General features: G+C 60.3%; 79 protein-coding genes and 1 pseudogene (2 of these 80 only partly in view). 23 read left to right on the top strand and 57 right to left on the bottom strand.

Translation table 11 applies throughout. The features are described from left to right. The 14 genes from ACGYLO_RS16685 to ACGYLO_RS16620 all read right to left on the bottom strand — a co-directional run. Positions 1-948, bottom strand: partial view of a hypothetical protein gene (locus tag ACGYLO_RS16685; protein WP_394376938.1) — the 5' portion only. It extends 183 nt beyond the left edge of the window; the window shows 948 of its 1,131 coding nt (coding positions 1-948); its start codon is at positions 946-948; the stop codon falls past the left edge of the window. Continuing rightward, positions 949-1,203 carry a hypothetical protein gene (locus ACGYLO_RS16680; protein WP_394376937.1) on the bottom strand — a complete coding sequence of 85 codons (255 nt, stop codon included), beginning with the start codon at positions 1,201-1,203 and terminating at the stop codon, positions 949-951. It abuts the gene before it with no gap. Between the two features lie 62 nt (positions 1,204-1,265). After that, positions 1,266-1,550: a hypothetical protein gene (locus tag ACGYLO_RS16675; RefSeq protein ID WP_394376936.1), complete on the bottom strand. Its 285-nt coding sequence runs from the start codon at positions 1,548-1,550 to the stop codon at positions 1,266-1,268. Continuing rightward, positions 1,525-1,953: a hypothetical protein gene (locus tag ACGYLO_RS16670; protein WP_394376935.1), complete on the bottom strand. Its 429-nt coding sequence runs from the start codon at positions 1,951-1,953 to the stop codon at positions 1,525-1,527. The genes ACGYLO_RS16675 and ACGYLO_RS16670 overlap by 26 nt, the downstream gene beginning before the upstream one ends. An 8-nt stretch (positions 1,954-1,961) precedes the next feature. Further along, complete coding sequence (locus ACGYLO_RS16665) at positions 1,962-2,321, bottom strand: hypothetical protein (RefSeq protein ID WP_394376934.1); 360 nt, start codon at positions 2,319-2,321, stop codon at positions 1,962-1,964. Between the two features lie 169 nt (positions 2,322-2,490). After that, positions 2,491-2,691, bottom strand: coding sequence for a hypothetical protein (locus ACGYLO_RS16660; RefSeq protein WP_394376933.1), 201 nt, complete (start codon positions 2,689-2,691; stop codon positions 2,491-2,493). After that, entirely contained in the window at positions 2,688-3,329 is a 642-nt protein-coding gene (locus ACGYLO_RS16655) for a lysozyme (RefSeq protein WP_394376932.1), read from the bottom strand. The genes ACGYLO_RS16660 and ACGYLO_RS16655 overlap by 4 nt, the downstream gene beginning before the upstream one ends. After that, positions 3,316-3,762 carry a hypothetical protein gene (locus ACGYLO_RS16650; protein ID WP_394376931.1) on the bottom strand — a complete coding sequence of 149 codons (447 nt, stop codon included), beginning with the start codon at positions 3,760-3,762 and terminating at the stop codon, positions 3,316-3,318. The genes ACGYLO_RS16655 and ACGYLO_RS16650 overlap by 14 nt, the downstream gene beginning before the upstream one ends. Next, entirely contained in the window at positions 3,762-4,061 is a 300-nt protein-coding gene (locus ACGYLO_RS16645) for a hypothetical protein (RefSeq protein WP_394376930.1), read from the bottom strand. The genes ACGYLO_RS16650 and ACGYLO_RS16645 overlap by 1 nt, the downstream gene beginning before the upstream one ends. After that, positions 4,048-4,239 (bottom strand): hypothetical protein, encoded by a 192-nt coding sequence (locus tag ACGYLO_RS16640; RefSeq protein WP_394376929.1) that lies wholly within the window; start codon positions 4,237-4,239, stop codon positions 4,048-4,050. The genes ACGYLO_RS16645 and ACGYLO_RS16640 overlap by 14 nt, the downstream gene beginning before the upstream one ends. A gap of 68 nt (positions 4,240-4,307) precedes the next feature. Beyond that, positions 4,308-5,255, bottom strand: coding sequence for a DUF5309 family protein (locus tag ACGYLO_RS16635; protein ID WP_394376928.1), 948 nt, complete (start codon positions 5,253-5,255; stop codon positions 4,308-4,310). 27 nt (positions 5,256-5,282) lie between these two features. Further along, the gene (locus tag ACGYLO_RS16630) at positions 5,283-6,269 is read right to left on the bottom strand and encodes a hypothetical protein (protein WP_394376927.1); all 987 of its coding nucleotides are present in this window, start codon (positions 6,267-6,269) and stop codon (positions 5,283-5,285) included. 34 nt (positions 6,270-6,303) lie between these two features. Beyond that, entirely contained in the window at positions 6,304-6,546 is a 243-nt protein-coding gene (locus ACGYLO_RS16625; protein ID WP_394376926.1) for a hypothetical protein, read from the bottom strand. A gap of 9 nt (positions 6,547-6,555) precedes the next feature. Further along, positions 6,556-8,604 carry a hypothetical protein gene (locus ACGYLO_RS16620; RefSeq protein ID WP_394376925.1) on the bottom strand — a complete coding sequence of 683 codons (2,049 nt, stop codon included), beginning with the start codon at positions 8,602-8,604 and terminating at the stop codon, positions 6,556-6,558. 73 nt (positions 8,605-8,677) lie between these two features. Between ACGYLO_RS16620 and ACGYLO_RS16615 the strand changes: the two genes are divergently transcribed. After that, the gene (locus tag ACGYLO_RS16615; protein ID WP_394376924.1) at positions 8,678-8,935 is read left to right on the top strand and encodes a hypothetical protein; all 258 of its coding nucleotides are present in this window, start codon (positions 8,678-8,680) and stop codon (positions 8,933-8,935) included. 94 nt (positions 8,936-9,029) lie between these two features. Here the strand turns inward: ACGYLO_RS16615 and ACGYLO_RS16610 are convergent, their stop codons facing one another. The 30 genes from ACGYLO_RS16610 to ACGYLO_RS16465 form a co-directional block, all read right to left on the bottom strand. Next, the gene (locus ACGYLO_RS16610; protein WP_394376923.1) at positions 9,030-10,670 is read right to left on the bottom strand and encodes a hypothetical protein; all 1,641 of its coding nucleotides are present in this window, start codon (positions 10,668-10,670) and stop codon (positions 9,030-9,032) included. Further along, positions 10,670-12,292 carry a glycoside hydrolase family 73 protein gene (locus ACGYLO_RS16605; RefSeq protein WP_394376948.1) on the bottom strand — a complete coding sequence of 541 codons (1,623 nt, stop codon included), beginning with the start codon at positions 12,290-12,292 and terminating at the stop codon, positions 10,670-10,672. The genes ACGYLO_RS16610 and ACGYLO_RS16605 overlap by 1 nt, the downstream gene beginning before the upstream one ends. A gap of 26 nt (positions 12,293-12,318) precedes the next feature. Then, positions 12,319-13,146, bottom strand: coding sequence for a hypothetical protein (locus ACGYLO_RS16600; protein ID WP_394376922.1), 828 nt, complete (start codon positions 13,144-13,146; stop codon positions 12,319-12,321). Between the two features lies 1 nt (position 13,147). Next, positions 13,148-13,858, bottom strand: coding sequence for a hypothetical protein (locus ACGYLO_RS16595; protein ID WP_394376921.1), 711 nt, complete (start codon positions 13,856-13,858; stop codon positions 13,148-13,150). 1 nt (position 13,859) lies between these two features. Beyond that, complete coding sequence (locus tag ACGYLO_RS16590) at positions 13,860-14,231, bottom strand: hypothetical protein (RefSeq protein WP_394376920.1); 372 nt, start codon at positions 14,229-14,231, stop codon at positions 13,860-13,862. A 283-nt stretch (positions 14,232-14,514) separates the two neighbouring features. Beyond that, a complete protein-coding gene (locus ACGYLO_RS16585; RefSeq protein WP_394376919.1) occupies positions 14,515-15,888 on the bottom strand; it encodes a hypothetical protein in 1,374 nt (457 codons plus the stop codon). Between the two features lie 107 nt (positions 15,889-15,995). Then, the gene (locus ACGYLO_RS16580) at positions 15,996-16,403 is read right to left on the bottom strand and encodes a hypothetical protein (RefSeq protein WP_394376918.1); all 408 of its coding nucleotides are present in this window, start codon (positions 16,401-16,403) and stop codon (positions 15,996-15,998) included. Between the two features lie 2 nt (positions 16,404-16,405). Beyond that, on the bottom strand, positions 16,406-17,545 hold the full coding sequence (locus tag ACGYLO_RS16575; protein WP_394376917.1) for a hypothetical protein: 1,140 nt from the start codon (positions 17,543-17,545) through the stop codon (positions 16,406-16,408). 364 nt (positions 17,546-17,909) lie between these two features. Next, positions 17,910-18,290, bottom strand: a complete 381-nt coding sequence (locus tag ACGYLO_RS16570; RefSeq protein ID WP_394376916.1) for a hypothetical protein — start codon at positions 18,288-18,290, stop codon at positions 17,910-17,912. Next, positions 18,287-18,910: a hypothetical protein gene (locus ACGYLO_RS16565; RefSeq protein WP_394376915.1), complete on the bottom strand. Its 624-nt coding sequence runs from the start codon at positions 18,908-18,910 to the stop codon at positions 18,287-18,289. The genes ACGYLO_RS16570 and ACGYLO_RS16565 overlap by 4 nt, the downstream gene beginning before the upstream one ends. Beyond that, positions 18,910-20,211 carry a PBSX family phage terminase large subunit gene (locus ACGYLO_RS16560; protein ID WP_394376914.1) on the bottom strand — a complete coding sequence of 434 codons (1,302 nt, stop codon included), beginning with the start codon at positions 20,209-20,211 and terminating at the stop codon, positions 18,910-18,912. Before ACGYLO_RS16560 ends, ACGYLO_RS16565 begins: the two co-directional genes overlap by 1 nt. Continuing rightward, the gene (locus ACGYLO_RS16555) at positions 20,198-20,461 is read right to left on the bottom strand and encodes a hypothetical protein (protein WP_394376913.1); all 264 of its coding nucleotides are present in this window, start codon (positions 20,459-20,461) and stop codon (positions 20,198-20,200) included. The genes ACGYLO_RS16560 and ACGYLO_RS16555 overlap by 14 nt, the downstream gene beginning before the upstream one ends. Positions 20,462-21,290: 829 nt before the next feature. Further along, on the bottom strand, positions 21,291-21,845 hold the full coding sequence (locus ACGYLO_RS16550; protein WP_394376912.1) for a hypothetical protein: 555 nt from the start codon (positions 21,843-21,845) through the stop codon (positions 21,291-21,293). Beyond that, positions 21,832-22,080, bottom strand: a complete 249-nt coding sequence (locus ACGYLO_RS16545) for a hypothetical protein (protein ID WP_394376911.1) — start codon at positions 22,078-22,080, stop codon at positions 21,832-21,834. Before ACGYLO_RS16545 ends, ACGYLO_RS16550 begins: the two co-directional genes overlap by 14 nt. Next, positions 22,077-22,274: a hypothetical protein gene (locus tag ACGYLO_RS16540; RefSeq protein WP_394376910.1), complete on the bottom strand. Its 198-nt coding sequence runs from the start codon at positions 22,272-22,274 to the stop codon at positions 22,077-22,079. Before ACGYLO_RS16540 ends, ACGYLO_RS16545 begins: the two co-directional genes overlap by 4 nt. Next, positions 22,271-22,762, bottom strand: coding sequence for a hypothetical protein (locus ACGYLO_RS16535; RefSeq protein WP_394376909.1), 492 nt, complete (start codon positions 22,760-22,762; stop codon positions 22,271-22,273). The genes ACGYLO_RS16540 and ACGYLO_RS16535 overlap by 4 nt, the downstream gene beginning before the upstream one ends. After that, the gene (locus tag ACGYLO_RS16530) at positions 22,759-23,298 is read right to left on the bottom strand and encodes a hypothetical protein (protein WP_394376908.1); all 540 of its coding nucleotides are present in this window, start codon (positions 23,296-23,298) and stop codon (positions 22,759-22,761) included. Before ACGYLO_RS16530 ends, ACGYLO_RS16535 begins: the two co-directional genes overlap by 4 nt. Next, the gene (locus tag ACGYLO_RS16525; protein ID WP_394376907.1) at positions 23,295-23,474 is read right to left on the bottom strand and encodes a hypothetical protein; all 180 of its coding nucleotides are present in this window, start codon (positions 23,472-23,474) and stop codon (positions 23,295-23,297) included. The genes ACGYLO_RS16530 and ACGYLO_RS16525 overlap by 4 nt, the downstream gene beginning before the upstream one ends. Then, positions 23,471-23,614, bottom strand: a complete 144-nt coding sequence (locus ACGYLO_RS16520; RefSeq protein ID WP_394376906.1) for a hypothetical protein — start codon at positions 23,612-23,614, stop codon at positions 23,471-23,473. Before ACGYLO_RS16520 ends, ACGYLO_RS16525 begins: the two co-directional genes overlap by 4 nt. After that, entirely contained in the window at positions 23,611-23,889 is a 279-nt protein-coding gene (locus ACGYLO_RS16515; protein WP_394376905.1) for a hypothetical protein, read from the bottom strand. The genes ACGYLO_RS16520 and ACGYLO_RS16515 overlap by 4 nt, the downstream gene beginning before the upstream one ends. Beyond that, complete coding sequence (locus ACGYLO_RS16510; protein WP_394376904.1) at positions 23,886-24,119, bottom strand: DUF2312 domain-containing protein; 234 nt, start codon at positions 24,117-24,119, stop codon at positions 23,886-23,888. Before ACGYLO_RS16510 ends, ACGYLO_RS16515 begins: the two co-directional genes overlap by 4 nt. A 109-nt stretch (positions 24,120-24,228) precedes the next feature. Then, the gene (locus ACGYLO_RS16505) at positions 24,229-24,516 is read right to left on the bottom strand and encodes a hypothetical protein (protein WP_394376903.1); all 288 of its coding nucleotides are present in this window, start codon (positions 24,514-24,516) and stop codon (positions 24,229-24,231) included. 131 nt (positions 24,517-24,647) lie between these two features. Next, complete coding sequence (locus tag ACGYLO_RS16500; protein ID WP_394376902.1) at positions 24,648-24,938, bottom strand: hypothetical protein; 291 nt, start codon at positions 24,936-24,938, stop codon at positions 24,648-24,650. Then, entirely contained in the window at positions 24,935-25,465 is a 531-nt protein-coding gene (locus tag ACGYLO_RS16495; RefSeq protein WP_394376901.1) for a hypothetical protein, read from the bottom strand. Before ACGYLO_RS16495 ends, ACGYLO_RS16500 begins: the two co-directional genes overlap by 4 nt. A gap of 34 nt (positions 25,466-25,499) precedes the next feature. Then, positions 25,500-26,258, bottom strand: a complete 759-nt coding sequence (locus ACGYLO_RS16490; protein WP_394376900.1) for a helix-turn-helix domain-containing protein — start codon at positions 26,256-26,258, stop codon at positions 25,500-25,502. Continuing rightward, on the bottom strand, positions 26,255-26,536 hold the full coding sequence (locus tag ACGYLO_RS16485) for a hypothetical protein (RefSeq protein WP_394376899.1): 282 nt from the start codon (positions 26,534-26,536) through the stop codon (positions 26,255-26,257). Before ACGYLO_RS16485 ends, ACGYLO_RS16490 begins: the two co-directional genes overlap by 4 nt. Then, positions 26,536-26,802: a DUF6378 domain-containing protein gene (locus ACGYLO_RS16480; protein ID WP_394376898.1), complete on the bottom strand. Its 267-nt coding sequence runs from the start codon at positions 26,800-26,802 to the stop codon at positions 26,536-26,538. Before ACGYLO_RS16480 ends, ACGYLO_RS16485 begins: the two co-directional genes overlap by 1 nt. Further along, positions 26,799-27,623, bottom strand: coding sequence for a DNA cytosine methyltransferase (locus ACGYLO_RS16475; protein WP_394376897.1), 825 nt, complete (start codon positions 27,621-27,623; stop codon positions 26,799-26,801). Before ACGYLO_RS16475 ends, ACGYLO_RS16480 begins: the two co-directional genes overlap by 4 nt. Beyond that, positions 27,623-28,162 (bottom strand): HNH endonuclease, encoded by a 540-nt coding sequence (locus ACGYLO_RS16470; protein ID WP_394376896.1) that lies wholly within the window; start codon positions 28,160-28,162, stop codon positions 27,623-27,625. The genes ACGYLO_RS16475 and ACGYLO_RS16470 overlap by 1 nt, the downstream gene beginning before the upstream one ends. A 130-nt stretch (positions 28,163-28,292) precedes the next feature. Then, entirely contained in the window at positions 28,293-28,724 is a 432-nt protein-coding gene (locus tag ACGYLO_RS16465; RefSeq protein WP_394376895.1) for a hypothetical protein, read from the bottom strand. 370 nt (positions 28,725-29,094) lie between these two features. On the opposite strand from ACGYLO_RS16465, the gene ACGYLO_RS16460 reads away from it, so the two are divergent. The 21 genes from ACGYLO_RS16460 (at position 29,095) to ACGYLO_RS16360 (ending at position 36,764) form a co-directional block, all read left to right on the top strand. Further along, positions 29,095-29,724, top strand: a complete 630-nt coding sequence (locus ACGYLO_RS16460; protein WP_394376894.1) for a S24 family peptidase — start codon at positions 29,095-29,097, stop codon at positions 29,722-29,724. A gap of 619 nt (positions 29,725-30,343) precedes the next feature. Next, positions 30,344-30,520 carry a hypothetical protein gene (locus ACGYLO_RS16455; RefSeq protein ID WP_394376893.1) on the top strand — a complete coding sequence of 59 codons (177 nt, stop codon included), beginning with the start codon at positions 30,344-30,346 and terminating at the stop codon, positions 30,518-30,520. Further along, positions 30,517-30,699, top strand: a complete 183-nt coding sequence (locus tag ACGYLO_RS16450) for a hypothetical protein (protein ID WP_394376892.1) — start codon at positions 30,517-30,519, stop codon at positions 30,697-30,699. Before ACGYLO_RS16455 ends, ACGYLO_RS16450 begins: the two co-directional genes overlap by 4 nt. A gap of 178 nt (positions 30,700-30,877) precedes the next feature. Next, on the top strand, positions 30,878-31,201 hold the full coding sequence (locus ACGYLO_RS16445; RefSeq protein WP_394376891.1) for a hypothetical protein: 324 nt from the start codon (positions 30,878-30,880) through the stop codon (positions 31,199-31,201). Next, positions 31,198-31,464, top strand: a complete 267-nt coding sequence (locus ACGYLO_RS16440; RefSeq protein WP_394376890.1) for a hypothetical protein — start codon at positions 31,198-31,200, stop codon at positions 31,462-31,464. The genes ACGYLO_RS16445 and ACGYLO_RS16440 overlap by 4 nt, the downstream gene beginning before the upstream one ends. Beyond that, positions 31,461-31,664, top strand: a complete 204-nt coding sequence (locus ACGYLO_RS16435) for a hypothetical protein (RefSeq protein ID WP_394376889.1) — start codon at positions 31,461-31,463, stop codon at positions 31,662-31,664. Before ACGYLO_RS16440 ends, ACGYLO_RS16435 begins: the two co-directional genes overlap by 4 nt. After that, positions 31,661-31,852 (top strand): hypothetical protein, encoded by a 192-nt coding sequence (locus tag ACGYLO_RS16430; protein WP_394376888.1) that lies wholly within the window; start codon positions 31,661-31,663, stop codon positions 31,850-31,852. The genes ACGYLO_RS16435 and ACGYLO_RS16430 overlap by 4 nt, the downstream gene beginning before the upstream one ends. Position 31,853: 1 nt before the next feature. Beyond that, positions 31,854-32,045: a hypothetical protein gene (locus tag ACGYLO_RS16425; RefSeq protein ID WP_394376887.1), complete on the top strand. Its 192-nt coding sequence runs from the start codon at positions 31,854-31,856 to the stop codon at positions 32,043-32,045. Further along, entirely contained in the window at positions 32,042-32,311 is a 270-nt protein-coding gene (locus ACGYLO_RS16420) for a hypothetical protein (RefSeq protein ID WP_394376886.1), read from the top strand. The genes ACGYLO_RS16425 and ACGYLO_RS16420 overlap by 4 nt, the downstream gene beginning before the upstream one ends. After that, positions 32,308-32,517 (top strand): hypothetical protein, encoded by a 210-nt coding sequence (locus tag ACGYLO_RS16415; RefSeq protein WP_394376885.1) that lies wholly within the window; start codon positions 32,308-32,310, stop codon positions 32,515-32,517. Before ACGYLO_RS16420 ends, ACGYLO_RS16415 begins: the two co-directional genes overlap by 4 nt. Continuing rightward, positions 32,507-33,112 carry an ERF family protein gene (locus ACGYLO_RS16410; RefSeq protein WP_394376884.1) on the top strand — a complete coding sequence of 202 codons (606 nt, stop codon included), beginning with the start codon at positions 32,507-32,509 and terminating at the stop codon, positions 33,110-33,112. Before ACGYLO_RS16415 ends, ACGYLO_RS16410 begins: the two co-directional genes overlap by 11 nt. Then, entirely contained in the window at positions 33,109-33,522 is a 414-nt protein-coding gene (locus ACGYLO_RS16405; RefSeq protein ID WP_394376883.1) for a single-stranded DNA-binding protein, read from the top strand. Before ACGYLO_RS16410 ends, ACGYLO_RS16405 begins: the two co-directional genes overlap by 4 nt. 3 nt (positions 33,523-33,525) lie before the next feature. Next, on the top strand, positions 33,526-33,945 hold the full coding sequence (locus ACGYLO_RS16400) for a hypothetical protein (RefSeq protein ID WP_394376882.1): 420 nt from the start codon (positions 33,526-33,528) through the stop codon (positions 33,943-33,945). Next, on the top strand, positions 33,942-34,136 hold the full coding sequence (locus tag ACGYLO_RS16395; RefSeq protein WP_394376881.1) for a hypothetical protein: 195 nt from the start codon (positions 33,942-33,944) through the stop codon (positions 34,134-34,136). The genes ACGYLO_RS16400 and ACGYLO_RS16395 overlap by 4 nt, the downstream gene beginning before the upstream one ends. After that, positions 34,133-34,516, top strand: coding sequence for a hypothetical protein (locus ACGYLO_RS16390; protein ID WP_394376880.1), 384 nt, complete (start codon positions 34,133-34,135; stop codon positions 34,514-34,516). The genes ACGYLO_RS16395 and ACGYLO_RS16390 overlap by 4 nt, the downstream gene beginning before the upstream one ends. Then, on the top strand, positions 34,513-34,677 hold the full coding sequence (locus tag ACGYLO_RS16385) for a hypothetical protein (protein ID WP_394376879.1): 165 nt from the start codon (positions 34,513-34,515) through the stop codon (positions 34,675-34,677). Before ACGYLO_RS16390 ends, ACGYLO_RS16385 begins: the two co-directional genes overlap by 4 nt. Beyond that, positions 34,674-34,970 (top strand): hypothetical protein, encoded by a 297-nt coding sequence (locus ACGYLO_RS16380; RefSeq protein ID WP_394376878.1) that lies wholly within the window; start codon positions 34,674-34,676, stop codon positions 34,968-34,970. The genes ACGYLO_RS16385 and ACGYLO_RS16380 overlap by 4 nt, the downstream gene beginning before the upstream one ends. Further along, entirely contained in the window at positions 34,963-35,271 is a 309-nt protein-coding gene (locus ACGYLO_RS16375) for a hypothetical protein (RefSeq protein ID WP_394376877.1), read from the top strand. The genes ACGYLO_RS16380 and ACGYLO_RS16375 overlap by 8 nt, the downstream gene beginning before the upstream one ends. Next, positions 35,264-35,626 carry a hypothetical protein gene (locus ACGYLO_RS16370; protein WP_394376876.1) on the top strand — a complete coding sequence of 121 codons (363 nt, stop codon included), beginning with the start codon at positions 35,264-35,266 and terminating at the stop codon, positions 35,624-35,626. Before ACGYLO_RS16375 ends, ACGYLO_RS16370 begins: the two co-directional genes overlap by 8 nt. Next, positions 35,623-35,781, top strand: a complete 159-nt coding sequence (locus ACGYLO_RS16365) for a hypothetical protein (protein WP_394376875.1) — start codon at positions 35,623-35,625, stop codon at positions 35,779-35,781. Before ACGYLO_RS16370 ends, ACGYLO_RS16365 begins: the two co-directional genes overlap by 4 nt. After that, a complete protein-coding gene (locus ACGYLO_RS16360) occupies positions 35,775-36,764 on the top strand; it encodes a tyrosine-type recombinase/integrase (RefSeq protein WP_394376874.1) in 990 nt (329 codons plus the stop codon). The genes ACGYLO_RS16365 and ACGYLO_RS16360 overlap by 7 nt, the downstream gene beginning before the upstream one ends. Before the next feature lie 78 nt (positions 36,765-36,842). Here ACGYLO_RS16360 and ACGYLO_RS16355 read toward each other — a convergent pair. Together ACGYLO_RS16355 and ACGYLO_RS16350 are read right to left on the bottom strand one after the other, a co-directional pair. Beyond that, a pseudogene (locus tag ACGYLO_RS16355) lies at positions 36,843-37,403 on the bottom strand (response regulator); the annotation flags it as partial. 94 nt (positions 37,404-37,497) lie between these two features. Then, a complete protein-coding gene (locus tag ACGYLO_RS16350; RefSeq protein WP_394376873.1) occupies positions 37,498-37,719 on the bottom strand; it encodes a DUF1153 domain-containing protein in 222 nt (73 codons plus the stop codon). A 178-nt stretch (positions 37,720-37,897) separates the two neighbouring features. Between ACGYLO_RS16350 and mnmA the strand changes: the two genes are divergently transcribed. Further along, positions 37,898-39,040 carry a tRNA 2-thiouridine(34) synthase MnmA gene (mnmA, locus tag ACGYLO_RS16345; protein ID WP_067266051.1) on the top strand — a complete coding sequence of 381 codons (1,143 nt, stop codon included), beginning with the start codon at positions 37,898-37,900 and terminating at the stop codon, positions 39,038-39,040. A 6-nt stretch (positions 39,041-39,046) separates the two neighbouring features. Here the strand turns inward: mnmA and lpxB are convergent, their stop codons facing one another. The 11 genes from lpxB to uppS all read right to left on the bottom strand — a co-directional run. Next, positions 39,047-40,198, bottom strand: coding sequence for a lipid-A-disaccharide synthase (gene lpxB / locus ACGYLO_RS16340; protein WP_271687451.1), 1,152 nt, complete (start codon positions 40,196-40,198; stop codon positions 39,047-39,049). Next, positions 40,195-40,995: an LpxI family protein gene (locus ACGYLO_RS16335; protein WP_271687452.1), complete on the bottom strand. Its 801-nt coding sequence runs from the start codon at positions 40,993-40,995 to the stop codon at positions 40,195-40,197. Before ACGYLO_RS16335 ends, lpxB begins: the two co-directional genes overlap by 4 nt. Continuing rightward, entirely contained in the window at positions 40,992-41,774 is a 783-nt protein-coding gene (gene lpxA / locus ACGYLO_RS16330; protein ID WP_271687453.1) for an acyl-ACP--UDP-N-acetylglucosamine O-acyltransferase, read from the bottom strand. The genes ACGYLO_RS16335 and lpxA overlap by 4 nt, the downstream gene beginning before the upstream one ends. Then, positions 41,771-42,241: a 3-hydroxyacyl-ACP dehydratase FabZ gene (fabZ, locus tag ACGYLO_RS16325; RefSeq protein ID WP_271687454.1), complete on the bottom strand. Its 471-nt coding sequence runs from the start codon at positions 42,239-42,241 to the stop codon at positions 41,771-41,773. The genes lpxA and fabZ overlap by 4 nt, the downstream gene beginning before the upstream one ends. 81 nt (positions 42,242-42,322) lie before the next feature. Continuing rightward, positions 42,323-42,907, bottom strand: coding sequence for an OmpH family outer membrane protein (locus tag ACGYLO_RS16320; protein ID WP_271687456.1), 585 nt, complete (start codon positions 42,905-42,907; stop codon positions 42,323-42,325). Between the two features lie 4 nt (positions 42,908-42,911). Beyond that, the gene (gene bamA, locus ACGYLO_RS16315) at positions 42,912-45,245 is read right to left on the bottom strand and encodes an outer membrane protein assembly factor BamA (protein WP_271687457.1); all 2,334 of its coding nucleotides are present in this window, start codon (positions 45,243-45,245) and stop codon (positions 42,912-42,914) included. A 194-nt stretch (positions 45,246-45,439) separates the two neighbouring features. After that, positions 45,440-45,565 carry a hypothetical protein gene (locus tag ACGYLO_RS16310; RefSeq protein WP_271687458.1) on the bottom strand — a complete coding sequence of 42 codons (126 nt, stop codon included), beginning with the start codon at positions 45,563-45,565 and terminating at the stop codon, positions 45,440-45,442. A 134-nt stretch (positions 45,566-45,699) separates the two neighbouring features. After that, positions 45,700-47,043 carry an RIP metalloprotease RseP gene (gene rseP, locus ACGYLO_RS16305; protein WP_394374208.1) on the bottom strand — a complete coding sequence of 448 codons (1,344 nt, stop codon included), beginning with the start codon at positions 47,041-47,043 and terminating at the stop codon, positions 45,700-45,702. 13 nt (positions 47,044-47,056) lie between these two features. Next, positions 47,057-48,232 carry a 1-deoxy-D-xylulose-5-phosphate reductoisomerase gene (dxr, locus tag ACGYLO_RS16300; RefSeq protein WP_271687461.1) on the bottom strand — a complete coding sequence of 392 codons (1,176 nt, stop codon included), beginning with the start codon at positions 48,230-48,232 and terminating at the stop codon, positions 47,057-47,059. A gap of 6 nt (positions 48,233-48,238) precedes the next feature. Next, positions 48,239-49,030 (bottom strand): phosphatidate cytidylyltransferase, encoded by a 792-nt coding sequence (locus ACGYLO_RS16295; RefSeq protein ID WP_067261564.1) that lies wholly within the window; start codon positions 49,028-49,030, stop codon positions 48,239-48,241. A gap of 11 nt (positions 49,031-49,041) precedes the next feature. Then, on the bottom strand, positions 49,042-49,261 hold the 3' end of the coding sequence (gene uppS, locus ACGYLO_RS16290; RefSeq protein WP_067261562.1) for a polyprenyl diphosphate synthase. It continues 518 nt past the right edge of the window; the window shows 220 of its 738 coding nt (coding positions 519-738); its start codon lies off the right edge, out of view; its stop codon occupies positions 49,042-49,044.

The raw sequence follows: 49,261 nt of genomic DNA, 5'->3' as shown, positions 1-49,261 counted from the left end.
AAGGTGGCCGACCCACAATTCGCGGAACACGGCGCTGGCCCATAGCTGGGGGTAGGCCGTGGCAAAGGCTAGGACAAATTCGGTTGGGTTCTTTTTCAGGTCGCCGTGATGGCTGGCGATGAAATTGCCTGCCCAAGCATGGGCAAACACGTCGATGCCATCGGTATCAATCGTTACCCGCGCTTCATTGCGGTATCGCTGCTTTAGCGCCGCTCTGAGGATACGCGCGGTCTGCGGGTCATGGTTCCCCCGCAGCGATTTGTAGATCACATGGTCGGAGCGCTCTAGCGCCTGCTCAATACGCCACGCCTCAACCTCTGTCGCAACGTCTGTGGTGTCGTCATACTCAGCGTCTACCGCCAGCGGGTGCTTGCTCTGCGGGGTGAGGTTTGACGGGTCATTCTGTTCGGTGAAGTCACCGTTGTTTACGATGATTGTGCACTCAGCCGGGGGAAGCCGTTCCAGCAGGTCAAAGGTGCCGGATTTCAGCCTATCCACGCATTCTGCGGTGCCGTAGTCACCCACGCGCATTGATAGGTGCACGTCACTTGTCGGGATGAAGTTGCGCACGTCTGAGCGCGTCTGTGAGGGCCGCTTGATAGCGGGCGCGGGGCGTATGTTGTCTAGCCTATCCGCGATGCGCTCTAGCACGTCTTCCGGCTCGTCGTCGGCCTTGGGCTTTAGCTGGACGCTGTAGCTGATCCCGTCTTCGGATTTGGTCTTAATCCAAGCGAGGTTTGGCACCATCTTTGTGCCTGCCGCTTCCATGCTGTCGCGTATGGCGGGATCAACGTCCAGCCCCCTCGCCTTTCCGATCATCACGCGATGCCGGAATGTGTTGATATTCACGCCAAGCGCCGCTGCTGCCGCTGTGTTGCTGTTGTGATGCTCTGCCTTGGCTTGGATCGCTTCAAGGCATTGCGCGTCTGTGAGGGGCGGCGTAGGCACTCAGGAAGCCTCACCCGTCTTGCGGCGCAGGTTGGCAACGCCTTCAAGATACCCGTCAACCGATACGCGGACGCAAAACACGTTGTATTTCATGCGGGGGTTAGTCACCCGCTCATCTAGGAATTTGGTCATGCCTGCGCGGGTCTTTTCGCAGTCGGCAAGGGTGGCGAAGGTTCGCGGCTCATAGCCGTCGATAACGTGCGGAGACAGGTCCGCTGGCGTTGTGAATAACGCCACCAGTACAAACCAGTGCATGGCAGTTTCCTTTTGAGGGGAGGCCGCTTATTCCAGCGGCAGGGGTTGGATCAGGGAGGCGGCTAGCTGCCTCTGTCCAATAGAATGCGGGTGTCTAGGTGGATCGCCTCGGTCCTGCGGTCCACGTCAGCCATGTGCACCTCAATCTCGGCCAGCCGTGCGGCTATCTGCCGAACCTCGGTCAAGACGTATTCCGTCCGGTCTGGCGGCGGCGCGGCATGGCCCACCTCAACCGGGGATTTCTTTGCGCCCTTGCGAACCGCTAGAACCGCGCTAACGAGCCCCGCGAATAGACCCGCGATGCCTGCCCATGCTTCCGGCTCAATGCTGTTTATAAAATGAAGCATCAGCAGCAGACCTATACGCAGCGAGAACATCGAAGGCCGCAAGCGCGAGATACACGCCAGCACCAGTTGTGAGGGCGGCAGATTGCCCACTGAGCGCAGGTACTGCAAAGAGGACGGCTAGGCCCGCGAACAGGCCCGCGCCGAGAACGGCACCGATGCAGCGCAGGATAGGAGAGCGCCGCCAGTTGCCGTTGATAAATAGCCCCGCCATCCGCATGATTGCTATGACGGTCAGAGGCACCGCTAAGGCCACCTCATCAATGCCAAGCTGCCGGAATGCGGCGAATGCAACGCTGGTGGAAAGGGTGTCGCCGGGGATCGCTAACGTAAGGGCAAAGATCAGGATGATGATGCTGTTTTGCCATTCCATCCCCCTGCCATGCTGTAGGAACGTGTCGGACATGCGAGAGGTCATTTGCGCACCCCCAGCAGGGCAAGCCCGCCAATGCTGGCGAGGATGATATAGCCCTGCCACTCAGCCATAGCGCCCGGTAGAGCCGCGATAGTCCACGTCTGAGGAAAGGCGCACCCGGCGCACCATAGGAGGCTGTAGAGGACCACAGCGATGTAATGCAGGGCCGTAGGCACCGCGAACAGCAAGAGCGTCCAGAAGCCCCCTGCCCGCAGCCAATCGGCCCGCGTCTGCATGTGGGTCTTGATTATCTCGGCTTTTATCGCGTCCCTATCGGTCTGGGCGGCGACGTACTTGTCAACCGACGACATGGCGCGGTCGAGAACCCCGCCCGTCAGCCATTTGAGGAACCACATCATGCCAGCACCCATTCAAGCGCACCAATAGCGCCGCCAAGCACTGACAACCCGACAACAAGGGTCGCCCATAGGCTCGGCCATATCCCGTCCCGCGATAGCAAAGCGACAGCAAGGCCGATTCCGACACCCCACGCGAACCCCGCCGCCATGCCAACAATAATGGCGCTAATCATGCGCTTTGATCCCGCAGCCGCGCCACAAGGAACGCAAGGAACATGAAGCCCGCGATATACGGCATGGCCCACTCCGGCACCTGCGCTTTCAACTCAGGCGGCATCTGCGCCCATGCGACCGGAGCAACGGCGATGATTGCGGCAACGTGGGTGCTGTTCCACCGCCACCAATTGCGGGCATCTGAGACAAGTTTCATTTGCGGAATACTCCGAGGATTGCGGCCACCAGAGCGGCGAACCAGTGTTGTTGGGAGGGTTTGGCGGCAACCTTGCGGGACGATCCCGCCTCTTGCATGAGGCGCTGCAATTCCGCGCCGCTGATTGTCTTGAGGATACCGCGCAGCCTGCCGTGTTCATCGACGCGCCAAATGGGAATGCTGTCTCCGTTGGCGTCATAGTCACCAGTGCGGAACAGCGCCTGTTCGGCCTTGCGGCGCTTGATGATTTCCTTGGGCTTGAGCCAACCCATGAAGCCGTTGCCGCTCATGTCGCCACGGTTCAGCGCCTGAGTCAGCTTTGCGGCGAAGATACCGCCCGTGTTGAAGTCGAAGGACACGAGCGCGTCAAACTGGTGCTGTTTCAACGGCACTTTCACCGCCCGATTGACCCGCGCCTCGTATTTATCTAAGTCCACGTCAAAGAGCGCCAGAGCGTCCAGCACAGCCGCATCAACGTCCACTGGCATACCACGGGGCATCTGCGCAGGGTTAGGCCCGCCTGCTGCCGCTGTATGGCCTACACCCCACGTCCAAACACCCACGCTGTCTCGATATGGACCGGGAACGATGCCTTCATGCTCAGCGACCTCTAGGACGCCGCGATCACTGATCTTCATATATCACCTGTTTGGATTGTCCGCTTGCCGCCAGCATCCCCGGCGAAAACTCCCACGGCTCACGGTAGCCAAGGGCATGTGCGACCAGTTCGGAACAAAACCACTTGCCGGGGCGTTGACGGGCAAAAGCGGTCGCGGAAAGCACCGCGCCGAATTGGTCATAAGGCTTGCCGAGCAAAGGCATGGCCCGACCCCACGCGGCCTCTGGATCGCAGGGGAACGTGATAACGTCCCAATGTCCTGACCGCGTGTCGATGTATGCGCGCCTGACCTTACTGCCATCGCGCTTGCTGGCCCCTATCGTGCTATAGAGCGGCCCTTCGGACCACGGCGCTATCAGTTCACAGTGAGAGTAGTCCGCCCCCGTCAGCGCCCTGACTGCTACGTCCTGCCACTGGCCTCGCGCCTTGTAGAACAGGACGCGCGTCTGCATTAGAGCCGACCTTCGGTAACGCGGAATTTGCCAAATGCCCCGTCCATCAGCTTTTTGTTGAGCAGTTCGTTCATGGCGTCGGAATCGTCCATGCGAACCCCCGCCTCTTGCGCCCACTGACGCACCATGACAGCAGGGACAACGCCCACAGGCACCCAATCCTTTGGGATGTTGCCGTGGTGGCCCGCCTCGCGCGCGTGGCGCATCTTTTCGGCCAGCTTGAGCGTTGAGGTCACATCATGCGTTTGCAGGACGTGGGCAGAGTTGTCGTCTATGCTGATCCGCTCATTTAGCTTCATCTTTAGCCCCCGTCTTTTTCGCGGGCTTGGCTGTCTCAACGACTGTGATCCGCGCCGGGCCATCGGATTTCAGCACGGTGTCGCACCAATCACGGGGTGCCTCGAACTGCTCACCGCGCAGGCGCTTTTGCTTGTTGTGGTCATAGATATTGGAACTCAAAACAACGGCTGTCGGCATGGTTGCCCCCTTCTGGAATCAAAAAGGCCACCCCCGAAGGGATGGCCCGTTGTCGTTATGTCGCTGACTTACGAAGTGGTGTTGTCAGCAATGATGGCGCTGGTCTTTTCGTTCAGCGCGCGGAGGGTCAGTTCAGTGACAACGAAACGCTTCGTGTTGTCGCCAGTCTTGCCCATCTCTTTGGTCTGCATGGGGCGCGCCTGCGCGATATCCCACATGGACGTGTCGAGGATGAACACGTCACGGCCACGGCATTCCAGCGACATCTGGAACTTGACCTCACCAAAGGGCGTCTTGTACGCCACAAGGTCGTTAGTGACGCTGGCAACGCCCGATTGGTTGCGCTGGTTGTTGTTACCTTGGAACCCCAGAGCCGCGTCCATTTGGAACGGCGAAAGGAAGACGGTCTTGGCCTTCATGTTGCCGGAGTTTTCCACGATAGAACGCATGGTGTCGTCAAAGCGTGTCTGGGTGAACGCCTCCTGAGTACCATCGGTGCGGGCATCGGTGCCGTCGCCAGTCGGGTCCGCGCCTGTCGCGCCAACTTCGGTGTTGGTGTAAATCCACGAAGGCAGGCCAGCCAGCTTGCGCGCGGTCGTGGCGTTACCCGCGACCTTGGCTTGGTTGGCAAACAGGGCCTTTTCGATATCAAGGCGCTGCTCTTTGCCGACCTTGAGCAGTTCATAGGCCATCTGCTTGTCGCGGCCTGCTTTGGTCATGGCATCGTCAGTGTCCGAGATGCTGACGGCATCAAGGAAAATCTGAGTGTAGTTGCCAAGGCGGGTCTGAGCGGTACGCGCGGAGGGCGTAACGTCATCACCTTCAACGTGGGCGTTGACAGCCGAAGAACGCAGCGTGTCGGTCAGCCATTCGACGTAGGTGTTATTCGCCTTCGTCTTTTTCAGAGCAGTGAACAGCGGCGTTTCTTCCGGGTCTTTGCGGTAGATCACGTCTGCCAGTTGCTCGCGGATGCCTACCTGCTGGTAGGTCTGAACGGTATTTGTGGGTACAGCCATTTGGTCTGACTCCTAAGAAAGATTGAGTTATGGGTTGAGCAGGACGTTCACCCAATCGTCGTCCGACTGAGTTTTGATGGCCCGCTGCATTGCTTTTTGAGCGTTTGCCCGGTTGCCGCCGTCGCGCCCTTTGGCCTTCCGTTTGGTTACGGCCTTGGGTTGTGCGCGCTCTTGGCGAGCAGCTTGCTTGCCCTTCTGCAATTCGCGGTAGGCAAGGGCGTCGCGAAGGACGAGTACCTGCCGGGCATCCGAGATTTGCTCTAGGTCTTGCGCGGAGAACCCAAATTCGGATTCCGCCGACTTCATCAGCTTTGCCTTGAGTTCCGGTGCCTTCTTGGCGTCCCCGAACTCCGGCACAAGCTCGACCAGCTTGGCGTATTGCTCTTGCATGGCCTTCTGGCGCATCGCGGCGTTTTGCTGCTCTGCGCGCTGCTGATGATATTGGATTTGCTGTTGCTGCTCTTGGTAAGCCGCCATGTCTTCGTCGTACTGAGCACGCGCTTCCATGTAGCCAATCGGGTCGTCCCGCATGAGGTCTTTGGAAGGTGCTTTAGGTGCCGGGAGGAACCCGGTCTGCTGCACCTGCTGGACCGCTTGCAGGAACTGTTGGCGCTCTTGTTGCATGGCCTCCGCAGCCTCAAGCAACTTGGCTTGCGTCTGCTTGTTGGTTTCCATGCCCTTCTGAATGTAACTCTGACCGGAATAGCCGCGTTTGAGTTCGTCCAGCGTCACCTGCTTTTCTTCGCCGTCCACCTTTACAGTGTAGCTTTCCGCAGGCTGCTCTTCGTCCTCGTCGGCCTCTTCCTCGTCTTCGTCCTCGTCGGAGTCGGCTTCGTCGCCGTCTTCGTCGTCTTCTTCGGTTTCGTCGTCGTCCGCCTCGACGTCAGGCGCATCGTCTTCCGCCTCAACTTCCTCGGCTTCGGTCCCTTCGTCTTGGGGTGCCTCGTCCGTTTCCGCTTCGGGTTCTTCCGATTCCGGTGTTAGCAGCGCATTCACCGCTTGGTCTTCTGTCATTGGGCCATCGCCCGGCTGCATTGTGTCAGTCGCGTTATCCACGGTGCCGACCTTTCTTTTGCTCGATTGCATGGGTGTCGATGTGAGACTGAATCTCAGCTACGACTTCTCTGGCGGCCTCGACCTTTAGGCGGGCCAATTGCAGACCCGGCACATCGGCGGGGTCGCAATTCGTAAGGCGGTCAATTGCCGCCTGCTCTGCGTCTGCGAATGCCGCTGACAACAGGTCATCACTCAGAAGCGCGCGGGCGCGTTCTGCTCGTTGTTCAATGTCCATGGGTTTCCCTTAGAAGCGGGGCTGCGCCTGCAACTGGCGGATTTCTTGGTCGCTGACTTTCAGCCCGTATTCGCCAAGCAGCTTTGCCGCCTGCAAGATGGCGTCCTGTTCCATCTCGTCGCGCTTGCGGTCGTCTTCCATCCGCAGCTTTTGCGCGTCGAGTTGCAGCTTCGCCATGTCGGTTTGCGCGCGCTGCTGCGTCTTCATGCCCTCGGCCTGTAGGAATGCCGCCGACTGCGGGTCGCCCTGCCCCTGCTGTTGTTGCATCGCCTGCATCATCTGCGCGCGGATTTGCTGCTCCGTCTGCGGATTCATCGGCATGTAGTAGCGGTCAGCGTTGTTGACGCCGGACAGCTTGAGCATGTCCTCAAGGGTCGCTCGAATGCCCGTGAGGGTCACAAGGTTGGCCGTCATGCCGCCGCCCTGCATCAGCGCCAATTGCGTTTGCAGCGTCATTTGCATCGCAGCCAAGCGTTCTTCGTGCTTGCCGGTGCCGAGGCCCACGTTGGTCGTCAGGTCCATGCTCGCCGACCAGCTACGCGGGTCTACCGGGATAAACTGGCCGTTGAGGCGCATCATTTCGCCGGGGTCAACGTGCTGGCGGGTAAGCATGAGCATCAGCTTAAACAGCCGCCGCATCCCGCCTTCCGCGAGGTTGCGGGCAATGAGTTCAGCCGCTGCCGATCCGGCCTGTACGGCTGCGTTTACGCCTGCCGCTGTAGTGCTTTGGAGCGCATCCGCATCCATGCCGAGCGTTGATTTAGAAACACCCGTTTTGCTCTCAATCTGCATGTCGTAATATTGCAGCGCGGGAAGTGTGGCTTGCGCCGTGAACGGGATTGAAAGCGGTAGATATGCAGAGCCAGCGTCCCCCCTTGCTCTTAGAACAGCGCCAATCTCGCTATTCATCGCGTCTTCAAAATAACCGTTTGTGCCGTTCACAACCAAGCGCGGGTTGTTTGACATATGCACGTTGTCGATCAGACTGCGCAGAAGCGAGGTTGCCGCCGTCTGGTCGTCAATGATGATTTCAGCGAGGGAGCGGCCAAAGAACGTGTGAGGCTCAGGATCGCACTCAAACGCCGCATAGGGCTTATCGTCAGCCAGTTCGCAGGACAGCACTCTGTAGCCCTTGCCAGCGCAAACGACTTGGTAAAGCCGGGGAATGCCCGTGCCTTCCTTGTCTATTTTCATGTAGGCTTCGTAAAGCATCAGCGTCCGCATGGACGGGTCGTTGCTCTCGGTGTCCTCGTCGTCGTATCCGCGCCGCTCAAAGTCCTCAATGTCGTCGTCTTCGTCGGTCCCGGCGAGAGCAAACACCTCGTCAAAGTCTAGCCCGAAGTCCATTTCAAAGACCTCGCCAACGGTTGTTTCGCAGCGATCCGCGACAAGGCGGGCGTCTTCAACGGATGTTGCATCGCGGCTGATAAAGAAGTCTTCCGGCGGTACGCTCTTGACCTTCAACTGGCCCTTGGTCCGCGTGAATGCCACCTTGGCGTCGATCAGGGTGGACGCTTCGCCCGTCATGGGGTCAACCGGCCCCGCGACTTCCTCCTGCTCCAGCACCTCAACAGTCTCGTCCTGCGCGATAAGCTGGAACTGCTCAGGTGTCAGGTTGCTGTATTCGTCAAACTCGACTTCCTCAGTTTCGTCCCACCAGACTTTCGCAATGCCCACCTTTTTGACTAGCGCGTCGTGGAATACGTCTGTGAGGATGGAATAGCCGCCGCTCTCGTTGAACTTCCACGCGATGTAATCGGTGGCCTGCTCTGCTGCCGCAACGTCGTCAGGCTGGCGCGGAACGAACTCAACTGGCTTATCCGTCTGCAAAAACGTCCGCATCAGCACGGGCTTGACCATCTGGATCGTGTCGCGAACCTTGGTCGCCACGACCTTGCTACGGCCTTCCTCGGCCTCAAGGTCAACTTTGCCGTCAAAGTACCGCTGCGCCCGAATGCGCTCATCGGCTACCTCGCTTTCGCAGAAGTCAATCGCAGCCTCCAGCGCCTGCCGAACGGTGGCCTGAATGTCGTCGTCGGTCATGGGTTTGGGGTTCATGGTGGCTCCAATAGAAAAGCGGCCCCCAAAGGAACCGCTTGATTTGCGTGGCGCGTGACGCCATGTTTGGATTATGCGTTATTTCATTATTCCAGCACTTGGCCTGCTGGGGGCGTGTGCTACGCCTCAAGATATGGCTTCATCGTGCCAGACTTACGGCTTTAAGCCCGGCACAGATTCCTATGCTCAGTGTATGCAGAAGGAGGCACACGCCAATAATCAGCGCCGCGAGCATATGCGCGCGAAACTGCGTGAGATGGGCAGGCCACCCGAAGTGACCCACTGCCAAGCTGATATGCTCGGCACGGGCTTTCAGTGCTCGACGTTCTGATGGGCAGCATTTTCTATGCCATCGCCATCACGGCACTAGGCTTGATTGCCTATGCTCTAATCGGTCTGGTCCTCTTTGGGGTCTATACCGCTTTTTAGTTGTTGCCGACTTGCGACAGAAGGCCCGGAACTGTTGGGGCTGACTGAGCCACTGTGCCAGTCGGGTTTCGCATCATTGACTGAACCGCATTACTGCGCATGAGCGCCTGCCCCATGAACGGGAGAGACGCCGCGCCGATACCTGCCGCAGCAGCACCGCCAACGCCCATGCCCGCACCATAGCCAAACGCCGCACCGCCTGTTGCCAGCGCAGCGGGCAATGCCTCACTAATCGTCCGAGCACCGCCGGGGTTCACCGTAGGCGCAGGACGCAGGACCGCAGCGCCTGAGCGCGTAAAGTCTGCCATGGGGGTAGTCCGACCCGTAGCGTAAGCCTCGCGGCCCTGTGCACGGATCAGAGACTGATTAAGCTGTGTTGGTGAAAGGGTGCCGCCTTCGGCCCCCGCCCGTGATGCTGCATCCCGAACCCCGATAAAGTTGCGGTATGTTTCCCGCGCTTCACGCAGGTTGGCGATATCGTCAGCGCGACCCGCCGCCTTTAGCCCTTGGTCAGTCATATCATCGACAAGGCTGCGAAGACCGTGCGCAGCGTCTCGCGTTGCCGCATCCGGGGAAACTGTCATTTTGCCAATATCAGAGCGCCATTTCTTGAGCGTGGAAAGCGGCACGTCCTTCTTGGATTTAGAGAACGCGACAATCTCGTTAGCAATGCCACGAATGCGGGGCGTAAGACTGCCTTGCGGCACTCGCTCCGCGTAGTCAGAGGCAACCTTGACCGCCGCCTTGTATGCCGACTTATCGGGAACCACAGACACGCCTTTAACCGCATCATCCATGCGCTTAACGATAGCATCGCTTGCAGACTTGAGCGCCGAGGGCGTTGCCACCTTTTCGGCGCTGCCGATCTGGCGCATTGCGGAGGCCGTGAAGTCGTCAACTTGAGCGTTTGTGGGTGCAAGACGCCCTTCCATACGCATCAGAGGCTGCGAGTTCTTGGCCTGCCCAACCGTTAGGTCACGCACCCCCTCGCTCTGCAACTTGTTCGCCATCCGTGTGGCTTCGTCGTTGCCCTTAAACGCGCCGGGCTTGGGTGCTGCCGCGATAGACGCAAGCAAGCCAGCACCTACGCGGGCATAAGGTTCCGCTGCCGTGCCTTCTGTTGCCTGCCCTGCTGCCTCACTTGCCGCGCCGGGGATAGCCCCGTAACGGACCATGGCGCTAGGGCCAGCGGCCATACCAGCACCACCAGCAAACTCACCCATAGTCGAGATGAAGTCGCCTGTCTTGCCGGGGGCGCGGAATTTGCTTTCTTCGCCAATGACAGGAACGGCGGCGAGCATGTCGCGTGTATCTGGTAGGCTGTCCAAAGCGCGGGAAACTGCGGAAGGCTCTTCCATGCCAGCAACCTTCTCAACGCCTGCCGTCGCAAGCTGAGCGAGGTTCGCCGGGATTGCAGGCACATCAGCCATGCCACGCGCAACAGCAGCGCCCGCGCCGCGAATGCCTGTGCCGATCCGCTCGCCGATCGACTCCACCCCATCATCGACGCCGATAAAGTTATCCTTAGCGCGGCCAAGGAATGACATATCCGCATCAGCGTCCGGCTCCTTGGCGTACTTTTCCCAAGGCCCAGATGCTGGCGGCGTGTTTTGGTACTTTTCCCAAGGTCCGGCCATTACTGCACCTTTGTCCAGCTTTTAGGGTCTGCGGGGTCGCCGCCGTTGAAGCGATGGCCTTCGACAATGTCGCCAACGCTCGGCAAGCCGTTCTGTTCGCCCTGAGTAGTGGTCTCAAGCAACTGGCGAAGGCTGGGCGGCATAATCGACGTGCGGTTTAGCTTATCAAGGCTCTTCAACATATCGTTATAAGGCACCTCGCCCCGCTGGTACGCGGAAACAAGTTCCGACCGCTGCAAGTCTAGGTTTGACTTGGCAAGCATCATGTCGGCAATCGCTACGTTGGCTTCGGGGCTATTGGTCAGGCGACCCATGCCTTCGATCATGCCCGCATATTCAATGTCAGACGTGGAGCCACTGCCCTCAACTCGCAAGGTAGGCGCAACGCGCTTAATAATAGCCTGCCGGGCTGCTGCCGCGTCATTAAACTCCGGGAACATTTCAGCGAAACGCCCTTCCAACGGGCCACTTGGGGCCACTTGCGCCAACTCGCGCAGAGCCTCAATGTCGCCACGCACAGACGCCGCTTTAGTCCCTGCATCGGCAATGGCCGTGAGGCTTGTTGCTTGGTCCTTCTGTAGTTCCTCACGCAGAACGGAATCCGGTGCGGGCGGCTGATCCCCGTTCACGTTAACGGTTGTCCCGCCGCTGCGCGCCATCTGCAACGCCTCGTCAAAAGACATGCCGCGATTACGTTGCATGATGTATTCGACGTTCTGCATCAGCGCCGTGCGGTCGTCTTTGGGCTGGCGTGTCATTACGTCAACCGCCGCCTTATACGCGCTTGCGGGGTCAGCTTGCGCCATTTGCAGCAACTCAGGGGGCAGCTTGCCCGCCTTCACCTGTGCTTCGATAAACGCAATCGTTTTGTTGGCCTGCGCCTGCGCCTTCTGCTGCGTCTTGAACTCACGCTCATCCTCGCGCCGCCCTTCCATGCGGCCTTCCAGCCCACGCACAAGCGCCTCATTGGGATTCAGCGACATGCCCGCCAGCGCCATCTTGATTTCGTCGCGCCGGTTGGCTGTCATGTTCGGGAACATTTTGCCCAGCAGACCGCCTGCGCGTTCTGGTTCATACTCTGCCATATCTGCTCCCATCGTGTCACCTAGCAGCCCGCCGACTAGCACCCGGTCGCCCCCGCCGCCCGAAGGCTCAGAACGCCCCAACGGCTCTTTACCGAGCGCCATCATTGAAGCGTCTGCAATGTTCTGAGAGGAAGGCGTAAAGTCGCCATCCACCATGCCCGCAATCTTGCTCAGCTTTGACGCGTAGTTCGGGTCTGTCGCGTAGCCTGAGCGGCCCATAGCCGCGATTTGGTCGTCAAGGCTTCCAGCCGCCAAGACAGGCTTGTAGCGCGGGTTCCGTTCAAGAAACGCCGCGTAGTCGTCAAAACTCTGGCCGGGGTCCGAATAGCCGCGAAAACTCTGCGCCTTCGTGACCATCCGCCCGTTTTCAAACTCTTTCGTTTGCAGGCTGTTGCCGCCCTTCCGCCCGTGCGACTTGATCCCAAAATAGTTGTTATCGGGCGCGTGTTTGCCGTACCCGGTTTCAAGCGCCGCCTGAGCCAGCACAAGGCGCGGGTCGAGGCCCGTCCTCGCGCTCACGCGCTGCGCGTGTGGCATCATGCGTTGGAAGAAGTCGTTTGCGCTCATAGCAGCAACGCCAGCCAATCAGACATGCCGGGGCTTTTCGACGTGGTGGACGTGCCGCCCTGCGAAGGAATGCCGCCCAATGCCGAGAGGATCGGCCCCAGCGATGCCTGCGGAGCGCCAAGCGCGCCTGCGGTCTGGCCCTTCATTGCGTTAATGATGCCCTGCATGGCCTGCTGCTGCATGGCCCCGTCTTGGGCAAGGTTCTGGTTTGCGGTGTTCTGCATCCCGAATAGCTGGTTGGACGCGCCAAGAAGCGAGTTGCCCACGTTGAGCGCCTGCCCTGCGTTAAACTGCGCCATGCTGTTAACCATGCCCGCATCCGCGCCAGCGAGGTTAAGCGCGCTGTTGTGGTTGTCTTGGTTTAGCAATGCCGTTGTCTTGGATACGGTATCCGCAAACTGCCCGTTGGTCTCAGAGCCAAGAATACCGTGACGCGATCCGCCAAACGCACCAGCCGCAGCCGCAGCCGCGTCGTTGCTGTTCTGCGTCTTGAGCCGCTGTTCTTCCAGCGTGCCAAGCGTCGTGTCGATCACGTTTTGCGTGTAGGGGTTCAGGTACGGGTCAAGGTCCGTGCCTGCGATTGTCTTCGCCTTCTGAGGCTTGGCCGCTTGGTTCAGCGCGTCAATAGCGTCTTGCCACGTTTGGCCGGGCGACATGCCACCGCCCGTATTCCCGCCGTTATTACCGCCGGAAAGATGCTCAAAGCCCGGAGGCAAGCCCCCGCTGAACTTGCTAAGCGCACCACCCTGCACGGCATCTAGCGCAGCCTGATGCTCTGGCCGAGAGTTGACGTTTGACCAGAAGCTATCGTCCCAAATGCCCATGTTATCGGCCCCCTTTGCCGCCACCACCGCCGCCGTCATTCCCGCCTAGCGGGCTGCGTCCGGTGATTGCTTGTGAAATGTCGTTGCGCGCGTTGCCGATTGCGGAGATTGCGCCCCCGCCCTGATAGCTGCTGCCGGAGCGCCCCGGACCGCCGCCGTCCATCATGTCGCCGATGCCGGAATAGCCGCCAAACAGTCCTGCAGAGGCTGAACCGTTGCCTACTGGACCTTGGTTAGCGTCTGGACCGTAGCCCCCGCCTGCTGAGACAGGCTGACCGCTTTCCATCATCTGGCGCGCCTCCATGATCCGGCGCGTTGTCAGGTCGCCTGCTTCACCCGTCACCGGGTCAATAAAAAAGCTGTCGATCATAGCCGCTTGGCCGGGGCGTTCCTCGCGGAAACGCTCCATTGTGGCCTTCCATGGCTCATAGGAGCCATAGCCCCACACGCCATTGCCGAAGTGTTCAGCGCCGGGCATAGACGGCCCAGCAGGGGCTTGCAGTCCCAAGTCAGACGCCATTGCCGCGTTGTTATTGAACGCCGCCTCCTGCGCTTTGTTAAACGCTGCAATCTCCGGACCCATATACGGCGTATAGCCAATGTCACCGACCGCATTGCCGCGCGAAACAACGTCCTTAGACGCATCCTCAAGCCACGCTGGGATTTGTGTTTGGGTCGATTCCGAACCGCCCTTACCGCCGCCACCTGCCATTTTATATCTCCTTTTCGACGGTCAGGCACGTTGGCTTAAAGCCCGCTGATCGCCATACGCGCGCCCAACCGGGCCGACCGCTGATTGTCGCTGCCGTGCAGCCGTTTGCCTTGCCGAAGTTGACGATTGAATCGTGCATGTCCTTGAGTTGATCCATCTCACCGCCGCCAAGAAACACGTTGATGACGCGCTTGCGTGGGTAATCGATGAATTCGGTGACTAAGCAGCCGCGTTCAGCGGGCCACAGATGCAGCCGCCCGCGCTCGATGCCTTCAAAAATGTCGTCTACTGTGTGTGTCCCGCCGCTGTATTCCAACGCATCCGCGATCCACTTGCGGCAAGCTACCAAGTCGAGATTGCTGCCCGTCGCCATACGTTTTCCGCCGTGCAAAAATAGACGTAAGAGCCGTCATAGGCCCACTGCCCCGGCTCACCTGCTGCTGTCGCGCTTACTGGTGCTGCGACCTGCATAGAGAGGCGCTGAAACGCCCCGTTACGCGATACAACCGGGTATCCGGCGGTATCCCATAGCAAAACCCCGTCACGGGCCGCTGTGGCGTTGCTGCGCCGCCGTGTGAGTACGTCAGCCGCTGCCGTAAGGTGCTGGACAAGCTGTTCTGCCCAGACATGCAGGTTAGGACCGGGCCGAGGCGCGCTCATCGTCTGCCACCTGCCACGGCCTCAAGCCGCATATTTCCAACCCGCCAATCAGCGCCTGCGCCTTCGACGCGCATCCTGATCTGACGCCCTGCGAACCGTACACCTGTTGGCGTTGACATATCGTAAGGCCCATATGACCGCTCAGGGCCATTCGGGAAGAACCGCGTCTTGAACGTGGCCTCAACCTGCCCCTGCGTCTTTTCGTCGGGGTACAGCAGCCGCGCCTGTATGATCTGGTCGCCCGTCTGGATGGAGATTGGCCCCGTCTCAGCGAAGGGCGCTGCGCCATCGTATCGGTTGCCAACCTCATGCTCGTATACAGCCCCGTCAGCATCTGCGTAGAGAGGCAGCAGGAACGTGCCAGCATCCACACCAGCGGTGCGTTCAAGATTGCCTGTCGTCCAGATTTGCTCGCGCAGGTCATAGGCGACGTAACGGTCATTTTCGTTTGAGTTAGAGGACGGATAGAACCACCAGACCTCGCCAAACTCACGGTTAGGAATGGCGACGATCTTAGAGACCTGTCCCCGGTTAATGTCTGTAAAGACGTAATCGCTGACCTCGCAGGGGATTTCCTCAACCCCGCTGCCGAAGTAGCCAAAGAACCCGCGCTCACCCATCCACAGCGCGCCCTGCTTCATGCTTGCCGCCGCACCGCGTGAGATTACCCCGCAGGCCGTACCAGCACGCTCAAAGCCAAAGACAAACGCCGCGTTCTCGGTCGCCAGATGCGCGTCCTTGTCCGTCAGAATGAGCGTAGAGCCGCGAACCCGCAGCCCGCGCCGGATCACGCCGCTGGATTGCAGTATCTGGTCGCCTGCCTCGTTAGTCGCCTCTGGCGTCCATGTCGTGTTATCCTCACGGTCGCACCACGTCACCTGACGCGGGTTATCGTCAGAGCCAAGCGCCATCAGAAAGCGGTTTTCCGTCACCACCAGCCCACGGCAACCCGTCGGCGCGTTGCTGATAGCCGCTGCTGGCACTCCGGTGTCCAACTGCCATTCGTACAGATTACCATCGTCGGGGCTGCATCCAACGAGGTATTCGCCCCAGGTATCGAGGTGCCAGACCGTCGCGGGGTTGATAATACCCGTATCGGGCCGGATTTCACCCCACCAGAGCGTCCCCCAGCCACCAGCGCCCCAGCCAAAGTTAGCGTCAGACGACACGCGCCCCGCTGTGAAGCCTGCGGGCGTAATGTCAAACACGTTGTCTTCGTCGTCCATGACGTGCAGGCCATCGTGACAGCCAAACGCAACCCAGCGATTGCCGCTGTTGTCCGTCCAAGCCAGCATTGCGCGCGGCGTGCCGTCGATATCAACCGCCGCGGCCTGTGTCGCACGAGGACGCCAGCCGCCAACAGGCTGCATGGCCCCATCTTGCCAGCGCACAAGGTTAGCATCCCGCCAGCGCCCCGCTGATTGGTATTCCGTCCCGTTCCGGTACAAGCCCGGCGGAACCGCGATGGGGAACATCATTAGAGGATGGCCGCAGCTTGCTTGAAAAGGTCGTCTTGCGCCGCATCGTCAAGGCTAAGCGTTTGACCGAGAGCCGCGACAAGCGGATGGTCCCGGCGCAGTTCGGTTGCGTATTCCCATTCAATGCGGGCTTCATCGCCTGCGCTGCCGGTCATGCCTGCGATTGCGCTTTCAGCGTTAGCAAGCAGGCCATTGCGGGAAAGCGCAAGGCGGGCTTGCCGCATGGATACAGCGGCAGGGACAGGTTCAGGACCGGGAGGCGGCGGCGTGAAGGCTTCACCGTCATAAAGATACCCGCAGACCACATCATCAGGCCCGTCAACCCAGCCCGCGCCCATATCCTCGGCGGCGCGGCCCGGTGCTGCCTTTTGGACGGCAGTGCCGTTTTCAATCAGAAATGCTCTCATGTTCACCCCCAAAATGTAACCTGTGCATAACATTCGGTAGCCCCCGTGATATTCGCGGGATAAGCATAAAACTCCGGTGAGTTTTGGATCATTTCCAAGCGATAACTTACGCCTGCCTCTAAATTCGCGGCACCGTGCGATAGAGTGTTGTCAATGTTGGAGTGATGCTGCGTTGAGCCGATGCCCACGACTGCGCCGTCAGAAACACGGACGACCCTACTCTGGGCCTCCGCGCGGGAGGATGCTGCCCAAAATGTCATTGAGCAGTCTACACTAACAGAAAAGACGTTAGAACTTAGCGTAATCACCGAGCCGGGGTCAGTAACGACAGTATTCAATACCCGCGTCTCCCATGTGCTAGCCCCACTTTTTGCTGGGAACACCCCCGCCGATTGCTGGTCCTGAATAATGCCCAATATTGGGACACCGGCAGGAAGCACACTAGCAGGCAGCTTACCATCAGCCCCGATTAGCGGAACCGTGCCGCTGGTCGTGCCTGTGTTTTTTATCGCTGCTGTACCAAGGCCAAGGTTGCCCCGCGCATCGGGTACGCTCGCCACGTCCGACAGATTCGCCGTGGATAGCATATCACCGCCGCTGTCAGGCGTACCAAACGACAGATTGCCGGAGCCGTCCGTCTTCATGTACTGACCAGCAGCGCCATCGCTTGCGGGATAGGTCAGGCCAGCCGCTCGCAGCGTGGTAAGCACCGCCTCGCCTGCCACCTTGCCAGACTCATCCACCAACGGCGTGACCTGCACAACGCTGCCCGCGCCATCAGACTGCACAAGAGCCAGCCGATTGACGGGCAGAGAAACCGTTGCTGTCGCTGTTGCCGTCTTGATCGTCGCCGCGCCGTCTGTCGCGTTCCAGACAACCCACACCTTTTCCACTTCGGGCAAGGTCAGGGCAAAGCCTGCGCCGGGCGCTCCGGTCAGCTTGAGAACAGCGTTGCGGGCATCGCTCGACGCACCATCATCCATTGTCAGCGTCTTGTCGCCCGTGATTGCGACCTCGGCATACCCGCCAACAGCCTCGTCAACGAGTTCAAAGACGGTATTGACCTTATCGCCCCATGTGTTGAGGTTTTCGCCATCGGCTTGCAGTTCAAGGCCGAGGCGGTCGGTGTATGTGCTAGGCATTATGCCGCATCCTTTCGATAATCTGCGCGGGTCCACGCGTCAGCGGTCGCAGGCACGTCTGACCAATCGCCAGAGGCTGTTTGACCCGTCCAATCTTCTGAGACATCGGGCGAGTCCGACCATTTCAGACCTGCATCGCCGTAAGTGGCAGACGCGCAGGTAATTCCGTTGAGCGTCACCGTAACAAGGCGCTGCCAGTTTAGATTTGCGTTGGCGCTTACTATCGCTTGTGCTGAAACAAGGCGCAGAGGGAACCCGATAGCGTTACCCGTCGCCGTGACCGCGCAGAAAGCGGAGCCTGAGAACTCGCGTTCATCGCCTTCGCCGTAATAGCCTCTATTCCATGCGCCAGAACCCCAGCCGCTCACGAGAACGTCACATCCAGTTCGCCAGCGTCAAAGCGCAGCACGTCACCGCTTGAGATAGCCACGCTGGATGTCAGAGCGCCGTGCACGATCAGATTGCCGCCCGTGCTTGCGTCGTAAACGCCGAAGTGCGTGACCGTTCCCCAGCTTGCGGTCGCTGCGTCGAACTCAACGCCCGCCGAGTTCCTTGCCATGTCGCTGGTCACAGTGAAGGATGCCGACTTGCGCGCATAGCTGCCGCCTGACACCTCAGTGCCGCTGCCTGCGTCTGTCGGGTCTGACGTGAACAAGGCAACGTGCCAAGCTGTCGGACGTGTCGCGCTGTCGCCAGTAAACAGCCACTTCGCGACAAGGTTTTCAGCGTAATTGGAAAGGCTCATTGGCGTCCTCGCTTGAATTGCATACGCATTGGGCCGGGGAATTGCTGGCGCATGGAAACTTCGTTGATGCTGGAGACTGCGCCCATGTAGAGCGCCGTTGACCGCTTGGTCAGGTCAGCATCGGCAAAGTGCGCACCAGCAGCCAGCAAAGCGCCGTAGAGGTATGCGTCAGGGTGATCTGTCAGGAGCCAGTTTGTCGGGTTGGCGTCAGACAGCGCCGGGATCGTCCGGTAATACTGCAATTCGCCCGTGTATGTCGCGTTCGGCGTCGGGAAGACCTCAAACGTGTTGCCCGTGAAGGCCATATATCGCGGCTCGCCTGTCGCGTTTTGATACGCTGCCCGGTGATCTGCCATTGCATCAGGGCTGACGAACTCAAGCGGGCTGCTCTTGCCGTCGAGGTGAAAGCGGATCGTCTGCAAGTGATCTACGGGCAGTTCGGTATAACGGCTGTCGATGCTGGCCGTGGCGCGCTTGACCATCTGGTAATGGCGCAGTTCGCGCTGCATCTGCACTTCCGCCAAGCGGATAAAGCGCGGGATTACATCGTCAGCGTCGGCGCGATCGAACAGTTCGGACGCGATTGCGGCCTGTAGTTCTGCATACGTTGACAACGCCATTACGCAATTCCTCGTAGATTCCGCCGCAGAGGCTGAGACATGACGTTATCGTCAGCGGTCATTTGATACTCGACAGCGCCCAATCCGAACGCATCGCTTCCGTGCGACGACCAATCGTGATCCGGCCCAAGGTCAATCCCGCGCGCATGGTCAATCTTCGGGTGATACCAGCCGATTGCCTTGATCCCCGCCTCGCAGCGATCCTCATTGAACCACATCTGCGGGAACAGCTTGCGCGCCGCCTCAACGCGCTGCATGGCCGCGCCCTTGCCTTGGTTCGGGATAACGCGAACCTCAAACCCTGCGGCCTGTAACGCGCTCTGATAGCTAACGTCGTGAACCTTGTCGTTTGACGCCCCATCGTGAGGCAGAATGCAGTAGGCTTTCCCGTAGCCGTTATCTCGCAGCCAGTTGATATGCGCAGCGAGTGGCTGGCCCTTCTTTTCGTAGTAATCCAGCCAGCGGATTTCCTTGCCGACGTACTGTGCAATCCATATCGCACAAGCGTCAGCCTTTGCCCCGGTTCCGCCAATGTCCCAAATAGCCCGCAGCGTCATATGAGGGTCAGCCTCAAGCCGCCCGATGCGGTGTTCCTCGCGCGCCTTCGTGATGCTGGCAGCGTAGTAAGCACCCTCTGCGATGCTCTTGAAGTCGCCTTCCCATACATGCGCGTATTGGTCAGGCCGCTCGATTGCGTCGTTGATCCGTGTCCGGTCTAGCAGCGCTGGAAACCACGGATTGTCGCGATAATTAAGCTGGACCACCTTGAATCGCGGATTGTCCGACAGCCTGAACCGCTTATGCGTTGCGCTGTCTTCCCGCTCCGGGTTCCATGTGACCCACAGTTCGCTATCTTCCTCGCGCAGCGTCGGGATAAGCACCTGCCATGCGTTTTCCGTTACGGGCTCGGCTTCGTCCACCCAGCACAGAAGAATGCGCGACTTAGACTTTACGCTGCTGATGTTCCGATCAAGGCCCGCGAATTTGTACGAAACCCGCCCGTCTTTCGTCCTGACGTATTTCTCGCCAATCTCGAAGTGCGGCAGAAGCATCGGCTCTGACTGGATAGCCGCCTTGACCTCTTCCAGCGATGAATCGTCCAGGCTGTTCATGAACTGGCGACCGCAGAGGATAATCCCCTCGCGTCCAGCACTCGCCCACATCAGCGCGCGAACCGCCGTCATTTTGGCAAAGGTCCGCGTCTTGCCCGATCCTCGCCCGCCGTGCGCGCCTCTTACGTCTGCCTCGCCTGTGAATACCTCAACCAGCTTGTCGGGTATCTCAATGTTAGCTGTCGCCATCCGGCCTTACGCCTACAAGCGTGATCTGGTGGATATGCTCGCCGTTCTCGCCCGTGCCTTCGATGGTCGTTGACGATAGCTTAGGCATCACACGGTCAAGCAAGCCAAGAGCCGCAGTAATTTGCGTGGGCTGCATGTCGCGCTTGCCCTCCGCGTGCTCGATTAAGTGATTGAGAATCTTAGAGTTCGCAATTTTAGTGCGGTGCTCGGCCCCCATCTGAAAGCCTGCTGTTCTGCCTCTGCCTGCCATTGCTTACACCTAACCAGTCCGCCTTTGCGGGTGCCGGTCCTTTGGTTGTGGTTGATTGCGTATCGCCGCCGCGTTGCGCCTATGTGCGCTGAGAAAATGCGCCGCCAATCCTATCTGAGAGCCTACCCAGAAAGCGCGCCTTACGGCGACCGTTCGGATAAAGCGGCGACTTGCTACGATGACCCGCGCATGTCCGAGGCCGTAGCCAAGTGCAGAGGCGCGTGTCGTATGGCGGGGTATCCGGCTCATGGCTTGGGATAGCGGCCTTGCGTTCGCCCCGTTGCTGCCTTTGCCCAAGCGGTTCATGGCAGCGAATGAATGACGCGCTGCCTGTACGGGGTCAGCGCCTGTGCCTGATCGAGTGATACGCCGTGCCGCGATCAGGGGCAGCAGTGGCGGACAGGTTGAGACGCGCCCCGGCCAGCTTATGCTACTGACGTGAGCCGGGTTATCATGCCGCCACATGGGGTAATGCCAGACGCGCTCTGCTCAGTTCATCGACCCGCAATGACCTGAGCGGAAAGCGCCGGAATCAAAAGAGGCAGCATCCCTGCCACCTCTTGCGATAAATCACACTCCCACGTTTAAGAGGTGCAGTCAACCCCGCGCGCGCGACTATGCGATTCTTTGTCGTCGGTCAATTGCTGAAAGCCTCCCTATATAGACTCGTAGTAAAATTCGCCACGGATAAACCGGCAACGCGCCAGCCCTTGACGACACAGCGAGCGATACGCCGCATTCATGCCAACAACGCTAGACTTCATCGGTCTACCGATTGTTCGCAGCCATTCAAGGGCGTCTTGCTCTGTTTTGGTCACGTCGCCCCCTCCTATCTAGCCTTCCGCTCCAGCTTATCCGCCAGCCGATCAAGCGCCGCTGCCAGATGCTCTTTCCCCTTCGGCACTGCCCTGTAGCGATACTCGCGCAGATGGGCCACAGCGCGGCCCTCACAGGCCACCGCTTGCAAGATTGCCTTGTCCTCTGCCGCGACTAGCTTAGAGACGCTGAGATAGGCGCTCATGCGGTCTATGCGTATATCAATCGCTTGGTCCGGCTTGGGGCTGCTGTCCACTACGGGGTCGCTGTAGTCCTTGCCCTGCCCCATCTCGGTTTTCGCCCATGCATCTCGCAGTGTCGCCCCGGCGGTTAGCTGGCGGTTATCAATCACCCCGTCCTTGTGGTACTTCTGGAGCATATCCACCCTGCGCATCCGCTTTACGTTGTTGGGGTTCACCGTCTCGCCCTTGTCGTTTGTCCACGTCACAGGCTCTTGGACGAGGTGCAGGCGGTTTGCCGGACCCCGCGCCCCCATGTCCCAATGCTCAGGCATCGCGGCCACTGTTACGGGCGCTTTCTTCTGTGCTGCCTTCTTACGTCTCGCCATCTTTGAAAAACCTTTCTGCCTGCCCCTTGGGGTCTTCCAGTTCCGCGTTCCGCGCCCGCAACCAATTGATTAACTCCTGCATCGGCACCGACCTGCCCCGTTCTTTCGCCAGCCGCCGCTTGATGCCCATGAATTGCCGCCGATACTTCTCCACCGTGCGGGTCTGCGTCTCGACCTGCTGCCGTAGCTTGGCGTTGTCTCGCTCTAGCTGGTGGATGCGTTGAGCAGGGGTCATTGACGCTCTGCCCATTCCAAAAGCACCACACCGCTTGGGATCAGCGCCGATACGCCCCAGAGCATCAGCAGCAGGAAACGTTCATCCGCAGCCCATCCGCCAAGGACGGGAAGCCAGAACGGCTCCCATAGAATGAACGCGGTTAAGAGATAGAAAGCGATCTGCGGGATTGCCAAAGCGATGAACAGCTTCATTGCGCCGCCTCCCGCTTCGCCGCCGCTATCCGGTCCTTGCAGGAGACGTGTGGTTCGCGGGATAGGGACCACAGCGTTATGTCGCGACCCCCTTTGTAAGAGCGGCGCTTCGTGACCTTGCCAGCCAATCCAACCCGCATACGTCCTGAGATAAGCTGGCTTGAGACACGCGACCCAATCGACTTGGAAACCGCCGCCGCGATATCGTCGGTGCACATTTCACCAGACAATGCCTTGAGGATTGCCGCATCCAACGCCGCCTTCTCGCTGGCTTCGCGTTCTATCTTCTTTGATGGCTGTACGCTGGATATCACTTTAACCGGAGCGCGGCCCATGTGGCCCTCTTTCGCGGTGAGGGCTTTCATAGCCTTCGCGTATGCCGCCTCGTAATGCTCTGGGTACGGCTCATTGCGCATGGTGAATACCGGGGCGCAGGTTGATGCCTTGATGTGCGCTTGTGTGGTGTGATGGCGGATGTGGTAAGTCATTGCACTGCCCCTTGCGTTGCTGTTTCAGAAATTGACCAAAGCCAAGTCTTTCCTTCCTTGCGTCTCTCGACCTTTCCCGTTCTGAATGCAGAGTGCGTGAGGATATCACCCACCCGTGTTGCCGCTAATTCAGGGTATCGCCCGACCACAGCGTCAATGATTTCTCGCTTGGTCATTTCGCCTTTGATGGCGTCCACTACGGCCTGAGTGATCGCACCGCGCGGCAGCTTTGCCCGCGTGCGGCACTCCTCACTGCCTTTCAGCAAGTGTCGATCTACCTTGCCCGCGCGATATGCCTCGCTGAGAAAGTCGGCATCCATACCGGCCATCTCGCAAACCGTGCGGAAGTCTTTGCCGCACTGGCGTATCCAGCGATCAGCCGTGATCTGCTCCATCCTGTCCGCCCGTGCGTCACCGTCATATGTGGCGTCGAGGAAAGCGCGGTGGAGAACGGACTGCCACATTTCACGCGATGCCGCTGCGCCGCTGTGGGCGTGTACTTGCTCGTCAGATGCGATTAGTCCGATGTGGCTCACTTGCTGTCCTTTCCTGCTGCGTTAATCGCCGCGTCGATAGCGGCCTGCGCGAACCCCAAATCCCGCATATCGCTGGGGTTGGCCCCGTCCGTCAGCATCCGGCTGCACTGGTCGATCTGCGCTTGCTGGGCGGGGGTGAGTGTTTCGGGGAAGTAGCGGTCGCTGGCTTGGGTCATGCTGGCACCCCGCAGAGAACAGCCTTCACATCGCGGATGGTGCGGCCCGTCATGCGGGCGATGCGGGCCATGTCAAAGCCGTGAACGTCAAAGGCGTGGGCTATGTCGGTGCGGGTCCAGTGGGCGAATTGTCCGGTCATGCGTCGATCCTCTCTTGCTGGGGAATGTCTTCGGACAGGCGGATCAGGTCACGCAGGGCACGAGGCTTGCGGACGCGGTAGCGGACAACATCATCGTTCTCGTCAGTCCAGTGCCACGCAATATCTTGGGACCATCCTCCGCCTTCAAACGGGTTCTCCTCAAACGGACCCGGCTCCGCCCTAAATTCAACATTCACCCACATGCCTCTCGGCAAAGGCTTCGCGCTGCCGTCATGGTCAATCCACGGCCCCCATTCTTCGCGGTCGTCGGTCATGCCAAAGACTCCTCGTACATGCTGAGAACAGCGTCACCTTCGGCGCGAGCGTCCCGGTCCATCTTCCGGCGGGCGATTACCTTGCGCACGGTGGCGGCGTCGCACCCACGGCCCTTGAGTTCCGCGAATACGTCCTTCGTCGCCTCGGCAATGTCGGCCTTCTCGGCGTTGAGGCGTTCCACCCGCTCCACAAAGGCGCGGAGTTCGTCGGCTGCTACTCGGTCGGTCATAGGAACATCACCCATAGGCCGAACATGCTGAAAGCAGTTGCCCCAAGCCAAATGATAACGGCTGCGATGATGAGCCAGCGCACAAGGCGGGCCAGTTTCTCTACTTCGGTCATGCGTTGCGCTCCTTGATTGCTTTGAGAGTTTTGGCGACGTGGGCCAGTTCCTTTTCGTAGTCTTCGCACGGCGGGCGCTCTGCTATCGCCTGATAGAGTTCCAGCCCGTCGCGTATCGCCGGGTACATCGCCTCATCAAAGAATGCGTCACCGGAAGGGTAATGCGGCTCCTCACCGTCCTGCGCGAACCGGATGCACCAGCTAAGTAAGAGAACCCCACCACAGCCTGCCGACAGGATAGCCTCTGCGGCATTCGCGGGGTTTGCACTCAGGCCATTGGCCACCAGCGTCCTCGCAGCATCTGACAAGCTGGGTATGTTTCCAGTTTCTGTGAACTGCCTTGCGCGCCACGCCTCAACGCGCTCTCTCAGGCCGTTCTTTAAGTCTATATTCACTCGATGGGGCCGCCCGTTAGTCATTCTGCGTCTCCTTCAATAAGTTCCAAAATGGCCTCCTCAATCTCCGACGCGTGCTCAGCGGCGGGGGCGGTCAGAGCGCGGTCAAAGAAATCTTTTCCAGCTACTGAAGCCGCTTCCCGAAGGGCCGAATTTCGAGCGCCTACTAGGTCGCGCTCTTTCGTTTCGATCAGGGCTGCTTGGGCACGAAGCATCTTGGCAGCGTGCTTGCGGACATTCAGACTGTCGTGCCGTTCGATCAGGCTTGCCTGTAGTTCCGCCGCATTTCTTGAGATATCCACCTCGGTCATGCTGTCTCTCCTGTGGGGTTGGCGGGGTCTGTCATGCAGTCGCCCTTGGTGGCTTCCTCTGCGGCGCGGTCACGCCATGCTTGCGGCACGTTGGGGAATTGCTCTGCGATAAGGGCGCTGATCCGTTCCTTCTCCTCCTGCGTCGGCGGGCGGCGGGTTTGCTCTGGGTCCGGTGCTGGCTGAGAAAGGGCGGCAATCATGTGTTTGCGTGGGCCTGCCTTGGCCTTGCACACGGTTTCCAGTTCCGCCCATGTCGGGAACCACTTCCAAGAATGCTTGAGAAGGGCATGGCGAACCACGTCAGCGGGGTATTCTGACAGCCGCGCCGAGTATGCGTTGAGCATCAATTCAGCGTCGAAGCCTTCCTTGCCCCGACCTGCGGTGATTACCGACAGTTCAGCCAGCCAGCCTTCGATATTCCGAACCGGGGCGGGCGTCATAAACTTGGTCAGGTCAGCAAGGGCCGCTTGGCGCTGCTCATCCGTCCCGGCAATCGCGCAGGCTGTGGCGACTTGGTAGGATGGCAAGCGCTCACCATTCGGGCCGCTTGGGTATCGGCCTTCAAACTTCACCTCCAGCGCGACGCCGTGCGACGACGCTCGCGAGACTGCCGCCTTGTCCAAATCGGTTGGAGTTTTGGTTGCCAGCCATGCGGCGATTTCGGATGAAGCGTGGGGCTTGGTCTCTAACTCGGTTCCGCCATGTGGCGTGCCATCCACGGGCTGACTTCCTTCCGCCAGCATCTGTCCGGTCTGTCCAATACGCGTGAAAGTCATTTGCAATCTCCTCAATCTCGGCGTGGGTCAAATTCAGTGAAAGGGCGTATTCCAAGTCCGCATCGCTCAATGCCCAGTCTTCGGGCAGTCGCGCTTTTTTCGGGGGCTTGGGGTCGGGCTGAGAAACAGGTTCAGATTCCGCCTGTGCGTTATCTTCTACTTCCTGTTCTTCCTGTTCTTCCTGTTTAGCGGCCATTTCGTGCACGTTTTCCGCATGAGATGGCCGGTTCGTGCGCATGAGATGGCCGGTAAGGTTAGCGGCCAATCTGGCCGGTTCGTGTCCCAAGATGTAATGATCTGACAGCCTACCGCCCCCTTCTATGCCCCGCTTCTTGCGTGCAATCCGCCCCTTGGTTTCGAGGCTGGAGAGGTGGCGGCGAACCGTCCTGCTGCCCATATTCGTCATGTCAGCGAGGTACTCTTGCGACGGGTCGCAGCGTCCTGTTTCGTGGTTGTGGCAATGCGCGAGATGGAACAAAACCACCCACTCACCGGGCGGCAAATCCTTCTGCTCAATGCACCAGTTGATTGCCGGGATACTCACTTCTGCCCCCTAATCATCTGCGCGAATTGGCTGGCTTCCTCGGTCGTGCGGAGGATCGTGTAGTCGCCCTTCCACGTCTCCAGAAACGCCTCCTGCGGCCCTGTCAGCTTGCCCTTGGGCATCTTCACCTCGACCAGATATGACGCCCCACGAAAGCCGATCAGCGCGTCTGCGGGGCGGTCCATCGGGTAGACGGAAAGCCCATAGGCGCGCAGTTCATCGAAGATCGGCCCTTCGTTCGCGTCGCGTTTGTTTTTGTACTGCCCGCGAATGCCCATTAGCTGCGCCCCGCGATTTCACCGCCGCAAGCCGCATAGCCCGCAACGTCCGTCCACGAGTCCATGTGCTGCGGGTTGCTTTGAATGCGGGCCAGCTTGAGCAGGATCATCATTGCCGCCACATCGGTTGAGCCGATTTCATCGCCGAGATACGCGCTCCACAGGTTAGCGATCTGCGCAAAGGTGTCCTCTGCGTCACCGTGCGTTGCCGCGCGGTCCTTCGTGACGTATTCGGCTGCTGTGCTGAGAATGTCGGAACGGTTCATGCCTGCGCCTCCAGAATGGCTCTGCCGATCAGTTCAGGGATTTGTGGGACTACTGCGTTGCCGAGGGCGGCAAGTCGGTCCATCCGTCCGGAAAACCCATAATCGCCTCGACGAATTGTGGGTTTAATTCCCCGTCCCATTGCATCGAAAGTGAGATTTGCTTGCCCAATTTCTTGCGCCTGGCGACACACCCCGATGATGGGTTTCCCCGATTGCGGTTGTCGCTGGCTGTCGGCGTCGGCAGCATTGCCATTGCCATGTTTAGGCAAGACGGGTGCTTCATCATGCTTGGAGCAAGCTGGTTGGCTTTCGTGGTTGGAGTAGCCCACAGTCCAGACCCTATCTCGTCTGTGCGGGGCACCAACGGCGCAAGCTGGAATAACAAACGGCCGGCAGGCGTAACCTTGTCCCTCCAAGTCAGAAAGCACATCATCGAGGCCCATGCTGATGTGGCCAGCAACGTTCTCTCCAATGACCCAAGAGGGCCGGAGTTCAGCCACGAGCCGACTAAATTCCGGCCAGAGGTGGCGGTCATCATCCTTGCCTCTTCGCTCCCCAGCAGTGGAGAATGGCTGGCATGGGTATCCGCCGCAAATAACGTCAATTGTTCCATCAATGTCTGAGCCCTTCAGGTCGCGCACATCAGGGAAGCAAGGCACATCAGGCCAGTGCTTCGCCAAGATTGCGCGGGGGAATTCGGCGTACTCACAGAAAGCCACGGTTTCAAAGCCGCCCGTGCGCTCTAAGCCGAGGCTAAAACCGCCGACTAGAATGCCAGAGAACAAATCCAACACTTTCAATTTGGGCTTGTCCTCCAGCATTATTTTTCCTCCCGCTGTACTTCGATCTTCCACGATGGGAATCTCTCCGAATTGGCCCGGTTGTAGAAACTCTGGCGGTTAAGCCCGAAGCGGGACGCTGCTTCTTTCGGTGAATTGAATTGCAAGCCTTCGGCGTGATAGATGCGCCTCTCACCACTCCAACGGGAGCCGCACAGAGCGGCCTTGTGGCTTGGGGATAGCTTGGTTGGCTTCTTGTAGCCGCGCTGCAAACCTGCGCGGTATGCGTGTTTTTGGTTTTCGCTCTGAGTTGCCCATTCGAGGTTTTCCAAGGCGTTGTTTGCCTTGTCGCCGTCGATATGGTTGACTTGTGGCTTGCCTTCGGGGTTTGGGATGAAGGCTCCCGCCAACAAGCGGTGAACAAGGTATTTTCGGCCCTTGCCGTTTTCCCAAAGTTCAACGCGGATATATCCGTTCTTGCTGACCTGAGCCTTGACGACACGCCCAAAGCGCGAAGTGACAACCCCATCCTCTCGGATCGTGTACCCCGCAAACAGGTCGAGGACGCGCAGCTTGCTCATACGTCACCCCCAAAAGGCCCGGCGACGGGGAGAAACGCCGCCGGGCTAGTTGGCCGACCGTCATGGCAACGGCAGGCACAGGGAGGAACTGACGCAGTAACGTACCGCTGCGCCTCGGATGCTGTGGGGGTCATTGGCGGGCCTCTAGGGCTTCACGCAGGCGGCGCATGGCTGCTTCGGCCTCCATCGCCTCGCGGATAGCTTCGGTCAGGTCGCCATCGGCAGACTGAGCCGCAGAGAGGGCCGCTGCGATAGCCTCCCCCGCCTCTTTCGACGCAACGCCAGATGCCGCATAAAGGCAGGCCGATGCTGTCGGACCTTCCGCGCTCATACGTCGGGCCATCATGCGGCTGACGGGGTAGCGGGCCGCTGCATCCTCAAGGGCTGCTACGTCCTCAACAGGCCAGCCGAGGTGGCCAGCGAGGCGCTTGGACAACGTGCCTTTGCTGACCGAGCCGCCAGTGCGGGCGTTGATTGTTTCCGCCGCAGCGTCGAGACAGCCAAACGTGCCGTCGATCAGCGCGGCCATCTGAGCGTTTACGAGTTTCCGAAGGTCAGTCATAAGCAACCTCGTTTCCTTGGTATTGACGGGGTTGAGGTCCATCTGTTCGGTATGGGAAAGAGCGAAACACATGGACGGGGGGAGGCATTAGGCGACGCTTGGTGGCGCAGGGCGCGAAATGAACTTTTGAAGCCGCTCTGCGACCTCAAGCGTGCAACTCTTCCCCGATTTGAGACGGTGATAGAGGCGGCTGTTACCAACCGCCCGGCTAGTGACAGTTGCGGGGGCGATATTGTTGGCCGCAGCGAACTGCTCAATGTCTGAGATCAACTGTTCTTTGGTCATGCCTCAGTATAGGGATAATTATCCCCCTATTGCAAGGGACAATCGTCTCCTAGTGCTGGAATCTGGGGTGGATTATTGTCCCATCATGACAATGACCTTCTCAGACGCCCTTACGCAGGCGCTAAAATCGACCAAGAAATCGCTGCGCCAGATCGCTGACAGCGCGAACGTGTCGTACGAGCAGCTTAAGAAGGTTAAGCAAGGAAAGAGCCAATCCACCAACGTCGATGATGCTCAGAGGGTAGCTGCCGCTCTGGGGCTTACTTTGGACCAATTCCTCAGCGGCGAGTTTGGGCAAAAATCCACCGTAGCCATCGCTGGCGCGGTAGGTGCCGGGGCAATGGTCCCCGTGTTCGACGCCTACGAAAAGGGCGACGGGCCGCAAGTCGAATGCCCGCCGCAAATGTCTCCGCATGGCGTTGTTGCCGTTGAAGTGCAGGGCGATAGTATGGAGCCTGTCTATTCCGCTGGTGATCTTCTGTTCTACACGCGCGAAGCCGCTGAGGGCGTCCCGTCAGATGCCATCGGTCACCGCTGCGTATGCGAAGATATGGACGGTATGGGCTGGGTTAAGCAAGTTCGAGCGGGGTCAGAGCCGGGACTGTTTCACCTTATTTCTCTCAATCCCGGCGCAGACAACAAGCATGATGTGAAGCTAAAATGGGCCGCGAGGGTGCGAATGCACCTACCTGCGGACATGGCGAGACGGGTGTGACCTCACCGTGACCAAGACCCCAATCCGGCGGTTTTTCTTTTCCTTCATCACACCTTCATCTGTTATAATTTTTTCAGGCTGGCAATGGAATCGCCCTCAAACGGCGACACCCCGGACCCAGCTTAGGGCTTTGCGGCCCTGTGTCACTCGTTAGCTGCGAGAGGCTAAGGCCAGTGTGATTGGCGGGAAGCTGATTACTCAAGGTCGATCGGGAATGGGGGGTGCACCTTCCTGAACCAAGCCGCCTCGCAAGGGCGGGATATAAATACTGAGTGTGGAGACACGCTTGACCGGTCAAGCAGCACACCGAGGGGACACCCATGCGGTTTTGCTTGGCGGTGGCAATGCTGGCTGATCTGATCACCATCATTGTCGGGCTAATCGTCATTGCTGAAAAGCTCTTATGACGCCCGGGGGAGGTTACCGCCTCCCCCACCATTTCAGCATGCCTCCACACTTTAAGCCGTCCAGGATCAGGTCGACTAAGTCGTCTATAGCATATCGGTTAATTGCTTTATAGGGATTATTATCCCCTTTTTGGTTGACAGGGATATTTGTCCCCACTACTCTCCTAAGCACAGGGCCACAACGGCCAGCCACAAGGCAAGGAGAGAACGCAATGACCACACTTACCCAAGCACTAACCGACCTGAACCGCGCGGCGTATGCGGCGAACTTCGCAGGCCGCGACACTCGCCAGCATCCCCACTTGGACCGCCAGACGATCCGCGAGATTTGCGAAGCGACTGACAAGCTGGTGGACGAGAACGCTATGCAGCGGGAGGGCGCGGCATGATCTTCGCCCACATCACCCCCGCAGGCGAGGCCGCTGGCCTTACCGCAGAGAAGCTGCACGACCTCATTGAGCAGCACGAGCGCAACCGGGTGCAGACCGTCACGCTTTCTACAGCAGACTGGCACCGCGTAGACGACGATCAGACGCCCCCTAGTGCGGCGCAGGCTGTTTCGCTGTGACCCCCCGCTGGCACTATCGCGGCGATGGGAAGTGGCACGGCACAGGCGGCTATCGGGCCAGCCTTCACCAGCCCCTCACAGACGCATGGACGCTGCGCACCCCAGACGGAAAGCGACACACCGGGACCGCGCAGGAATGCCGCCAGATCGCGGCGCAACACGCAAAGGAGAACGCATCATGACACTCCACCAGCCCATCCCACAGGTGCCGCTATCACAGCCCGCGCCGATGTATCTCAAGCAAGCCCCGCTGTCTGACAGTGAATGCGACGTAACAGACGCGTGGAACGAGCGGAACGACCCTGAGAACGAGGAAGGCGCGATTGTCACAGCCTTCTTTGAGCACAGCCACGACCACGGGCAGACGCAGGCCACCATGATTGGCCTCGCCATCGAGGAGGACGGGCTGACGCTGTTTTACACCGCCTATGGCGCGCTCGCAATGCTTGGCGCTCAGGCTGCTTACCGCATTGAGCAGGTGCACGGGGAGACGCTGCAATGACTGATATGCCAGTGAAAATTTGGGCATGGCACTTTTTGCCTGAGAAGCAAGACGATGTGATCAAAGGCGGCTGGGATGATGTGCAGGACCGCAAAGAGGTTGAGTACATTCGCGCCGATACAGTGAACCCCGCGCTGCTTGCTGCGGAGGAACTGGCAGACGCCGTAGACGAATGGGGCGCAAGGGGCCGCACAGAAGCGACAGCCGCCGCGCTTAACACCGCTCTAGGCAAGTACCGCGCAGCAACGGAGGGCAAGGCATGAACCCCTATGACCGCATCGCCGCAAACCCGCCCCCCGGCGTCTATGACCACCAGATCGGCACTGAGGATGGCGAGACTTGCGGGCGGTATCCGCTGCCCGACGAGGACGCCCCGCGCTGGTGGAAGCCCAAGCCCTGCAAAGGCGAAATGACAACCGAAGGCGGCTTTGTAGTCTGTGATACCTGCGGAGAAGTAGCATGACTGATTACACTTCCGGCCCATGGGCGCACCCGCCCCGCAAGCGCCAAGAGCGCCAGCCAACATTCGGCTTCGCTATGGCCGTTATCATCGGCTTGGGCATTGCGGTCCTGCTGCACCACATCGACGCCCGCAGTGAACACGCGCGGTGGGAGGCGACTTTCGCCCCCTGCACAACGGCGAGGTGCTGACATGAAACACGCAGCCCCCGCGCAATTCCTGCCGCCGCGTGTTGCCGACTGCGCCGACTACTTTCGCCGCTGCCGTGCTGAATACGCGCAGAAATACAAAGCCGCCCGCTACCTCTACCAGCGCCACGAAATGCGCCAGCGGGTTCTGCACTACGGGCGGTTAATCCGCAAACTGGAAGGACGGACGCAATGACACATCACCCGCTTAGAGATGCCGTGATCCACACGTTTGAGCGCCGCGACAGCAACGAAGGCGGGCCGCGCTGGCTGGCACGGTTCCACCCTGACCGCCTCTGCATTGTTTTCTTTACTGGCGACACAGAAGCCGAGGCCATTGAGAAGGCCGAAGCCCTGCGCACCGAAGCGATTGAGAAGCATGAGGCAGCGTATATCGCCCGCATGGAAGCCGCAGCCGTGGCCCGTGCGAAAGCTAAGGCGAAGAAAGAGGCGGCAGCATGAAAGACCTGCCCCCCAACCGCACGTTTGGACGCCGTGACGCCTTCCACAGCATAGCCCTACAGCCGCTCGAATGGATCACCAAGAGCCTGCGCATGGGGGATGGCTGGGACTTGGCCGAACTGACGCCCTTTGTGAACCGCTGCCGCGCTCTGGTGGCCGCATATGACGCCCGCATAGAGGCGATGGAGAATGAAAATGGCCGCTGAGAATATTCACAACGTATTGCACACGATCCAGAACCAACTGCACGTTGGCAAGGACAAGCGCAACGAGTTCGGCGGGTATAACTACCGCACCGCAGAGGGCATCATTGCCGCCGCGAAACCGCTGCTGCCGGAGGGCGCAAGCCTCACCCTGACAGACGATATCCGCGAGGTTGCGGGGCAAGTGTTCTTGTTTGCCACGGCAACCCTCACGCTGGCCGATGGGGCCACCCACAGCGCCCAATCTGCGGCCCTGCATCCCCTTACCAAGAAGGGCATGGACCCCTCGCAGATCACAGGCTCAGCGTCCAGCTATGCCCGCAAATATGCCCTGTCTGGCTTGTTCGCCATTGACGATGGGAAAGAGGATATCGACGGGCGGCAGCAGCACTATGAGCCGGACCAATCCGAAGAGGTCGCGCGGCTGACATTCCTGATTGAGAACGCCGAAGGGTCAGAAGCCCTCAAGAAGATCAAGATGGACGAAAAGCGCGCGCTCGACGCCCTCACAGACGACAGCTTCAACAAGGTGAAAGCGGCTTTTGTCGCGGCATCGAAGCGCATCACTGAAAACCAACCCAAGGATCAAGCAGCATGAAAATGATTACGATTGCAGGCAATGTCGGGAAGACAGCCGAAGTCCGCAACACCCAAAACGGGCAGCAGGTAACGGGCTGGACCGTGGCCGTAGATGATGGCTGGGGGCAGAACAAGTCGACGCTATGGTTTGACTGCTCCTGGTGGGGGCAGCGTGGTGAAAAGGTCGCGCCGTATATCCAGAAGGGCGGCAAGATCACTGTGTCGGGTGAACTGTCCAAGCGAGAGCATGACGGGAAAACGTATCTGACGATCAACGTCAATGACGTGACCTTGCAAAGCAAGTCAGACCAGCCGAACGCGGGCAGCACGGGCAACTATGACGCGCCGAGCGGCTACGGGGCGGGCGGCAATCCGAACAGCGGGCGTGACCTCGGGGATGAAATACCGTTCAAATACAGCGACTTGTAAGACATGATGCGCGCAGCCCTCACAGCACAGGACGCGGGCCGCTTGGCGGAATGGGTGGAAGGCTTACCCATTCCGTTTACCCTGACCATGCGCGAAGGCAAGGTGCGGTCACTGAGCCAAAACGCCCTGCTGCACAAGTGGTTTGGCGAGATTGCCAAGCAGACCCACAGCACCGCCGATCAGGTGAAGCGTGAGTGCAAATTCTATCAGGGCTGCCCGATCCTAATGGCCGACGATCCGCAATTCGTCTCGTTTCTAAGCCACCTAAAGAGCCTGACCGTAGAGCAGAAGATAGCCGCGATGGATTATATCTCAGTCACTTCGGTGATGAACACGAAACAGCTTAGCGCGATGTGCGATGCGGTAGAGGCCAAGTATCTGCCGCAGGGCATCCGCCTTAGCCAGCCGGAGGATAAGCAGTGAACCTGACGATACTGAACGTACCGCAAGGGGAATGGGCGCGCGCGGCCCGTGCAGCGTACCAAGTTCACCGCGAAAACCCCGACGCTACAGAGGTGGAGTTTAAGCGCCGCATGACTGACGATGTTGCCTTGCTCGTGAAGCGGACAAGCGCCGGGTATATCGTCAAAGGCAAGCCTGAGGGCTGGTCATGAACAAGCCCCTCCGCCGCACCCCCATGCGCCGCAAGTCGAAGAAGCGGGCCGCGCGTGAGGCATCGCCAGAGGGCCGCGAAGATGCGGAGTATCTGCGCAAGGTCCGCGCTTTACCCTGTTGTATTTGCACGAATTTTGGTATGATCCAGACAAGCCCAACGGACGCCCACCATACGAAAAGCGGGCGGCATGGGAAAGAGAGAACGCCGGATCGGCAGGCCATTCCTCTTTGCAAATGCCATCATCAGGGACTGCGCTTTGATCGCGACAAAAGCAAGCACGCATTCCACCAAGGGCAGGCCACATGGGAAGCCCTATACGGCCCCGACACAGATTATATCGCAGCAACTCAGGACGCGATTGAAAGGATGGATTTATGACCACCCACGCCGAAACCCTGCAACGCAATCTATCCGCGCTCCAACGCACGACCGTCAAACAAAAGGCCGAGATAAACCGCCTATGGCGCAAGGTGGAGAGCCTGACCGCAGACAAGGCCGCGCTGTTGGCGGATTTGAAGAAAGCACGAGGTGAAGCATGACTGAGAAAGTAGAGCACGTTGCTGATGCTTTGGCAGAACATTGTCACGAGCCGCGAGGCATCCTGCTGATGATGGCCCGCGCCGCTATCACAGCCATGCAAAAGGACGCCGCTATGGATCGCCTCGTAGCCGAGGGGCAGCGATGTGACGCCATGACACCGCAGGAGGCGGCGAAGGTGCTGTTGGATGCGTACCCACTGCAAGTAGGCAACTACAAGAAGGACACAGTATTCAACACACGGATGATCCATGAAGCCCTAAAGCGTCTCGCACAGGAGGACAGCCATGAGTAACGCACTAGACGACCTGATTGCAGCCGTGGAGGCGAATGACTGGCAGGACATGGCCCTCGCCTATGCCCTGAAAGGGGTGAACCCTACTCACGTCAGACACGCTTACAAAGGCTCCCTTGACGCCGCCAAGGCATTACACGAAGCCGCGCTGCCGGGGTGGGAATGGGAATTACACCAAAGCGCCTCAATCCTTTGGCGTGACAGCGATACGGAAAACGCAATCCTGCAATTCAATGATACGCCCGCCCGCGCATGGCTCTTAGCAATCCTACGGGCAATGAAGGAGCAGGCCAGTGACTGACGCACTAGACGACCTGCGCCAAAAGTTGGCGGACGTGATATGCAGCGACCGCGCTGTTGATAATTGGCAGGCTATGCCATCGGACTATGATCTTGCAGACGCCATTATCACCGCTCTGCCGGGGCTGGTGAAGCCGTTGGAGTGGGAGGTGGATCGAAACCGGATTAGGTCCGGTAATTACGCCATCTTTGAGTTCGTCAGTGGCTTTTACCTTGAGGCGGATGGCGAAGGCGTTGCTAACCCGTTCCCCAGCCTAAAGGTGGCTAAAGACGTAGCCCAAGCCCACCACACGGCGCAGATCATGGCAGCGCTTGGGATCGACGCCGGGGAAATGCAGGAGGGGAAGGACGCATGAGCCAGCCGACCGACAAGAAGGCGATGGACCTTGTTGCCAAGTGGGAGGCCACGGGGCGCATCGTCCGCAAGGTTATCATCGAAGGCAAGCGCATTGAGGTTGAGTTTGACCGCTCCCCCGTCAAAGGCGTGACTTTGGATAACGTCAAATGGTGAAGCGCTCTTTGCCTCGCTATGTCTACCGGATGGGGCGCAACGGCTATCTGTATTATCGGCATGACGGGGTTTCGCACCGTATGCCCGACGATCCGGCAAGTGCCGAGTTTGCGCAGGAATATGCCCGCCTGCGGAGTGGCCGCGCCCTTCCAACATCCAAGCGCACCGTTAAAAAGCTGATCGCGTCCTACCTATCCTCGCCCAAGTGGGAGGGGTTGTCTCGCAATACGCAGAAAAGCTACCGCCAATCGTTTCGCTATCTCGAAGAGAAGATCGGACCATACGACCCAGCCCGAATTAAGCCGCACCACGTCTATGACATGCGCGACAGCATGACAGACAAGCCGACCACCGCCAAGCGGCGCGTAGGGGCGCTGTCAGTGCTTATGCAGCACGCAATCAAGCTGGGGTGGATAGAGCGCAACCCCGTTCACCCGCGCTTTGAACATCTCAAGACCAAGAAGCCGCCGCGCCAGCCTTGGCCGCTCGAACTGATCCAAGCCGCCCGCGATACCGCCGACCCCGACACGCTGCTGATCTTTGAAATGCTGCTAGGCACCGGGCAACGCATTAGCGATGTGCTGGCAATGCAATGGGGGCATATCGAAGATGGGGGCATATGGGTCACGCAGAGCAAGACTAAGGCGCGGCTGTTCGTGCCGTTCACAGACCGTTTGCGGGCGATGCTGGACGCCACACCGCGCCGGGGGCTGTACATCATCACCCTGCCAGATGGTCGCCCCATGAAATACAACAGCGCGTACAATCGCATGATGGAACTTCGCAAGGCTATCGGGGCCGAGGCTTATGACAATCACGCCCTGCGCCATTCTGCGGCATCTGAGATTGCCTCGCTTCCCGGCATGACCGACGAACACGTCAAGGCGCTGACAGGCCACACAAGCGCCGGGATGGTGCGGCTGTACTCAGGGCCAGCGGGCCAGAAGGCGCGTGCGAAAGAGGCTCAGAAGGCCCGGAAATGACGCTGGAACGGCCCATGAACGGAAGGGGAAAGTTTTACCGAGACTTTACCGGGCTGAACCCGAAACCGACAAGTCATTGCAAATAAACAGAGAATAGGCTCGGTATAGATGCTTGAGAAACATTTCCTTGGTCAGGGTCGTGCCCTTCCGCAGACTCAGGAGTTCGAGCATCTGATATTCCTTGCCGGTCAGATGCACGGGGGCATCGTTCACGCTGACGGTCTTGGCATCAAGGTTCACCGCCACTTGGCCCGTCTTGATGATGGATTGCGAATGCCCCTTGGACCGCCGAATGATGGCATGAATCCGGGCGACCAATTCCTCCCGATGAAAGGGTTTCGTCAAATAATCGTCGGCGCCGAAACCGAATCCCCGCAGCTTATTCTCCGTATCGTCGGATCCCGACAGGATCAGGATCGGCGTCTCAATCCGGGCGAGCCGCAACTGGCGCAGCACGTCATGACCGTTCATATCCGGCAGATCGAGGTCGAGCAGGATCAAATCATAATCGTAAAGCTTGGCCAGATCGATTCCCTCTTCGCCCAGGTCGGTGGCGTAGACGTTGAGATTCGCATGGGTCAGCATCAGTTCGATACTGCGAGAGGTCGTTGGGTCGTCTTCAACTAACAATACACGCATTTCGGTTACTCCGGCTCATCTTGGACGATGGGCTCACCCTGAGCAAAAAAGGTTAACTACCCGTTACCGATACTCGACAGGATAGATTAACAACTTAAAGTTGTCTATATTTTTTCAAGGCCGTGGCTTTCAGCGCCGCCTCCCCATGTTCGGTAACCGCATGTAACCACTCCATAAATTCCTCATCACTGATACCATAACGCTCCAGCGCTTCGGATTGGGTGATCAGCCCATAGACCACCCCCCGCACCACCGCCGCCTTGCGCGAGGCAACCCATCGGCGGGTATCGGCGCTTGGCAAATCGGCGCGGGACATCACGCTCCCGTCAGCGAGGGTAACAGACCGTGGCCCATCGACTTTTTTTCAGGTACATCGCATCATCCGCCATTGTTTTGGCGTCCAATAACCCCCACCTGCCTTAACGCGGCGTGAAGCCCGCCCTTGTGACTAGGTAGGATTTTCCTATATTCGCGCACAAACTCCGGAGAGACCCATGGCCCTTGATCAGACCCCGCCGCTCAATTCGCTTGGCTTTGCCAAAGCGCCTGCCGATACGCGCGTCGTCGTGGCGATGTCGGGCGGCGTGGACAGTTCTGTCGTCGCGGCCATGCTCAAGGACGAGGGCTATGATGTTGTGGGCGTGACCCTGCAGCTTTACGATCACGGCGCGGCGCTGGCCAAGAAAGGCGCTTGCTGCGCAGGGGTCGACATTCAGGATGCCCGCCGCGTGGCCGAGGAGATGGGCTTCCCGCATTACGTGCTGGACTATGAGAACGTCTTCAAGGACGCCGTGATCGACGAGTTTGCCGACAGCTACCTCGGCGGTGCGACGCCGGTGCCCTGCATCCGCTGCAACGAGCGGGTGAAGTTCAAGGACCTGCTGGAAACCGCCAAGGACCTCGAGGCGGACTGCATGGCCACCGGTCACTATATCCAGCGCAAGATGGGCGAGAACGGGCCGGAGCTGCATGCCGCCGCCGATGGCAACCGCGACCAGAGCTATTTCCTCTTCTCCACCACCGAAGAGCAGCTGTCCTACCTGCGCTTCCCGCTGGGCCATCTGCCGAGCAAGGACGACACCCGCAAGCTCGCCGCGAAATACGGGTTGGAGGTCGCCGATAAGCCTGACAGCCAAGACATCTGCTTTGTCCCGAACGGCGACTACGCCGCGGTGATCCGCAAGCTGCGCCCCGAGGCCGCTGATCCGGGCAATATCGTCGACACCGAGGGCAATGTGCTCGGCAGCCACGAGGGCGTGATCCATTACACCATCGGCCAGCGCCGGGGCCTCGGCATCGGCGGTCTGGCCGATCCGCTTTATGTCGTGAAGCTCGACCCTGAGCGCAAAGAGGTGGTCGTCGGCCCGAAATCCATGCTCGCCACTCGCAAGATCCCGGTGCGCGAGATCAACTGGCTGGGCGATGCGCCCCTGACCTCGCAGGCGGAATGGAACATCGCCGTGCGGGTGCGCTCTACCCGTCCACCGCGCGATGCAATCCTGCGCCCGATCAGCGAGACGGAGGCCGAGGTCGAGCTACTCACCGCCGAGGAAGGCGTCTCTCCCGGGCAGGCCTGTGTTTTCTATGATCCTGAAAGCACGCGCATTTTCGGCGGCGGCTGGATTCACCGCGGCTGACAGCCCTTAAAGTCGCGCCAGCACCGCCCGCGCGGCTCGCAGGCCGGGTGCCTCACCCCCCTGCCCCAGACGCTGCATCGTCAGCGCCATGGCGTCCTTCTGGGCGCCGGGCGCGCGCAGCACTTGCAAGACGCCTTCGGCGATCGGACCGGGGCGGCAGTTCGCGCCGATGAATTCGGGCACCACGCGGGTTTCCGAGACAAGGTTAACCAGCGTCACCGTATCCACCCGCAGCATCCGCCCGATGATCTGGCGGCTGATCCAATTCATGTCATAAGCGATGACCATCGGCGTGTTCACCGCGGCAAGCTCCAGCGACACGGTGCCCGAGGCCGCAAGCGCCACATCCGCCGCGCGGAAGGCGGCGCGTTTGCTGGCGGTGAAAGCCTCGGCACTTTGGTCGCGCGGGTCCAGCACCAGCGGGCTGCCCGCCCAGTTGCGCGTGACCTGTTTGACCAAGGCCGCCACGGGGGCCGCCGCAGGGACGACGACGCGCAAGGACGGCTCGGCCTCGACCAAGCGCGCGACGACCTGCTGGAACACCGGGGCCAGCCGCGAGACCTCCCCCCGGCGCGAACCGGGCAAGGCAAGCAACAAGGGCGCATCGGCGAGACGGTGTTCGGCGCGGAACGACGCGGCGGCGGCGTCATCGGCCACGGGCTCGGCCACCACCGGGTGGCCGACGAAATCACAAGCCATGCCCGCCGCTTCCATATAGGGAGGCTCGAAGGGGAACAGGGCGAGGACGTGATCGACGGAACGGGCCATTTTCTCGGCCCTGCCGGGGCGCCATGCCCAGACGGTCGGGGCCACGTAATGCACTGTTCTGATGTCGGATTTCTCTTTCACCTTGCGCGCCACGCGAAGCGAAAAATCGGGACTGTCGATGGTTATGAGCACATCCGGCCTCAACTCGACCACCGCCTGCGCCGTCTCGTTGATCCGGGCCATCAGGGCGCGGTATTTGGGCAGGATCTCGGCCAGCCCCATAACGCTGAGCTCGTCCATATTGAACCGGCTTTCCAGCCCCTCAGCCATCATCTGCGGCCCGCCGATGCCGTCGAATGTCACCTCGGGGCAGAGTTCTTTCAACCCGGCCATGAGCGCGCCGCCCAACCGGTCGCCCGAAGGCTCGCCTGCCAGAATGAACACCTTCATCCCGCGTCCCCCTCTCGGACCCAAAGCACCAATCCTAGTTCATCGGCCAGCGCCACGCAGGCGTCACGCTCCAGCAACATCACGCCGCCCGCCTTGACCACCACGCCCGCCAGCCCCGCCGCATGGGCGGCGCGCAGCGTGTCGGGGCCGATGGTGGGCAGGTCGATCTCACGGATTTGGCCAGTTTTCGGGCCTTTGCAGAGCACTGCGCGCGCGCCCTGTACCGCTTCTGGCAGGGTCGCGAGCAGGTGATCCGTGCCCCCAATGGTCTCGACCCCATAGACCTGTTCGCGCCCGATCACACAGGCCTGCCCGATGTCCAAGCTGGCCAACCCGTCCAGCACCGCCGTGCCGCGCGCCGCATCCCGGCGTATCTGATCGTCGGGCCGCTCGCGGGACAGCACACCGCTGTCGGCCAGCAGGTCCGGGACCAGTTCATCGGCCCCAACCACCCGCAGGCCGTGATCTTCGAAAATCGTCTTGATCACCTCAAGCGCGCCATTGTCGCCCGCCGCAAGGGCGGCTTTGAACTGCGGCACCAAGGGCGCCGTGCGCATGTCGAGCTTGGCAGGATCGAGCGTAGGCCGGTCAATCGCACCGCAGAGGCAAACCTCGCGGATGCCAAGACCCAGAAGATGCGCAAGCAGGCTGCCCAAAGTCTCCAACCGGAAGGTCAAATCGGCCTTCAGCCCATCGGGCGCGCAGCCCTCATAGGCGCAGACCAAAGGCGGCACGTCCTGCGCCGCCGCCACCCGCGCGGGCAGGCCGCCGCGCCCGGCGATCAGCGCAAGGCTCATTTCGGCGTCAGGAAATGGCGGCCCGTGTCGGCCATGACGAAATCGACGATCTGGCGGACGTAATCGCTTTGCGTCTCGTCCCCCAAACGCCGCGCCCGGTCCGAGAATGTCCCCTCGCCCTGCGCCAGCATCTGGAACGCGGCCCTGAGCGCCGTGATGTCGCTGCGCGCCACGCCCGCGCGTTTCAGGCCAACGAGGTTCAGCCCGTCGAGATCACCGCGCGGCGCTTGTACAAGGCCGTAGGGGATCACGTCATTCGTCACCATGGTCACCGCGCCGACGATCGCGCCTTGCCCGATCCGTACCCATTGGTGAATGCCCGACAGCCCGCCGATGATGACGTCATCTTCAAGCACGCAATGCCCGGCGACGGCGGCGTTGTTCACCACGATCACGCGATTGCCAACAACAGCGTCATGGGCGATGTGACAGCCGGCCATGAAGAGCCCGTCATCCCCCACGCGGGTCACCCCGCCGCCACCTTCGGTGCCGCAGTTCATGGTGACATGTTCGCGGATACGGTTCCGCTCCCCGATGACCAGACGGCTGGCTTCGCCCTTGAACTTCAGATCCTGCGGAATCTCACCGATCACCGCGAAAGAGAAGATCACCGTGCCCGCGCCGACCTCGGTCCGGCCGGTGACGACGACATGGGATTTCAATTCCACATCCGCCTTCAGCACGACTTCGGGCCCGACCACGCAGAAAGGCCCGACGCGCGCCGAAGGGTCAATCTGCGCGCCCTCTTCGATCACGGCACTCGGGTGGATATTGCTCATGCCGCGTCCTGCGGGAGATCCAACATCGCCATGAACTCGGCCTCGGCGGCCATTTCGCCCTCAACAGTGGCCACGCCGCCGAACTTCCAGATCTTCGCACCCGGCTTGCCGCGCAGGGTCTTGAGGTCCATCCGCAGCACATCACCGGGGCCAACCTTCCGGCGGAACTTACATTTGTCGATGGACATGAAATAGATCAGCATGTCGCGGTCCTGCATGCCAAGGGCCGTGCCCACCATCACGCCCGCGGTCTGGGCCATCGCCTCGACGATGGTGACGCCCGGCATGATTGGCGTGCCGGGGAAATGGCCCTGAAAATGCGGCTCGTTCATGGTGACGTTCTTGTAGCCGACAGCACTCTGGGTGCCCGCGATCTCTTCGACCTTGTCGACCAGCAAGAAGGGATAGCGGTGCGGCAGGATGCGCTGGATCATTTGGATATCGGCGCGCAGCAGCTCTTCGGTCATGGACTGTCCTTTGTCTCAGAAGGTTGCTGAAGGGCTACCAATTCGGGCGGCTGGGGGCAAGCATCCCGGCAGCTGCGGCGCTTACTCGGCGTCCGTCAGCCCGCTGCCGATCGTCTCGTCCAAAAGCGCAATCGCCTCATCCGTGACCTCAATCGCGGAGGACGAGACAAAGACCCGACGCCGCTCCAGAATGACCGCCGCGTCGGAATTGCGCATCAACTGCTCAAGCACCGGGGCCGCAGCGGCCAGAAACCGCTCGCGCTCAAGGTCCAGCGCCTCGCTCAACGCCCGGTTCTTTGCCGCCTGCTCTGCCCTTGTACGCTGCACCTTTTCGTCAAAGGCATCGGCCAAAAGCCGGAACTGCGCCGGTTTCAGCTGAGAGCGTTTTTCGGTGAGTTCGCGTTCCTCCGCCTCAAGCGCCGCTTCGATCTCGCGGTTCTCGGCGGCAAGCTCCTCGCTCTGGGCTTCGATCTCGCGGCTGACGCGCTGGCCAAAGGCACTGTCGCGGAACAGGCGTTCGGAATCGATGGTCAGCACCGGGCTGATCACGCCGCCCCGCGCCGGGGCGGGCGTGTTTGTCTGAGGCTCTGCCAAGGGCCCCTGCTGCGCAAGGCCGGGGGCGGCCCCGGCCAGCATCATCACCAAGGGGATGATGGCGCGGCGCATGGGCTTAGAACGTGGTCCGCAGGGTGACCTCAAAGCTTTGCTCTTTGTCAAAGCTCTCTTTCTTCAGCGCGTCGGAGACGTTGAACTGAAGCGGGCCAAGCGGCGTGTCCCAGAAGACCGAGAAGCCGATCACATGACGGAACGAACCGCTCTCGCCGACGATGGTGCCACCGGAGGTGTCCACATCGCTCAGGTCCCACAGATTGCCCACGTCATAGAAGACGCCGCCGGTGATGCCATATTCCTCAGGCAGACCCAGCGGGAACTCCGCCTCGAAACGGGCCACGGCAAAAAGGTTACCGCCAAGCGCGTCGTCTACCCCGTTGCTCTGGTCGCGCGGCCCGATGCCGCCCGGCTCAAAGCCGCGCATGATGGATGGGCCAAGGATGAAGCGGTCCACCGCGCGGTTGGTGCCGCTGTTCCAAGACAGCGCACCGCCTTCGAGCGTGGCACGCAGGGTGACTTCCTCGTTAAAGATGCGCTTTTCGCCCGCGATTTTGGCCGTGGTCTTGATATATTCGTTGTCCCCGCCCAGCCCGGCAAAGTCCTGTCCGAACTCGAACAGAACGCCCTGTGTCGGATCCAGCCCGCTGCGGCGGGTGTCGTAGGTATAGGTATAGCCAACGGAGGAGGAGAAGAGCGCGCCTTCGGCGATTTCATTCGCAATGGTGGCGCTGTTGTCCTCGTCGTCCCGCTCCAGCATCTCGATCCCTTCAAGGGTATAGCGCGTCGACAGACGGCCATTCTCGCTGACAGGGAAGGTCAGACTGGGCTGGAAGACCAGCCGTTCGGTGTCATAACTGGTGTAGGAGGAATTGGTCTCCGCGTAATCCAGCTTGAGACCAAGCGCCACGTCACGCCCAAGGAAGCGCGGCTCGACGAAGGTCACGCCATAGCGCGTCGCATCCTCGGCAGTGGAGATCGACAGGTTCAACCGCTGACCACGCCCGAGGAAGTTTTCCTCTTGGAAGCTGACCGCCACACCGAAACCGTCATTGTTAGAGAAGGAGCCGCCGAAGTTCAGCGAGCCTGTGGGTTGTTCCTCCACATCCACGTCGATCACGACCTGCTCTGGGCTGGAGCCTTGGCGGGCGTTGACCTCTGCCGTCTCGAAATACTGCAACGCGCGGATGCGTTCCGCCGCTTGGCGGATTTCGCGTGGGTTGAAGGGGTCACCCTCCACGCTGTCGAACTCGCGCCGGATCACACGGTCGAGCGTGGTGGTGTTGCCTTCGATGTCGATCCGCTCAACAAAGATACGCTCCCCACGGGAGAGTTTGTAGGTCACGTTAAGCGACAGATCGCGGTCGTTGCGGTCGATCACCGGCTCGACGCGCAGGAAATCGACACCATCACGGATCGCTTGGCGCTCGATCCGGGCGATGTCATTCTCGATCAGGGTCGGGGAATAGATCACGCCGGGGCGGATCTTGAGCAGGTCGCGATAGGCCGCCGCATTCAGGCCGGGCACTTCGGATTCCAGCTTCACCTCGCCGAAACGGAACTGCTGCCCCTCGGTGATGTTATAGGCCACAAAGACGCCATCACGCTCTTCGGTCAACTCGGCATTCACCGCCTCGGTGCGCATGTCGACATAGCCGCGCGACAGGTAGAAATCCCGCAGCAACTGTTTGTCGGCCTCGACGCGGCCTTCGACATAGGTGTCGCGCTTGACCAAACGGCGGAACAGACCGGCCTGTTTGGTGCCCAGAACGCGGCGCAGGCGACGGTCGGAATAGACGCGGTTGCCGACAAAGCTCAGACGCTCGATCTCGACATTGTCGCCTTCGAAAATCTCGAACACCAGATCGACGCGGTTCTGGTCGCGGCGGATGATGCGCGGCTGCACGCGGGCCGACAGGCGCCCCTCGTTGCTATAAGCCTCCGCAATGGCGGCGGCGTCTTGCTCGGCTTGGCTGGGGTTGAACACCCGCCGCTCGGTCGAGCCGATGAGTTCGGCCAGCATCTCATCCTTGATGCGGCGGTTGCCCTCAAAGCTGACGCGGTTCAGCGTCGGCAGTTCGACCACCGTGATCACCAGCGTGCCGCCCTGCGGCTCAAGCGAGACGGATTCGAACAGACCCGAGTTTTGCAGGTTCTGGTAGGCGTCGTTCAACTGACCGCCCGTCACCGCCTGCCCGCGCCCGATGCCCGCGCGGCGCAGGATGGCGCTATCGCCAATCCGCTCATTGCCGTCGATGACGACCGTGTTGAACTGATATTGCTGCGCCTGCGCTTGGCTGCCGGGCACGAGCCACGCGACGGACAACATGACACAAAGCGATGCCCCCCGAAGGGTCTTGCCGACATTGCTGCGCTGCGCCCATTCGACGGGCATTCTGCCCTCGTTCCTCAGTCCCATTACACCGACCCGTTTTTTTACGACATTGTTGTCAACCTGACTACGCAGGTTAACGGGGTTTGTCAAAAGCAACGGCGGGAAAAATATACCATATCATGCGGCAAGTTGGGCCGGAATGACATGATGGGACAAGATCGTGTGAAACTGCCCGATCCGGGAGCTCGCAGCGGTCAGAGAGAGGCGACAAAGGCCCCTGCGAAGAGCGCCGCCGCGATGGCCGCGCCAAAGAACGCACGGTCCCAGTTCAGGTCCAAAAGCAGGCTCAGGCCGCGGTATGTTCCTTGCAAGACGTGCATTTTCGGTTCCTTCTCGATGAAGGGGAACCATAGCCAGAGATTGCGGCACGATTTTGTTCAATTGTGGCCATTTGAAGGCATTGCGCCCTGCCCGAAGGGCAAGGCAGGGCTGTCTTTCGCTATCGTTGCGCCGCTTACGGGCAGAACAGATCGTTGCCGAGCGCAAAGAGCATCAGGGTCAGCACCAAGACGATGCCGATGCTCATCAAAAAGCGCAGCGCGCCATCGCTGGGCGGTTTGCCGGTCACCGCCTCATAGGCGTAGAACACCAGATGCCCGCCGTCCAAAGCCGGGATCGGGAAGAGGTTCAGCAGACCGACCGCCGTGCTCAGCACCGCGATGAAATAGATGAAGGACTGCGCCCCTTGGCTCGCCATCGCGCCCGAGGTCTGGGCGATGCCCACCGGGCCGCTGAGGTTGCAGGTGCTGATATTGCCGACGATCATCTCACGCAGGCCCGAGATCGACCCGGTGATGATGCGCCAAGTGTTGTCCAAACCGGTGCCGAGCGCCTCACCCACGCCGGGGGTGTCGGTCGCAGGCACGAAGGCCATGCCGCCGACGATGCCGATGCGCAGGTTTTGTTTGAAACTGCCATCGGGCTGCGGCTCATCCGTGGCTTTGGGGACAAGAGTGAAAGGCAAGCTCTCGCCATCGCGCCAGACGGTCAACTCCTGCGGTGCCCCTTCGGAGGCTTCGACCACCTCTTTCAATTCCCCAAAGGCCACGATCTCTTGCCCATTCACCGCGGTGATCACATCGCCGCTGCGCAGACCGGCTTCTTGCGCCGCCGATTGCGGGGCGACGTTGCTGACCAGCGGCGGCATAAGATAGGGGCCAGGCACGGTTAGCTCTTCGCCATCGCGGGTGACGTCATAGCTCAGCACCGCTTCCTGCGGCAGATTGGTCAGGAAATCGCCATAGCGTTCCCCGGCAGAGAGCGAGGGCACCGGGGTGCCTTCGACCGCGCGCAGAATATCGCCCGGAGCCAACTCATAGGCGTCATTGGGCAACGCCCGCAATTCCCCGACGGTGAGCGGATCACGAGCGGTTCCGGCGGTCATCGCAACGGCAAAGAAGATGAGGATCGACAGGGCAAAGTTGAACACCGGCCCCGCCGCCACGGTCAACGCGCGGGCATAGAGCGGCGCGCCGTGCATCGTGTGGCGCAGCGCCTCGGGGTCGTCGGCAAGCGCTTCCATCGCGGTCTCATCCTTGCCGGAGGCCGCGTTGGAGTCGCCTGCGAATTTCACATAGCCGCCAAAGGGCAGCAGCGCGAACTGCCACCGCGTGCCGCGTTTGTCGACGCGCGAGAACAGCACCGGGCCGAAACCGAGGCTGAAGACATCCGCCTTGATCCCGGTCCAACGGCCCACGATGTAGTGCCCGTATTCGTGGATCGCCACGATCACCGACAGCGCCACGACAAAGGCCAGTATCGTCCAGATCAGCCCGCCGAACTCCGGCAAAAACCCCATGATGTCCAACGTACTACCCTGCCCTTTTCTGAATTGCGGCCTCTGCCGCCTTGCGTGCGAGTTGGTCCGCCTGCGCCACCAGTTCAAGTGTCATGTCGTCGCGGCCCTGCGCGGCCTCTTCGGCGCGGCGCTCCAGCACCTCTTCGACGATCTCGGCCATCTGCGTGAAGCGCAGCCGTCCGTCGATGAAACCGTCAAGCGCCACTTCCTTGGCCGCGTTAAAGACCGCGCCCATCAGACCGCCCGCTGCCATGACGTCCCGCGCCAGCCGCAGCGCGGGCCAGCGGGCGTCATCGGGGGCGGTGAAATCGAAACGTCCAATCTTGGTCAGGTCCAACCGCTCGACCGGGAGATGCCCGCGCGCGGGGTGGTGCAGCGCGTAGCCGATGGCATGGCGCATATCCGCGGGGCCGACATGGGCCATCAGCCCCCCGTCGCAAAAGCCCACCAGCGCATGGATCATCGACTGCGGATGCACCAGCACCTCAATCGCCTCGGGGGAGACGCCGAAAAACTCACGCGTCTCAATGACTTCCATCGCCTTGTTAAACATCGACGCCGAGTCGATGGTGATGCGCTGCCCCATGTCCCAATTGGGATGGCTTGAGGCTTGGTCGAGCGTCGCATGGGCAAGGTCTTCGAGCGGCCAATCGCGAAACGCGCCGCCGCTGGCGGTGATGATGACACGCTCAACGGCGGCCATGTCTTCGCCGACCAGCGCCTGAAATACGGCGGAATGTTCACTGTCGACGGGCAGGATCGTCGCGCCGTGGCGCGCGGCCTCTCCCATGATCAGCGCCCCGGCGCAGACCAACGATTCCTTGTTGGCCAGTGCCAGCGTGCCACCTTGGCGCAGCGCCGCCAGCCCCGGTGCCAGCCCCGCCGCCCCGATGATCGCCGACATGGTCCAATCCGCCGGGCGCGATGCGGCCTCGGTGATCGCCTCGGCCCCCGCTGCGGCTTCGACACCGCTGCCACTGAGCGCGTCGCGCAGATCGTCCAGCAGGTCTTCGCGGGCGGTGACGGCCACATCGGCCTTCAGCGCAATGGCATCCTTGGCCAATTGCGCGATATTGCCCGCGCCGGTAAGGGCCACGACCTCATAGGCGTCGGGCGCGCGGCGGATCAGGTCAATCGTGTTCTGACCTATAGAGCCGGTCGCCCCCAGTATCGAAATCTTGCGCGGCATAGCGGGTCAGTTCACACCCGGCGGGAAACCGATCAGCGGCCCGACGATCAGCAAGAAGACGGCAGCGCCCAGCATCCCGTCAAAACGGTCCAACAGACCGCCATGGCCGGGGATCAGCGCGGAGCTGTCTTTGACCCCCATCTTTCGCTTCATGCCCGACTCCGCCATATCGCCCATCTGAGAGGCCATCGACAGGGCCACCGAGATGCCGACAAGTTGCAGGCCAAAGCCGGTGTTGAACGAGAAAATCAGCCCGACAACAGCCGCCCCAACCCAGCCCGAGGCGGTGCCGGACCATGTTTTTTTGGGGCTGACCTTGGGCCAGAATTTGGGCCCTCCGATGGCGCGGCCTGCGAAATAGCCCACCACATCGGTCACCACGACCACCAGCACCAGCCACATCAACCAGCCAAAACCCATGTCATCGCGCAGCTGGATCAGACCAAAGCCCGCCAGCAGGATTAGCGCGGTAAAACTCATGTAAAGCGTGCGATTGGCGCTCAATAGTGCAAAGCCCGCCAGCGCCGGGGCCAGCAAAAGCGGCAGGCCAAAGCCCACCGGCAGATAGACCGAGGCCAGCACCGCCGCCGCGGTCACCAGCCCCAATTGCCAAGCCGCCGCCTGCCCCTGCCCGCGCAGCATGCCGACCAATTCCCAGACCATCATGCCGCAGATCAGCGCCACCAGCAGATGAAAGACGGTGCCGCCCAACCAGATGCCCAAAAGACCGATCAGGATCATCGCGCTGGCCGATAGCATACGGGCGCGTAGGTCGGACCATTGTTCAGGTGATTTCATCGCAGCTCTCCTCAGGTCTTGACCGCACCGAACCGCCTGTCACGCCCGCCATAGGCGGCGCAGAGCCGGGCGAATTCCTCGCGGGTGAAATCCGGCCACAGCGTGTCGATGAACTCATATTCCGCATAGGCCGACTGCCACAGCAGAAAGTTCGAAATCCGCGCCTCGCCGCTGGTGCGGATCACCAGATCGGGGTCGGGCAGCACATGGGTATCGAGGTAGCGCGGCAGG

The sequence above is a fragment of the Sulfitobacter sp. 1A13353 genome (assembly GCF_043557255.1).
Classification (GTDB): Bacteria; Pseudomonadota; Alphaproteobacteria; order Rhodobacterales; family Rhodobacteraceae; genus Sulfitobacter; species Sulfitobacter faviae.
The sequence above is the reverse complement of the archived record's forward strand: the minus strand, read 5'-3'. Positions and strand labels throughout refer to the sequence as shown.

Excerpts from the sequence above, each read along its gene's own strand:
- ACGYLO_RS16680 (WP_394376937.1), bottom strand. The coding sequence starts at position 1,203 with ATGCACTGGTTTGTACTGGTGGCGTTATTCACAACGCCAGCGGACCTG.
- ACGYLO_RS16675 (WP_394376936.1), bottom strand. The coding sequence starts at position 1,550 with ATGCTTCATTTTATAAACAGCATTGAGCCGGAAGCATGGGCAGGCATC.
- ACGYLO_RS16670 (WP_394376935.1), bottom strand. The coding sequence starts at position 1,953 with ATGTCCGACACGTTCCTACAGCATGGCAGGGGGATGGAATGGCAAAAC.
- ACGYLO_RS16665 (WP_394376934.1), bottom strand. The coding sequence starts at position 2,321 with ATGATGTGGTTCCTCAAATGGCTGACGGGCGGGGTTCTCGACCGCGCC.
- ACGYLO_RS16660 (WP_394376933.1), bottom strand. The coding sequence starts at position 2,691 with ATGAAACTTGTCTCAGATGCCCGCAATTGGTGGCGGTGGAACAGCACC.
- ACGYLO_RS16655 (WP_394376932.1), bottom strand. The coding sequence starts at position 3,329 with ATGAAGATCAGTGATCGCGGCGTCCTAGAGGTCGCTGAGCATGAAGGC.
- ACGYLO_RS16650 (WP_394376931.1), bottom strand. The coding sequence starts at position 3,762 with ATGCAGACGCGCGTCCTGTTCTACAAGGCGCGAGGCCAGTGGCAGGAC.
- ACGYLO_RS16645 (WP_394376930.1), bottom strand. The coding sequence starts at position 4,061 with ATGAAGCTAAATGAGCGGATCAGCATAGACGACAACTCTGCCCACGTC.
- ACGYLO_RS16640 (WP_394376929.1), bottom strand. The coding sequence starts at position 4,239 with ATGCCGACAGCCGTTGTTTTGAGTTCCAATATCTATGACCACAACAAG.
- ACGYLO_RS16635 (WP_394376928.1), bottom strand. The coding sequence starts at position 5,255 with ATGGCTGTACCCACAAATACCGTTCAGACCTACCAGCAGGTAGGCATC.
- ACGYLO_RS16630 (WP_394376927.1), bottom strand. The coding sequence starts at position 6,269 with ATGACAGAAGACCAAGCGGTGAATGCGCTGCTAACACCGGAATCGGAA.
- ACGYLO_RS16625 (WP_394376926.1), bottom strand. The coding sequence starts at position 6,546 with ATGGACATTGAACAACGAGCAGAACGCGCCCGCGCGCTTCTGAGTGAT.
- ACGYLO_RS16620 (WP_394376925.1), bottom strand. The coding sequence starts at position 8,604 with ATGAACCCCAAACCCATGACCGACGACGACATTCAGGCCACCGTTCGG.
- ACGYLO_RS16615 (WP_394376924.1), top strand. The coding sequence starts at position 8,678 with ATGCGTTATTTCATTATTCCAGCACTTGGCCTGCTGGGGGCGTGTGCT.
- ACGYLO_RS16610 (WP_394376923.1), bottom strand. The coding sequence starts at position 10,670 with ATGGCCGGACCTTGGGAAAAGTACCAAAACACGCCGCCAGCATCTGGG.
- ACGYLO_RS16605 (WP_394376948.1), bottom strand. The coding sequence starts at position 12,292 with ATGCCACACGCGCAGCGCGTGAGCGCGAGGACGGGCCTCGACCCGCGC.
- ACGYLO_RS16600 (WP_394376922.1), bottom strand. The coding sequence starts at position 13,146 with ATGGGCATTTGGGACGATAGCTTCTGGTCAAACGTCAACTCTCGGCCA.
- ACGYLO_RS16595 (WP_394376921.1), bottom strand. The coding sequence starts at position 13,858 with ATGGCAGGTGGCGGCGGTAAGGGCGGTTCGGAATCGACCCAAACACAA.
- ACGYLO_RS16590 (WP_394376920.1), bottom strand. The coding sequence starts at position 14,231 with ATGGCGACGGGCAGCAATCTCGACTTGGTAGCTTGCCGCAAGTGGATC.
- ACGYLO_RS16585 (WP_394376919.1), bottom strand. The coding sequence starts at position 15,888 with ATGCAGCCTGTTGGCGGCTGGCGTCCTCGTGCGACACAGGCCGCGGCG.
- ACGYLO_RS16580 (WP_394376918.1), bottom strand. The coding sequence starts at position 16,403 with ATGAGAGCATTTCTGATTGAAAACGGCACTGCCGTCCAAAAGGCAGCA.
- ACGYLO_RS16575 (WP_394376917.1), bottom strand. The coding sequence starts at position 17,545 with ATGCCTAGCACATACACCGACCGCCTCGGCCTTGAACTGCAAGCCGAT.
- ACGYLO_RS16570 (WP_394376916.1), bottom strand. The coding sequence starts at position 18,290 with ATGAGCCTTTCCAATTACGCTGAAAACCTTGTCGCGAAGTGGCTGTTT.
- ACGYLO_RS16565 (WP_394376915.1), bottom strand. The coding sequence starts at position 18,910 with ATGGCGTTGTCAACGTATGCAGAACTACAGGCCGCAATCGCGTCCGAA.
- ACGYLO_RS16560 (WP_394376914.1), bottom strand. The coding sequence starts at position 20,211 with ATGGCGACAGCTAACATTGAGATACCCGACAAGCTGGTTGAGGTATTC.
- ACGYLO_RS16555 (WP_394376913.1), bottom strand. The coding sequence starts at position 20,461 with ATGGCAGGCAGAGGCAGAACAGCAGGCTTTCAGATGGGGGCCGAGCAC.
- ACGYLO_RS16550 (WP_394376912.1), bottom strand. The coding sequence starts at position 21,845 with ATGGCGAGACGTAAGAAGGCAGCACAGAAGAAAGCGCCCGTAACAGTG.
- ACGYLO_RS16545 (WP_394376911.1), bottom strand. The coding sequence starts at position 22,080 with ATGACCCCTGCTCAACGCATCCACCAGCTAGAGCGAGACAACGCCAAG.
- ACGYLO_RS16540 (WP_394376910.1), bottom strand. The coding sequence starts at position 22,274 with ATGAAGCTGTTCATCGCTTTGGCAATCCCGCAGATCGCTTTCTATCTC.
- ACGYLO_RS16535 (WP_394376909.1), bottom strand. The coding sequence starts at position 22,762 with ATGACTTACCACATCCGCCATCACACCACACAAGCGCACATCAAGGCA.
- ACGYLO_RS16525 (WP_394376907.1), bottom strand. The coding sequence starts at position 23,474 with ATGACCCAAGCCAGCGACCGCTACTTCCCCGAAACACTCACCCCCGCC.
- ACGYLO_RS16520 (WP_394376906.1), bottom strand. The coding sequence starts at position 23,614 with ATGACCGGACAATTCGCCCACTGGACCCGCACCGACATAGCCCACGCC.
- ACGYLO_RS16515 (WP_394376905.1), bottom strand. The coding sequence starts at position 23,889 with ATGACCGACGACCGCGAAGAATGGGGGCCGTGGATTGACCATGACGGC.
- ACGYLO_RS16510 (WP_394376904.1), bottom strand. The coding sequence starts at position 24,119 with ATGACCGACCGAGTAGCAGCCGACGAACTCCGCGCCTTTGTGGAGCGG.
- ACGYLO_RS16500 (WP_394376902.1), bottom strand. The coding sequence starts at position 24,938 with ATGACCGAGGTGGATATCTCAAGAAATGCGGCGGAACTACAGGCAAGC.
- ACGYLO_RS16485 (WP_394376899.1), bottom strand. The coding sequence starts at position 26,536 with ATGGGCATTCGCGGGCAGTACAAAAACAAACGCGACGCGAACGAAGGG.
- ACGYLO_RS16480 (WP_394376898.1), bottom strand. The coding sequence starts at position 26,802 with ATGAACCGTTCCGACATTCTCAGCACAGCAGCCGAATACGTCACGAAG.
- ACGYLO_RS16475 (WP_394376897.1), bottom strand. The coding sequence starts at position 27,623 with ATGCTGGAGGACAAGCCCAAATTGAAAGTGTTGGATTTGTTCTCTGGC.
- ACGYLO_RS16470 (WP_394376896.1), bottom strand. The coding sequence starts at position 28,162 with ATGAGCAAGCTGCGCGTCCTCGACCTGTTTGCGGGGTACACGATCCGA.
- ACGYLO_RS16465 (WP_394376895.1), bottom strand. The coding sequence starts at position 28,724 with ATGACTGACCTTCGGAAACTCGTAAACGCTCAGATGGCCGCGCTGATC.
- ACGYLO_RS16460 (WP_394376894.1), top strand. The coding sequence starts at position 29,095 with ATGACAATGACCTTCTCAGACGCCCTTACGCAGGCGCTAAAATCGACC.
- ACGYLO_RS16455 (WP_394376893.1), top strand. The coding sequence starts at position 30,344 with ATGACCACACTTACCCAAGCACTAACCGACCTGAACCGCGCGGCGTAT.
- ACGYLO_RS16450 (WP_394376892.1), top strand. The coding sequence starts at position 30,517 with ATGATCTTCGCCCACATCACCCCCGCAGGCGAGGCCGCTGGCCTTACC.
- ACGYLO_RS16445 (WP_394376891.1), top strand. The coding sequence starts at position 30,878 with ATGACACTCCACCAGCCCATCCCACAGGTGCCGCTATCACAGCCCGCG.
- ACGYLO_RS16440 (WP_394376890.1), top strand. The coding sequence starts at position 31,198 with ATGACTGATATGCCAGTGAAAATTTGGGCATGGCACTTTTTGCCTGAG.
- ACGYLO_RS16435 (WP_394376889.1), top strand. The coding sequence starts at position 31,461 with ATGAACCCCTATGACCGCATCGCCGCAAACCCGCCCCCCGGCGTCTAT.
- ACGYLO_RS16430 (WP_394376888.1), top strand. The coding sequence starts at position 31,661 with ATGACTGATTACACTTCCGGCCCATGGGCGCACCCGCCCCGCAAGCGC.
- ACGYLO_RS16425 (WP_394376887.1), top strand. The coding sequence starts at position 31,854 with ATGAAACACGCAGCCCCCGCGCAATTCCTGCCGCCGCGTGTTGCCGAC.
- ACGYLO_RS16420 (WP_394376886.1), top strand. The coding sequence starts at position 32,042 with ATGACACATCACCCGCTTAGAGATGCCGTGATCCACACGTTTGAGCGC.
- ACGYLO_RS16415 (WP_394376885.1), top strand. The coding sequence starts at position 32,308 with ATGAAAGACCTGCCCCCCAACCGCACGTTTGGACGCCGTGACGCCTTC.
- ACGYLO_RS16410 (WP_394376884.1), top strand. The coding sequence starts at position 32,507 with ATGGCCGCTGAGAATATTCACAACGTATTGCACACGATCCAGAACCAA.
- ACGYLO_RS16405 (WP_394376883.1), top strand. The coding sequence starts at position 33,109 with ATGAAAATGATTACGATTGCAGGCAATGTCGGGAAGACAGCCGAAGTC.
- ACGYLO_RS16400 (WP_394376882.1), top strand. The coding sequence starts at position 33,526 with ATGATGCGCGCAGCCCTCACAGCACAGGACGCGGGCCGCTTGGCGGAA.
- ACGYLO_RS16390 (WP_394376880.1), top strand. The coding sequence starts at position 34,133 with ATGAACAAGCCCCTCCGCCGCACCCCCATGCGCCGCAAGTCGAAGAAG.
- ACGYLO_RS16385 (WP_394376879.1), top strand. The coding sequence starts at position 34,513 with ATGACCACCCACGCCGAAACCCTGCAACGCAATCTATCCGCGCTCCAA.
- ACGYLO_RS16380 (WP_394376878.1), top strand. The coding sequence starts at position 34,674 with ATGACTGAGAAAGTAGAGCACGTTGCTGATGCTTTGGCAGAACATTGT.
- ACGYLO_RS16375 (WP_394376877.1), top strand. The coding sequence starts at position 34,963 with ATGAGTAACGCACTAGACGACCTGATTGCAGCCGTGGAGGCGAATGAC.
- ACGYLO_RS16365 (WP_394376875.1), top strand. The coding sequence starts at position 35,623 with ATGAGCCAGCCGACCGACAAGAAGGCGATGGACCTTGTTGCCAAGTGG.
- ACGYLO_RS16360 (WP_394376874.1), top strand. The coding sequence starts at position 35,775 with ATGGTGAAGCGCTCTTTGCCTCGCTATGTCTACCGGATGGGGCGCAAC.
- ACGYLO_RS16350 (WP_394376873.1), bottom strand. The coding sequence starts at position 37,719 with ATGTCCCGCGCCGATTTGCCAAGCGCCGATACCCGCCGATGGGTTGCC.
- mnmA (WP_067266051.1), top strand. The coding sequence starts at position 37,898 with ATGGCCCTTGATCAGACCCCGCCGCTCAATTCGCTTGGCTTTGCCAAA.
- lpxB (WP_271687451.1), bottom strand. The coding sequence starts at position 40,198 with ATGAAGGTGTTCATTCTGGCAGGCGAGCCTTCGGGCGACCGGTTGGGC.
- ACGYLO_RS16335 (WP_271687452.1), bottom strand. The coding sequence starts at position 40,995 with ATGAGCCTTGCGCTGATCGCCGGGCGCGGCGGCCTGCCCGCGCGGGTG.
- lpxA (WP_271687453.1), bottom strand. The coding sequence starts at position 41,774 with ATGAGCAATATCCACCCGAGTGCCGTGATCGAAGAGGGCGCGCAGATT.
- fabZ (WP_271687454.1), bottom strand. The coding sequence starts at position 42,241 with ATGACCGAAGAGCTGCTGCGCGCCGATATCCAAATGATCCAGCGCATC.
- ACGYLO_RS16320 (WP_271687456.1), bottom strand. The coding sequence starts at position 42,907 with ATGCGCCGCGCCATCATCCCCTTGGTGATGATGCTGGCCGGGGCCGCC.
- bamA (WP_271687457.1), bottom strand. The coding sequence starts at position 45,245 with ATGCCCGTCGAATGGGCGCAGCGCAGCAATGTCGGCAAGACCCTTCGG.
- ACGYLO_RS16310 (WP_271687458.1), bottom strand. The coding sequence starts at position 45,565 with ATGCACGTCTTGCAAGGAACATACCGCGGCCTGAGCCTGCTTTTGGAC.
- rseP (WP_394374208.1), bottom strand. The coding sequence starts at position 47,043 with ATGGGGTTTTTGCCGGAGTTCGGCGGGCTGATCTGGACGATACTGGCC.
- dxr (WP_271687461.1), bottom strand. The coding sequence starts at position 48,232 with ATGCCGCGCAAGATTTCGATACTGGGGGCGACCGGCTCTATAGGTCAG.
- ACGYLO_RS16295 (WP_067261564.1), bottom strand. The coding sequence starts at position 49,030 with ATGAAATCACCTGAACAATGGTCCGACCTACGCGCCCGTATGCTATCG.